Source organism: Variovorax nivicola, from assembly GCF_051216475.1.
In the GTDB taxonomy this organism is placed as follows: domain Bacteria; phylum Pseudomonadota; class Gammaproteobacteria; order Burkholderiales; family Burkholderiaceae_C; genus Variovorax.
The window spans coordinates 112249-166940 of the sequence record NZ_JBPJZK010000011.1 but is presented as its reverse complement, the minus strand read 5'-3'; the positions used below and the strand labels follow the sequence as shown (position 1 = coordinate 166940).

The window sequence follows — 54692 nt, the reverse complement described above, 5'->3', positions numbered from 1 at the left end:
GGCGGCGCGCGAGCTGCTGATGCGCCCGGCCCGCCTGCTGTTCCGTTTGACTGCGGACATCGATGCGCTGGAATCGCTTTACCTCCGCCTGTTCGTGCCAGCCGCCGCAGCGTTGGGCGCGGCATTGCTGGCCGGCGTGGTGCTCGGCTTCATGCATACCGCCATGGGCTTCGCGTTGATGCTCTGGCTCGTGCTCGTCGGCTGGGGCATCGCATTCCTCGTCGCAAGGCGCGCTCGCCGGCCAGCCGTACAGCGGGCGCATGCCGTCGAGGCGCTGCGCGCACGCGCGGTCGATCTTGTTGCGGGCCAGACCGATCTGGTGATGTCTGGCCGCATCGACGCGCAGCGCGAGGCCTTGATGAACGCCGACATGCACCTCGCCAAGGCCGACCTGGCACTGAACAAGCTCGAAGCAGCAGCCGGCTTCGCCTATGGCAGCGCGGGCACCCTGACCCTCGTCGGCGTGCTGCTTGCCGTCGGCCTGCTGGTGGGCGAGGGTGTCATCGGCGCGCCGGCGGCGGCACTGGCTCTGCTGGTGGCGCTCACTGCCACCGAGCCCTTCGCCGCCTTGCGCCGCGGTGCGCTCGATGCGGGCCGCACGTGGCTGGCGGTGCGGCGTCTTGCACCGCGCATGACTTGCGCAGCCGACGAGCCCGCCACGACGGCGAACGAGTCCGATGCGACGCTCGCATTGCAACTGAAGCGCGTCACCGTGGTCCACGCTGGCAGCCACACACCAGTGCTGAGCGACGTGACATTGACCCTGAACGCAGGCGAGCGCGTCGCATTGATCGGCGCCAGCGGCGCAGGCAAGTCGACGCTGCTCGCCGCCATCGCAGGCGAAATCACGCCGCAGTCCGGCAGCAAGAGCTCACAGCCTGCCTGCCTGCTGACACAACGCACCGAACTCTTCCAGGACAGCCTGCGCGACAACCTCCGCCTCGCCGCGCCCAACGCCACCGACGACCAACTGCACGCCGTGCTGCATGCCGCAGGCCTCGAAGACGAAGTGCGCGCATTGGCCACAGGCCTCGACACCCGACTCGGCGAAGGCGGCCTGGGCCTCTCCGGCGGCCAGTCGCGCCGCCTCGCACTGGCCCGCCTGCTGCTGCGCCCCGTGCCCCTCTGGCTCCTCGACGAACCCACCGAAGCGCTCGACGCCGCCACCGCACACGACGTGCTGCAACGCCTCGCCCAACACGCTGGCTCGCGCACCTTGCTGATCGCCACCCACCTGCGCCGCGAAGCCGCGCTTGCCGACCGCCTCGTGTGCATGCGCCACGGCCGCATCGTCGCCGACCTGCGGCGCGGCAGCGAAGCCTTCGACGCCGCGCTGCGCAGCCTGCGCCCCGACTGAACTCGCAAAAGAAAAAACAGGGAACACAAAGGAAGAACCCCCATGGACCTCGACATCGTTGCGCTATCGCGCCTGCAGTTCGCCGTCACGGCGCTGTATCACTTCCTGTTCGTGCCACTGACGCTCGGGCTTTCGATCATCCTCGCCATCATGGAGACGGTCTACGTGATGACCGGCCGCGTGATCTGGCGCGACATGACGAAATTCTGGGGCGTGCTGTTCGGCATCAACTTTGCGATGGGCGTGGCCACCGGCATCGTGATGGAGTTCCAGTTCGGCATGAACTGGAGCTACTACAGCCATTACGTCGGCGACATCTTCGGCGCGCCGCTGGCCATCGAGGGGCTGATGGCCTTTTTCATGGAGGCCACCTTCGTCGGGCTGTTCTTCTTCGGCTGGGACAAGCTCTCGAAGGTGGGCCACCTGATCTCGACATGGGCTGTGGCCATCGGCTCCAACTTCTCGGCGCTGTGGATTCTCATCGCCAACGGCTGGATGCAGAACCCCGTGGGCGCGGCCTTCAACCCGCAGACCATGCGCATGGAAGTGACCGACTTCGCCGCAGTGCTGACCAACCCGGTGGCGCAGGCCAAGTTCGTGCACACCGTGTCGGCAGGGTACGTGTGCGCTGCAGTGTTCGTGCTCGGTGTGTCGGCCTGGTACGTGCTCAAGGGCCGTCATCTCGAACTCGCCAAGCGCTCGATGACGGTTGCGGCCTCGTTCGGCCTGGCGGCCGCGCTGTCGGTGGCTGTGCTCGGCGACGAAAGCGGCTATCTCTCCGGCGAACACCAGAAGATGAAGCTCGCCGCCATCGAAGCCATGTGGGAAACGCAGCCCGCGCCCGCCGCCTTCACCGTCATCGGCTTCCCCGACCAGGAGGCGCGCGAGACGCACTACGCCATCCATATCCCCGGGGTGATGGGCCTGATCGGCACGCGCTCGCTCAACACCGTGATGCCCGGCATCGACGAGCTGGTGAAGCGCGCGGAGGCCCGTATCCGCGAAGGCCTCAAGGCCTACGACGCGCTGCAGAAGATCCGCGAGGCCGGAGGCCCCGACAAGGTGACGCAGGGCGTGCGCGGTGACTTCGAGGACAACGGCATCAACATGGGCTACGCGCTGCTGCTCAAGCGCTACGTGGACGATCCGCGCAAGGCGACCGACGAGCAGATCGCCAAGGCCGCGTGGGACACCGTGCCGCAGGTGGCGCCGCTCTTCTGGCTGTTCCGCGTGATGGTGGGCATCGGCATGCTGCTGATCTTGTTAACTGGCACCTTCTTCGTGCTCTCGGCGCGCCGCAAGCTCGACAGCTACCGCTGGCTGCTGAAGCTCGCCGTGTTCGCGATCCCGCTGCCGTGGATCGCCATCGAGTCGGGCTGGCTGGTGGCGGAGTTCGGCCGCCAGCCGTGGGTGATCGAAGGCGTGCTGCCGACCGCGGTGGCCGTGTCGAACCTCGGCGTGAAGACGCTGCTGCTCACGCTCGCGGGCTTCATCGCGATCTACACCACGCTGCTCATCATCGAGATGAAGCTGATGCTCAAGGCCATCCGCAAGGGGCCCGAAGCGGAGCACGCGCCCGACGAGGGCGACACGCTCTCGCACATTCCGCCGGCCCACGCAGGCGCGGCCATTCCTTCTCCTTCTACCGGGAGCGCAGCATGATCCTCCACACACTCCTCGACTACGACACCCTGCGCATCATCTGGTGGCTGCTGATCGGCGTGCTGCTGGTGGGCTTCGCCGTGACCGACGGCTTCGACCTGGGCAGCGGCATGCTGCTGCCCTTTGCCGCGCGCAACGACATCGAGCGCCGCGTCGTCATCAACAGCGTGGGCCCGGTGTGGGAAGGCAACCAGGTGTGGTTGATCCTTGGCGGCGGTGCGATCTTCGCGGCGTGGCCGCAGCTGTACGCCGTGTCTTTCTCGGGCTTCTACCTGGCGATGTTCGTGATTCTCACGGCGCTGATCCTGCGGCCCGTGGCCTTCAAGTTCCGCAGCAAGAGAGAGTCGCCGCAGTGGCGTGCGCGCTGGGACTGGGTGCTGTTCTTCAGCGGCTTCGTGCCCGCGCTGATCTGCGGCGTGGCCGTGGGCAACGTGCTGCAGGGCGTGCCGTTCCGCTTCAACGCCGACATGCACATCTTCTACGACGGCGACTTCTTCGGCCTGCTGAATCCGTTCGCCATCCTGTGCGGGCTGGTGTCGGTGGCAATGCTCGTGATGCACGGCGCTTCGTGGCTGCTGCTGAAGACGGCCGGGCCGGTGACCGAGCGCGCGCGCATCTACGGCATGGTCGCCGCCGTACTCACCATCGCGCTGTATGCACTGGCCGGTGTGCTGCTGGCGACGAGCATCGGCGGCTATCGCATCAGCAGCGTGGTCGATACGGTGGGGCCGTCGAACCCGATGCTGAAGACGGTCGAGCTGCACGCCGGCGCATGGACCGCCAACTACGCGGCGCACTCGTGGACGCTCGCCGCACCGGCGGCCGGCTTCGTCGGCGCGCTGGGTGCATTGCTCGGGCTCACGCTGCGCCGCCCCGTGCTGGCGCTGCTCACGGCGGCGCTCGGCATCGCCGGCATCATCCTGAGCGTGGGAGCGTCGATGTTCCCGTTCATCCTGCCGTCGTCGATCGATCCACGCGCCAGCCTCACGGTGTGGGACTCGTCGTCGAGCCACCTCACGCTGTTCATCATGCTGGTGGTCACGGCCTTCTTCATTCCGCTGATCGTGGCCTACACCAGCTGGATCTATCACGTGCTGTGGGGCAAGGTCGACGAACAGGCCATCCGCGACGAGAGCGGCCACGCCTACTGAACAAGCAGAGGAGAGAAAAAGATGTGGTACTTCGCCTGGATCCTCGGCCTGCCGCTGGCAGCCGCTTTCGCCGTACTCAATGCGATGTGGTACGAACTCATGGACGACGAGGCCGTGCGCAAGGCCAAGCTCGGAACGCCCGAATCGCCTGCAGGGCAAGAGCGGCTCTAGGCCTATTCGGCTGCCTTCTTCTTCGACGCTGCGCCGCCGGTGATGCGGTCCTTGAGCGTCAGCACCTTCGTCACGGTCGCGCCCATGCCCATGAGCTTCATGGCGGTTTCGGGTGCGAGCCGCTGCACGTCGTCGAACCATTTCATCAGCCGGTCGATCAGGTCGTGCATCTCGCGCATGCGCTCCTGCGCGTGGCGCTCGGCGTCGCTCGTGGGCGATTCGAGCAGGGCGTTGCGAAGCATCGAGAGCGTGGGCTCGATCTCGCGGCGGCGGCGCTCCTCAGCCAGCACGCGAAAGATTTCCCACACGTCCGACGGCGCCTCGAAGTATTCGCGCCGGTCGCCCGGGTGGTGCCGCAGGTGCACCAGGCGCCAGGCCTGCAGTTCCTTCAGGCCCATGCTGACGTTCGAGCGCGAGAACTCGAGCAGCTCGGCGATCTCGTCGGCGTTGAGTGCGCGCTCCGACAGGAAGATCAGCGCGTAGATCTGCCCGACGGTGCGGTTGATGCCCCACTTGCTGCCCATCTCGCCGAAATGGGCGACGAACTGGCGGTTGAGGGGAGGGAGATCGGAGGAAGTTGCCATGCGCCGGATTGTCGCGCGCTACATCCCGTAATTGCAGAAGCTCCCGGAATCTTTGGAATAGTACAAAAGTTTACGAAATTCACCGGTTTATGGGATGGTGGGATGTATTTTTGTTAACAAAAATAAACATTCATAAGCTTTTCGCACGCATGTGGTGCGGGTTTGGCTTCTCGTTAACGGTTTCGGTTCTGCTGAAACCTCGCGGGGCCGGCTATCGCGGGGGTGTAGGCGACAACAGCTGCAGCAACGGTGCTGCAGTGTGGGCCGGCCCGACGGGTCGGGTCCGCATGGTTACAAAGGAGGCATCTAATGGGCGAGATTTTCAGAAGACCGCAGCTCTCCAAAGGGTTGTCGCGGACCGACGAGCGCCAGGAGGTCCGGGCCGACTTGGAACGCGCGGATAACGGCTACGCACGGTCTTTTGAAGGGGTGCTCGGCAACCGGCCCCCGACGCTGCAAACCGCCCAGGCACCAGCCGAAGCCCTCCTGAACGAACTCCAGCGTGCCGAAGGCTATGCAAGCACCCTGACAGCAGCTTTGAAGGCCAAGCGCAGGGCGCTAGATGAGACCCGCGCGTCAGCCGTGGCCGCTCAACAATCCCACCACTCGGCCACCGCCGAACTGGCAAGTGTTTCCGCCATGCTGGCGCAGACCCGGCAGCAACTCGAACGGGCATCGGCGCAGCTGAACGACTCCGCTGCTCAGTTGGCGACGACCTCGCAGCGCTTGCACGGTGTGCTCGCCTCGACGAGCTGGCGCGTGACCGCGCCGTTGCGCGACCTGAGCGAAAGCTTCCCGAGGGCGCGTGCCCTCGCATCGCGGTTGCTAAGAGCCAATCCCTTCCTCAGGAAGTTGGTTCGGCAAAGCGTCAAGGCGATCTGGTGGACCGCGACCGGTCAGCTTGGATACCGGCTGGCGCTGCGCCGTGCGCAAAGAAAAAACTCGGCGCCCCCCCTCCAGAGGCAGCAGGAGCGCTTTCGGAGGTCATTGTTGCGGCTGAAATCCGTGAGGTCGAGCCCGCCGCTGAGGCCGCCGTCGTGCCCGCAGCAGTGGCGCCTCCACTCACCCCCAAACAGCTGGCCGTGGCAAAGGCGCAGCACGAACTGGAGCAGTTTTTCGGCGCTGGCGAATGTCTCGCGCTACGTGACAAACGGCCGCCGGTGGTCTCGGTGCTGGTGATCACCTGGAATGCTGCCTATTTCACCCTCAAGTGCCTGCGCGCACTCGCTGCGGAGATGAAGCTTTCCGGAACGCCGCCGTTCGAGGTCATCGTGTTCGACAACGCATCGACCGACCGCACGGCCGAACTGCTGGCGCGCGTCGATGGTGTGAAAGTCATCAGCAGCACATCCAACATCGGCTTCCTGCGAGGCTGCAACAGCGGCGCGCTGCACGCGAAGGGCCAGGCCTTGCTGCTTCTGAACAGCGATGCTTTCGTGCGACCGGGCTCGTTGCGCGCGGCGTGGGAGCGCCTCCAGTCGGCGCCCGACATCGGCGCGGTCGGCGCCCGGCTCGTTGATACCGTCGGCCTACTTCAGGAAGCTGGCGCGATGATCTGGGCCGACGCCAGCACACAGGGGTACTGCCGCGGCATGGCACTCGAAACCGAGGAAGCCATGTTCGCACGCGATGTGGGCTACTGCTCGGGTGCTTTCCTGATGACTAGGTTGAGCGACTGGCACGCCCTCGGCGGCTTCGACCGGCGCTATGCGCCCGCCTACTACGAGGAGGTCGACTATTGCCTGCGGCTACGCGAAAGAGGCCTGCGCGTCGTCTACGAACCCTGGGCGTGCGTCGATCACTTTGAGTTCGGCAGCGAGGGCAAGCATGGCGACGCCATCGAGCAGAGCATCAGGAACCAGAAGAAGTTGCGCGAAAGGCATGCGCGGTTCCTTCGAACCAGTTGCCTGCCACCGAGCGCTTCCAATGTGCTGTTTGCCCGCACCGCGTCGACCCCGCGAAGGGGCCGGCTCCTGGTCATCGACAGCGAGGTGCCTTTCAAATCCCTCGCCTCGAACGACATGCGCTGCCAGGCCATGATCAATGCGGCGTCCCAGGCCGGTTGGGCGGTCACGTTCTTCGCGTCGTCGAGCCCTGATGTGGATTGGGCCAAGGTGCGCGCGGAGTTCCACCCGGAGGTCGAGTTCGTCGCGGGCAGGACTGCGATGCGGCTGCCGGAGTTTCTGCAGGAGCGCCGCGGCTACTACGACGCGGTTCTCGTCAGCCGGCTGGAGAACATGCGCCTCCTGTCGAAGGTTCTGGAGATTTCCGCGCATCTTCTGCAGGGCACCAGGATCCTCTACGACACCAAGGCCCTGATGGCGACCTGTACCGCCCTGGAGGCGGCCTGGTCGGGATGCCCGATGCAGGCGAGCGCCATCGAAGATGCGATCTGCGACGAGGTCGCCCTGGCACTGAACGCGGACGCGGTGGTTTGCGCGAACGAACTCGACGCCGTCCACTTCCGTACCCGCCTGAAGGTGCCCGTGAACGTGCTCGGCCATGCCGTGAAGGAGCCCGGCGGCATCACGCCGTTCGAATGGCGCCGCGGATTCATGTTCGCGGGCCCGCTGCGGGACCCATCCGAGTCGCACTGGGCCGGCCTTGCCTGGTTCATCAAGGAGGTCTGGCCGCAAATCCGCGCGCGCATCGAAGATGCGACGCTGGATATCGTCGGACCTACCGCACAGGATTGCGACGAGTTCATGGCGCCGGGTGTTCGCTTTGTGGGAGCGATGGACGACCTCTCGCCCGCGTTCGCTGCAGCACGTGTCCTGGTCATGCCGATTCACTTCGCGGCCGGGCTTCCGACCACGATCCTTGACGCGGCGGCTGCGGGCCTGCCCGTGGCAACCACGGCCCTGCTGGCCGGGCAGCTCGGCTGGGCTACGCCGATGGAGATCCGTACCGCCGCGGAGGCAGCGAGCTTCGCCGCGAACGCGGTCGAGCTACACGAGCACGCGGCGACGTGGCTTGCCCAGTCCGTGGCGGCGCGCACGAGGGCGATGCGCGACCACAGCGCGCAAGCCTTCACGGCGGAGCTCTCGGCGACCCTCGGCGGGGAAGCACCGCCTCTGGCCGCCGATGCGCCGCCCGTGTTGCGCGCGCCCACGAAAAACCACCAGCCGACGCGCCCGAAGATGGCGCATGCATGAGGCGCGACGCCATGAACCGCATTCGCCTCCATGCCTTCGGTGAAGCACGGCCACCGGTCCCGACTGCTGCAACAACAGACGCCACGGAAAACCAGCCATGAACTTTTCCATCGCCGGTTCGAAAGTGTTGGTATTGGGAGGACGTGGATTCCTGGGCCGCCACCTGTGCCCCCTGCTCGTCGAGCAGGGGGCATCGGTGCGGATCTTCGGACGGCAGCAGCCGTTCGAGGCGGACACCGAGTACTTCGGGGCAGGCGTCGAATTCGTGCAAGGCGACCTGACCGAAGGACGTGGCGTGTTCGATGCGCTCCAGGGCGTCGACCTCGTCTACCACCTCATCAGCACCACCGTGCCGAGCGGCTCGAACGCCGATCCGATTGGCGACGTGAACTCCAATCTGGTCGGCACGCTGCGCCTGCTCGATTTCATGCGCTGCGCGGGCGTACGGCGCATCGTCTACGGCTCGTCGGGCGGCACCGTCTACGGAAACCCCCAAACACTTCCGGTGAGCGAAGCACATCCGCTGCAACCCATAAGTTCCTATGGCGTGGTGAAGGTCGCGATCGAGAACTACCTGAAGATTCAGTCGGACCTTACCGGACTGACCGCCAATATCCTGCGCATTTCGAACCCCTACGGCATGCACCAGACGCGCATCGGCTCGCAAGGCCTGATCGCCACCTTCGTCGCCAAGCTGATGCGCGAGGAGCCGATCGAGATCTGGGGCGACGGCTCGACCGTTCGTGACTATGTCTACGTCCATGACGTGGCGAGGGCGCTGCTGCTGGCCGGCCAACGCACGCAGTCGGGCATCTTCAACATCGGAAGCGGCGTCGGCCACAGCGTCAACGAGGTGCTGAGCCAGGTGCTGCGCCACACCCGGCTCAGTGGCGACGTCCGCTACCTCCCGAAGCGCGGCTTCGACGTGCAGAACACCTTCCTGGACATCGGCCGTGCCCGCCGCGAACTCGGCTGGAAGCCCCAGTACACCCTGGAACAGGGTTGCGCGCTCTACTGCCAGCTGGTCGGCGCAGGCATGCGCGAGTCGGCTTGGCGCTGAGCCCGCAGCCCGGCAGCTCTCTCCGAAGCGGGCGCCGGATTCCGCTGGATGGACCGCGCATGTCCGAAGACGTTTTCTACAGGTCGGCCAGCACCCGACGCCACGCAGGCCTATTTTGCGCAGTACATCCTTGCGTCGACGGTCCCTGCCAACATGTATCCACCGAAGCCCGCGTTCACGGCCAGCGGCTTCGCTCGTTCGACGTCGGGCCGATCGCGTCCTGTCAGTCCCACGCCCACGACGAGGCCCTCTGCAACGATGAATGCGGCGGAGGGCACGGCCTGTTGCGTGGCGTCGAAGGTCCAGCCGAAGACGCGCTGGTATTTCGGATCGGCCGCGATGTCGTAGACTAAGTCCACCTTGCCCTCGCAGGGCACGAGGCCCAACGCTTCCGGCGTCTTGCCGATGGCCGAGCGCGTCGCCCGCAGTGCCGGAAATGCAAACACGCCCACATTCGCATCGCGTGCCATCTGCCCCCGCTGGAGCACGTTAGTTACCTGCGCGGGCTCGTCCGCCGGATAGATCGCCTTCGTCGTCTCGCTGTCGCGAACGCCGAGGTTCAGCGCCAGCGCCGCATGCATGCGTTGCGCCACCTGCAGCGGGCCGCCCGCGCCAATGGCCGTCATTTGGGTTTCGACAAGAATGACCGTGGCGGAAACCAGCACCGTCGCCAGCACCGCCGGGGTGGCCGCACGATGCCGGCCCAGATGCATGTACATCAATGCAATGGCCGCATAGGCGAGAAGGACCGGCGTTTCGTACCGGCTAGTCAGCGTCATGTGGTAGTCGTCGAAGGGCCTGCCCCGCGCAACGGCCGCGCCCGCTGCGCACACGTAGATCAGGAAGAGGACTAGCCCCGAGTAAAGCGGGTCACGAGTGCGGCCCGTCACCCAGGCCCAGACGAAATACGCACAGGAGGCGATGACCGCAGTGCCCAGGCCGAAGCCCAAAACTTCGCTGCGGAACAGGAAGTGTCCGGGCGCGCCCAGAAACGTAAGAATCAGCTGTACCTGCGAGGTCAGCGGCGCAACCGGATGGCCCCGGAAGACGTACCCGCGAAACCACAGCCAGAAGACGGCGGCCGTGATCGCGAAAAGCAGCGACAGCCGCAGCCAGCCGAACCGCCGGTTGACCAGAAGCATCACGATCAGCAGGGGCAGCGCGAGCAGCCCGTTCGCCATCGATACCGTCGAGGCCACGGCCAGCACGACGGCGCCGATGTACCAGGCCTCGCGCCCTTCGCGCATCCAGCGCGCCATGCACATGAATGCGAGCAGCGGCAGCAGGTAGGCCAGGAAGAATTGGCTTTGGTAACCCCAGGTGATGTTCTCGGACTGCAGCCACGAGAAGCAGGGCAGGGCGACCAGCATGGCCGCGATGAAGCCCGCCCGGCGGTTCGGCCTGGCAAGCTGCTTCGCGGCAGAAACCAATGCGATCCACAGCGCCGCCATCAATACCAGGTTGGCCGCGACCGTCAGGTGGTTGAGCGCACCGAAAAACTTGTAGTCGGCCCAGAACAGGATCCGCGACCACAGAACGCGGTGTTCGTTGGCCTGCTCGAAGAAGGTCGCGATGCCCCTGAGCTTGCGCTCGAAATGGAACAGCACGGTGCCGTCCCACATGTCCCAGAACGGGACGGGCGAGAACCACCGCACGGCGCCGATCGCGGCAGTGACGGCAAAGAACGCCGCGGGAATGACGGCCAACAAGTCCAGGCGCGTCGTCTGCGCGCTTCCACTCACGGATGTGCTCACGAGAATCGAATCCTTCAGCGCGTGATGCCGTCCACGTGCGTCAGCACGATGCGGGCGGATTGCTTGCGGGCAACGAGCGGCAGCAGGCGTTCGATCGCATGCAGCATCGAGCCATCGTACGGCAGCGGCTCGCGGGGGTAGTCGCTCCAGTCGAGCTTCAGGTCCACCAGGGGCCGAAGGGCGTCGGCCCGGGCCCAGAACATCGAGCCCACCGGAAACACCGGGTGCTTCGGAAGTTCGCCCAACCCCAGCCGCGCGGCAAGTGTCTCGGCATGCAGCCGGTTTGCGCCCCAATCGACGAAATGAGGATCGTCGGGGAACACCAGCCCGATCGAGGCGTCCGACGCCATCTGGCCCAGCACGATGTCGGCCATGGGGGCCTTGCCGCCGAGCAGGTTCTCAATCAGGAAGCGGTGCCACGCGCTGCCCGTGACCGCGTCGGCAATGTCGGCGGACTTCTTGGTGTGGACGTGGCCCACGATGTCGTAGCTGTCGACAAGGTGCGCGCCGAATGCCGTGAGCAGCGGTGCGATGTCGCGGCCGATGTTGGGCACCACCCGCACCTCCACGCACCGCATGTCGTCGTCGTGCACCTGCGCGCGAACCGACTGCGCCACGAGTTCATCCGGCACGCTGATGAACAGGTCCGGGCGAGCGCGGTTCCTGGCGAGTCGCTCGAGCATGTCGGCCAGCATGTCGGGGTAGTAGACGTGCAGATGCAGCGCCACGCGCAAGTCGTCCGGCGGCATGAGCACCGGGTCGCGCGAGCTGATCAGCTCCGAGTTCCAGGGGCCCATGGGTTGTCCGGCTTGAAGATAGGCCGCAAAAGGATCCAGCGCATTCGCTGCGCCCGTTTGTTGCATCTCGCGGTAGACCTGCGGATGAAACCCGGGGGCCGGCTTGCGCCTGTCCAGGCCCGTGGCCCAGGCGCGCACGTAGTCGTGGCGTACGATGTCGTCGAGGTGCCGGTTCTCGTGCGGCGCACGCAGGAAGAAGTCCGGTTGCAACAGCCTCGATGCAGAAATGACGCGCGCCGACTCGGCTTCGTTCACCATGCGCCGCTGGGCATCCGCCGCCAATTGCTCGAGCCTGCCGATGTAGGCCGCCATGTCGAATTGCACCTCGGCCACCTGCTTCACTCGGGCGCCGAGTTCCCGCGCGGCCTTCTTCGAGTCGGCGAGCGCCAGCACCAGCTCGGCCATCGCCGCCGTGTCGTGGTACGGCGCCAAGCAAGGCGCCGCCAGTCCGTTGCTCTCGAGGATGTCGGCGATGCCCGAGGCCCCTGAGAAACAGACCACCGGCAAGCCGTGCGACATGGCGTCGATCGCTACGTTGGGCAACGGGTCGAGCCGCGAAGTCAGCAGCAGCATGTCGGCCAGCGGATAGGCTTCGTCGATCAGCGGCGTCTCGGGCACGAAGGCGAACTGGTCGCCCAAGTCCGAACGGCGCACCTGCTCGGCCAGATAGGACGAATAGCCGATGTCCTTCTCGGGGTCGTAGCCGCCGCCGATCCACACGAAGCGGCAGGCCTTGCCGCCCGGCGAGTGGATCACGCGCGAGGCGCATTCCAGGAACAGGTCCACGCCCTTGCGGTACTGCACCGAGCCGGCGCCGATGACCAGGAACGGATGGCTGCCCTGCAGTGCGTCGGGGCGTAGCAGGTGCCTGATTCGCTGGCTCTCTTCCGCATGCCATGCTGGGTTGATCTCGATCGCCGGCGGCACGCAGCGGCCCTGCGGCAGGATGTGCGGGTGTGTATGCGCCAGGGCTGGAAGCTGCGAGATCGCGTTTTCGCAGGTGATGCGCGTGGAGAACACGGTTTCCCCGGCCCAGTGCATCGCGAACGGAAAGGCGTCGCGTGGCTGGGTGTAAGCCGCAAACTCGTGCACGAGATTCACAGAAGGCACCGACGCCCTGGCAAGCCCTCGCAGCACCAGGTGCGATTCGATGCTGTTGACGATGGCGAAGTCGAAACGGGTGTGCGCGCACAGCGTTGCGATCGCGTCGTCCGCCTCTCGCGGAGCCCCGCGCACCGCTTGCGGACCGACAAGCGTGGTCACGGCTTCGCTGAAGTCGGGAATCAGCTCGCCGCCGCCGAGCAGCAGCATCGTCACATTGAAGCGCTTCTGCAACTCGCTCGCGATGTTCAGCGCCAGGATGGGCGCGCCGGTGCGCGATGCATCGTGGCTCACCACGAGCACGCAGCGCCAGGCGGGATTCGCCGCGTGCATGCCGGGCTGGATATTCAACTCGGGGCGCTTGCCGATGCGGCCTTCCGCGCGTCCATGGCGGCGGAAGTGCTCGAGAGGCGACATGCCGGTGTCGCGCAGATCGGGATAGCGCTGCAGGTAGTAGCTCTCGTCGAAGTCGGGATCGGCTGCGGGCGGCGTTTCCACGGCGATGCTCGTGCTGCGCCCTTCCACCGCCGACATTCGCTCGCCGCCTGGGCGCACGCCGAGCCGGCCTTCGGCGGCGCCGTATTCCACGAAGTGCTGGTAGGGATCGCCGCCGGCGGCGGCAACGTCCGGATAGGTCTTGAGGTAGAAAGCCGCGTCGAACTGCATGCGCGACAACGGAGGCGCCTCGGCAGCCGACGCTGGCGAAGGCCTCGGCCGGGGCACCGACGGGCGGCGCAGCAGGGCGCGCCTGGCGCCTCGCGCCAGCGTGCCGAACAGGCGCAGGGGCCGCGTGATCCGCCAGGACCTCGTGCTGCGCAGCGCCTGCACCTCGGCGCCGCGCTCGGCGAGTTGCTGCCGCAGGGCCGCGGCGGTGTCTTCGCGTTGCACCGCCTGTTGTTGCAAGCTGCGGACCTGATGTTCGAGGGCGCCGATGCGGTCGTCTTTCTCTGCTGCCTGCGCGCCAAGCCGCGCGTCCCCGCGCTGCAGCTCGCTGGTCAACTGCGCGATCCGGTCATTGCTGACGCGCAATTCGGCGTGGCGTCCTTCGACTTGCCGGGTCAGCTCGGCCACGACCTGCTGGGAAGCCGAGAGCCTGTCGTCGAGGCCTAGGATCAATTCGTCCCGCTCGGCCACGCCGCGCCCGAGATTGGCGAGCGTCTCGGCTTCGGCTGAGACTCTGGCTTGCAACTCGCCGATGTCCTGCGCGCGCTGCGCCGCCAGCTTGCCGACTTCGGACAACTCCTCCAGCGAGAAAACATCGTATCGCCCGGTGAATTCCACCAGTCCGGCGATGTCAAAAGCGTAGTAATTCTTGATGGACGCTGCACGCGCCGGATTGGCCAACGCTTCTTGAATCAAATTGATCGCGAAGAGTTGGGTGAATGTGTTGGTTGAAATTTCCAGCGCCACTCGACCCAGGGCGAAAAGTACATCGGTTTGCTCTTCGCGATAGTACTTGCGGGCTTCCGGAAAAACCTTGCATAGATCCTCGAAATCCCACAGTGCCTTGTAATTGTCAAGCACGCGGTGGCGTTCGTAGAAATTGCGGATGCGCGCGGACCGATAATTTCCGCTGACGTTGGCCTCGTTGTTGCGCACGCGGAAGCGCGTGAGTTTTTCAGGAAGAACATGGATTTCGTACTTCAGCAGAAGACGGATCCACATGTCGAAGTCGTCGATTTGCCAAAGCCAGGTGCGGTAGAAGCCGCACTCCTCGAAGCATTTCTTGCGGATCAGGATGCTTGGATGGCACAGCGCATTGCCGTCGCTGAAGAAGTGACGCAGCCATTGGTGGCGTGTCCGGTTCGGCTGAGTGAAGATCTTGCTGTAGAAATGTCCTTCGACCAGCACGTTGTCTTCCGAGATCGCCGCAGCGTCGGTGAAGACGGCGCCCACCTCAGAATGCGCGTCCAGATACGCAACCTGTTTGTCGAGTTTTTGAGGTTCCCAGAGATCATCGGAATGATGGACGGCGATGTATTCGCCGGTCGCAACATTCGAAATGACGTCGATCACTTTGAACGTGATCTCGCCTTTTTGGGTATTGCGTATCGCCTTGATGCGAGGGTCGTCGTAACTCTTGATGATCCACCACGAATCGTCGGTCGAAGCGTCGTCGAGAATCAGCAGTTCGAAATCCGTGAATGTCTGCTGCAGTACGCTGTCGATGGCCTGGCGAATGAAACCTGCGTGGTTGTACGAAGTAAGAAGAACAGAAATCTTGGGCATGCGCTTTTTTGCTCTGTCCGGAATTATTTGCTGAGCAGAACGTCGAATCGATAATACGATGTCACCATGGCGGGATTCTGCGGAACAATCGTCGCGTTGAATCCGCAGTCGTTGGCAATTTTCGAAATATCCGAGCGAAGCCACCATTTCCCAGAATGCGGTCGACCCTCGCGTTCTCGCATTTCGTAAAACGCCATTTTTTCGGGTGTGTCGTAATAGATGGCCAACTTGTCGAGATCGGGTATTCCGCCGAAATAGACGAGCGAGCCGGTATCCAGTCGAGTCATCTGGTCAAGCAGAACGCCCAGGTCATCCGGCACGAAGTGCTGCAGCGACTCATTCATGAGGATTTTTTGGGTGCCCGAGAAATACCCGGTGCCCAGATTCAGGATGTCGCCGCATTCATATTCGATGTTTGCCGCGTGCGAATTCGCCTTGGCCACTTCGATTAGGCCTTCGGAGAAATCGACAGCCCGAGCGCGATCGACCAGCGGCGCAATGCGTTCTGTGATGAGGCCGTTTCCGCAACAGAGGTCGATAAGAAAGTCGTGCGGCGCGAGTTGCAGCGCCCTTGCCGCACTTTGCGCGATAAGCTGGACCTGGTCCTCCGGCAGCGGCTTTCCGTTCAAGGTCTTGCCGACTTGTTCGAGCAATGAGTATTCCGGATCCCGGCTCACCGTTTCGTAGATGTTCTTCCAATAATTCGCCACTCGTGCCTCCTTTTTCAAACTGCCTGGAATCGCCCGGACATCGCGGGGGACAATTCCGGCTTCCATTTTTCGATTCGCCGTTGCGCCAGCAGATCGCGGGTGCCGACAATGCCGTTGAACATCAACACGTCGATGATCGACAGCGCGGCCTCGAACGGGGCCTTGCCTCCCTGCGAATACGCAACGCCGACCGGCGGGTGCAGGGCGCTCAAGCCGATGCCGTGCGCGGCGAGCTTGCCGCTGTCCTGCAATGCAATGCCGGTGACGGGGTTGACGATCTCTGCTGCTCCCATCTGCCGCGCGTGCGCCAGTGCCCAATCGCCGGGGCCGGCCACGTCGGCATAGTCGAAATCCTGCGCGGACGACACAACGATCTGGCTGCGGATCCCCAGTGCCGCGCAGACTTGCCTTACGGCCTGGCAGTTCAGTGCGCTGATGCCGAGCTTTTCTCCTCCGTCCAGGCAGGCGCGCACGAGTTCCAACGTGTCGGCGAAATGCGCCGCGATGGGCCGGTAGTGCGCGAGTTGGTTGACGATTCGGGTCTGCCAGTCCTCGCCGGACGCGATCCGCACGTCACAGATGGACGCATCCCTTGGGTGCTTCGCCACGGGGACGTGGATGTACTGCCATCCACCACCGGGCTTGAGTACGCGGTTGCGGTTGATCCAGCCGCCCTTCATGTACTGCGCCTCGTCGAACAGGACGAAGCAGTCGACCGCGTCGATTAGCTGCCAGTAGCCAAGGTAAGGAAAGAAGTAAGGCTGCATCCCGGCCATGCGCAGCGCGGAGGTCATGGCCGCCGGCCCGATGACGCGATCAGTCCCACGATGCGGTCGACCTGATCGTCCCGCAAGCCGGGATGGATCGGCAGGCAGATCACCTGCGAGGCCGCCTCGGTCGCCACAGGCAAGTTGGCTGCGTCCGAGGAAGCCAACTGGCTGTACATCGGAAAGCTGCTGATCAGCGGGTAGAAATAGCGCCGAACCAGCACGCCGTTCTCGCGCAGCGCGTGGTACAGCGCATCGCGTCCGAGCGGGTAGGCGGCGCGCACCAGAATTGGAAAGTAGGCGTTGTTGGGCAGCGACTCGCCGGAGAAGCCGACACAGTGGATGCCCTCGATGCCGGCGAGCTTTTCGCGATAACGCGCGTCGATCTCCTGCCTGCGCGCGATGGCCTTGTCGACCTCCTTCAGCTGCAGCAACCCCAGCGCCGCATTGAACTCGCTCATCTTGCCGTTGATACCGGGCGTGACCACGGTGACGTCGTCGACGAATCCGAAATTCTTCAACTGATCGATATAGATCTTGGTCTGCGCGTTGGGCGAGACGATGGCGCCGCCCTCGAAGGTGTTGAAGACCTTGGTCGCATGAAAGCTCAACACCGACAGGTCGCCATACTTGAGCAGGTTGTGCTTGTCCGCTGGCAGCCGCACGCCGAATGCATGGGCAGCGTCGTAGATGACCCTGAGGCCATGCCGGCGTGCGATGTCTTCGATTGCTTCGACGTCGCACGGGTGGCCGTAGCAGTGAATGGCCATGATGGCGGAGGTCGACGGCGTGATTGCGGCTTCGATGCGCGCCGGATCGATATTCAGTGTGACCGGGTCGATGTCGACGAATTTCGGGGTAATGCGATTCCACAGCAGGGCATGTGCCGTAGCGACGAACGAATACGGACTGGTGATGACCTCGCCCCGGATGTCGAGAGCCTGCAGCGCCGTGACCAGGCCTATCGTGCAGTTGGTGAACACCGAGATGTGCTCGACACCGAGATACTCGGCCAGCGCGGTCTCGAAGCGCTGATGGAAAGGGCCGCCGTTGGTCAGCACTTTGCTGTCCCACATCTCGCGCAGCGAAGGCAGCAGGTCTTCGAGCGGCGGCAGCACTGGCTGCGTCACGAGAATAGGTTCGTCCGCGCCCGCCAAGGGGGCCGCAGCATTCAGTGAGGAGGAGTTGTTAGTTCGCACGGCAATGCAGGAGTGCCCAATGGCCTTTGCGCCGCCGGTCGTTGCTGCGTACCGCGAAGGGGGTGACTTGAAAAAGCGCCAACCCGCTGCGCGCGAGCAACGCCCGGTATTCGTCCTCGCTGCGCTCCAGCCCTCCCGTCAGCAACAGCATCGAATAGTCGTTGGCCACTGTGGAGGGCGAGTCGAGTACCGACATCGGCATGGTTTCCTCGACAAGGATCAGTTCGCCGTCGGGGCCCATCGCCTGAGCGCAATGTCGCAGGATGATCTGCGCTTGATCGTCGTTCCAGTCGTGGATGATGTTCGAGAGGATGTACAGGTCGGCGCCCGTTGGGTAGTGGCCAGCGAACAAGTCACCCTCGACGAGGGCCATGCGCGCGCCGAGCGGTGAATCGACCAGGCGCTGGCGTGCCTCGGCGATCACGCCGGGCAGGTCGAAGATCGTGCCTGTGCTGCGCGGCGCGCTCGCCAGGATCGATGACAGCAGCGCGCCGTTGCCGCCGCCGAGATCGACGATGTGACGCGCCTGCGAGAAATCGTGCGCACCCGACACGCCAGCGATACGAGCTTCGATTCCGCGCTGCATCAGCCCATTGAAGGCGCGGCCCAGCTTCGGCTCTTGCGCGAGATGTTCGAAGAAGGGCTTGCCGAACACATGGTCGAATGCAGTTTCGCCCGTGCGCAGCGAATGGATCGCCGCGCCGGCCACCGGGTAGTTGATGGCGCCGATGTAGGCGATGCGCTCGCGTATCGATTGCGGATGGTCGGCGCATATCAATTGGCCTGCTTCGGACAGGCGAAAGCGTCCTTCCCCAATCTCCACCAGCAGGTCGAGCACCACCATCATGCGCATGAAGCGGTACAGCGCGCGCGCATTGAGATGGAGCGCGCGGCCGATCTCTTCGGCCGTGCATTCGCGTCCACTCATGAAATCCGCAATGCCGGATTGCACCGCCGTGACGAGCACCTGCGTCATCGCGAAGCCACCCGCCATCCGCATCACAGCCTCGGCAGGGGATTCGCCTTTCTCACCGCCATGGGGCAGCGGCTCGAAGCTCTCGGTCCTTTCCTTGTTGCTGTTGTCGTGAACGATCATCTCGGACAGGGCCTTTGCGTGGAGTGGCGGCAAGACACGAATGACGCGGACTGGCCGATTGTTGGGCGCCGCGAGCGAGGGCGCCCTTCGGTCAAAGCCAGTGTCTCCTAGTCAATGCAAATGTAATTTAACTGGTTAACGCACCGGGCTTGCGTACATTGCCGAGCGCCGGCCTATGTGCACGAAGTGTAAACTTAATGTAACTAAATTGTCTTAAGACGGGGGTGCGTGTGCCCAAAAAATCATCCGCAGATGTGGGCGCGATGATGTGCGGCGCCAAGCCGCCGGGGCAGCAACGTGTGAGCTCCGGCGGGTCCCTTGCCGGGATTTCCGCGATCAATCGCGCCCGTCGCGCTGCCGGTACGACCCCGGTGCACCACCAGTCCATGCCTTGAAGGCCCGCTGGAATGCCGCGCTGTCGGCAAAGCCCAGCTCCTCGGCCAGCGCTGCGAGCGGCACGGTGCTGGTGTTGAGCCGCACGATGGCGAGGTCGCGCCGCAGTTGGTCCTTCAGTGCCTGGAACGATGTGCCCTCGGTCGCCAGGTGCCGCTGCAGCGTGCTGACCGACATGTGCAGCACGCCCGCCGCCGTTGCCAGGTCGGCCCATGCCGGGCGGTGCTGCTGCAGCACCGCCCGCACCCGTGCGCTCACAGCCTGCTCGGCAAGACGGGGGAGGATCACGTTGGCTGGCGCGGCCGCCAGAAAAACCTGCATCTCCTGCGCGTCGCGGTGCACTGGCGTATCGAGCGCACTGGCGTCGAACCATACGGCCGACAGCGGCTGGCCGAACTGCAGCGGCCCCGGGAACACCTTGGCGTAGCCGTCTGCATAGGGCGGCAGCTCGAAGCCGAAGTCGAAGCGGCGCGCCACCAGCCGGCCGCCATGCAGCCACGCGAACAGCCGCCAGTACACCCGCAGCATCAGCTCGTGCAAGAAATTTTGGTGCGTGGCGGGCTGGACGTTCAGCTTCACCCCGAAGCCTGCAAGCGGGCCTTCGTGCAGCAGCACCAGCGAGAGGTCGTCCTGCAGCAGGCTGAAGGTGTGGGCCACGCGGCGCAGTGCCACCTCGAAGGTGCGTGCGCCCAGCGTGGAACGCGTCATCAGTGCAAAGCTGCCGCGGCGCAGGCGTCGGGTGAGAAAGCCCAGCGCCTCGTCGTCCGACCGGTCCATCAGCAGCGCGAACAGCGCCACGTACTGCTCGGCCGTGACGCGTGCGCCCGTCTCGTCGAGCAGTGCGAGAGCAATGCCAGCGTCTTCCAGCGCCGTGTCGATATCGACCAGCGCTTCGCCCGGCCGCGCGCGGATGCCCGACAGCATGCCGTGGACAAAGGCGATCGGAATGGTGACGGGCGGTTGCAGCATGAGTCCTGTCGATTGACGTTTTCTGCCATGCGATCGAAGCGAAGTGCAATCGCCGGGCAGCCGCCGGATTTCTACCATGCGGCTACACAAGAACGAGACGGAGACAAACCCATGTATCTCACCCAGGGCCTTCACCGGGCCGTGCAGCAGCGCCCCGATGCCATTGCCGTGCGCTTTGCCGGTCGTGCACGGAACTTCCGCGACTTTGCCGAACGCGTCGCGCGCCTTGCCGCCGCGCTGCAGCGGCTGGGCATGCAGGCGGGCGACCGCGTTGCCATGCTGTCGCTCAACTCCGACCGCTATCTCGAATACCAGATGGCCGTGCCCTGGGGCGGCGGCGTGCTCAACCCCTGCAACATCCGCTGGTCGGCCGCTGAGATTCTTTACTCGCTGGAAGACTCGGGCTCCACCATCCTGCTGGTCGACGAGACCTTCAGGCCCGTGGTCGAGCAGATGCGCGGCCAGTCGAAGAGCCTGCGCGAAGTCGTCTACTGCGGCGACGGCCCGACGCCGGCCGGCATGCACAGCTACGAAGGCCTGATCGACGCTGCCCAGCCGGTGCCCGATGCCGTGCGCCGTGGCGAGGACCTGGCCGGCATCTTCTACACCGGCGGCACCACGGGCTTTCCCAAGGGCGTGATGCTGAGCCACACCAACATCTGCAGCTCGGCGCTCGCGGCACAGGCCGAGGGCCTGGCCCCGGCCGGCGGCAGCTACCTGCATGCCGCGCCGATGTTCCACCTGGCCGACATGGGCCTGGCCACGCCGCACTGGTTTGCGGGCAACACGCACGCGATCATCCCGATGTTCACACCCGAAGGCGTGCTCAACGCCATCGAGCGCGACCACGTCACCAGCCTGCTGCTGGTGCCCACCATGATCCAGATGCTGGTGGACCACCCCGCCATGCGGGAGCCGCGCGACCTGAGAAGCCTGAAGAACATCGCCTACGGTGCCTCGCCCATCTCCGAGGCCGTGCTCAACCGCGCGATGGAAGCCTTTCCGGGCGTCGGGTTCGTGCAGGCCTACGGCATGACCGAGCTGTCGCCCATCGCCACGCTCAACCCCGCGTACTTCCACACGGTCGAAGGCCGCAAGCACGGCAAGCTGCGCTCGGCGGGCCGCGCCAGCGTGTGCATGGAAGTGCGCATCGTCGATGCCGACGACAACGAAGTGCCGCGCGGCACCGTCGGCGAAGTGGCCGTGCGAGGCCCCAACGTGATGCAGGGCTACTGGAACAAGCCCGAGCAGACGGCCGCCGCGCTGCGCGACGGCTGGATGCACACCGGCGACGGCGCCTACATGGACGACGACGGCTTCATCTTCGTGGTCGACCGGCTGAAGGACATGATCATCAGCGGCGGCGAGAACATCTATTCGGCCGAGGTCGAGAACGCCATCAACCAGCATCCCGCGGTGGCAGCCTGCGCCGTCATCGGCATCCCGAGCGAGGAGTGGGGCGAGGCGGTGCATGCCGCGCTGGTACTCAAGCCGGGGCAGGCAATCAAGTCCGAGGAGCTGATCGCACATTGCAAGACGCTGATCGCCAACTACAAGTGCCCGCGCAGCGTGGCCATCCTCGACGCGCTGCCGCTGTCGGGCGCCGGCAAGGTGCTGAAGACGAAGCTGCGCGAACCTTTTTGGCAAGACCGGCAGCGAGGCGTAGCCTGAGCCTGTTTGCCTCCCATTCTTTTTATCGAACCTCCAAGGAGACTTTCATGAGCCAGGATGTCCACGTCGTCGGGGTCGGCATGATCCCGTTCACCAAGCCGGGCGCGAACCAGCCCTATCCGCAGATGGCCGCCCACGCCACGAATGCCGCGCTGAAAGACGCCGGCATCGGCTACGAGCTCGTGCAGCAGGCCTATGTGGGCTACGTATACGGCGACTCCACCGCCGGCCAGCGTGCGCTGTATGAAGTGGGCATGACGGGCATTCCGGTCGTCAACGTCAACAACAACTGCTCGACCGGCTCGACCGCGCTGTTCCTCGCGCGCCAGGCCGTGGCCAGCGGCGCCGCCGACTGCGTGCTGGCGCTGGGCTTCGAGCACATGAGCCCCGGCGCACTCGGCGCGGTGTTCAACGACCGGCCCAGCCCCTTCGACCATTTCGAGAGCATCACCGACGAGCTGGTCGGCAACGAGCAGGTGCCGCTCGCGCTGCGCTACTTCGGCGGCGCCGGGCTCGCGCACATGCAGCAGTACGGCACGCAGATGTCGACCTTCGCGAAGATCCGCGCCAAGGCCAGCCGCCATGCGTCGAACAACCCGGTGGCGCTGTTCCGTACCGTCGTCACCGAAGACGAAGTAATGGCCGCGCCCGTCATGTGGCCCGGCGTGATGACGCGGCTCATGGCCTGCCCGCCCACCTGCGGCGCGGCCGCGGCCATCGTGTGCTCGGCCCGCTTCGCCGAGCGCCACGGGCTGGACCGCAGCGTGCGCATCAAGGCACAGGCGATGACCACCGACCGCCCCATCACCTTCGAGAGCCGCGACATGCGCGAGGTGGTCGGCTTCAGCATGGCGCAGGAGGCCGCGCAGAAGGTGTACGACGCAGCCGGCGTCGGCCCGCAGGACGTGGACGTGGTCGAGTTGCACGACTGCTTCGCGCACAACGAACTCATCAGCTACGAGGCGCTGGGCCTGTGCCCGGTGGGCGGCGCAGAGAAATTCGTGGTCGATGGCGACAACACCTATGGCGGCAAGGTCGTCACCAATCCATCGGGCGGGCTGCTGTCAAAGGGGCACCCGCTCGGGGCCACGGGACTGGCGCAATGCACGGAGCTGGTCCAGCAGCTTCGGGGCACGGCAGACAAAAGGCAGGTAGAGGGCGCGAGGCTGGCGCTGCAACACAACCTCGGGCTGGGCGGCGCCTGCGTGGTGACGCTCTACGAGCGCGTCTGAGAAAGGCCACCCGATGATCGACAAGAAGTGGATCGGCCACGAGCTGCCGCCTTCGGTGCTGCCCATCGAGCGCAGCCGCCTGCAATTCTTCGCCAAGGCCATCGGCGAGACCGACCCCGTCTACACCGATGCCGCCGCCGCGCGCGATGCAGGCTACCCCGACCTGCCCGCGCCGCCGACCTTCCTGTTCGCTGCCGAGCTCGACTCGGGCGCGTCCGACAGGCTGCTGGCCGACCTGCAGATTCCGCTGTCGAAGCTGCTGCACGGCGAGCAGGGCTTCAGCTACCACCGGCCGGCCTGCGTGGGCGACACCGTGACGGTGCGTTCCACCATCACCGACATCTACGACAAGAAGAACGGCGCGCTCGAATTCGTCATCAAGACCTCGCGCGCCACCAACCAGCGCGACGAACTGGTGGCCGAGCTACGCACGGTGATTGTCTGCCGCCACTGAAGGAAGGAACCCGCACCGATGAATGCCCTGACCTACGACGCCGTGAAGATCGGCGACGAGCTGCCTTCGCTGCAGTTGCCGCCCGTGAACCGCACCACGCTCGCGCTGTTCGCTGGCGCCTCGGGGGACCACAACCCCATTCACATCGACACAGATTTCGCGCGCAAGGCCGGCATGCCTGACGTGTTCGCGCAGGGCATGCTGGGCATGGCATGGCTCGGACGGCTGATCACGCAGTGGGCGCCGCAATCGCAACTGCGCCGCTTTGACGTGCGCTTCCAGGGCATCACGCACCTGGGGCATGCGGTGCGGTGCAGCGGGCGCGTGGTCGAGAAGCTCGAGCACAACGGCGAGCGCTGCGTGCGCGTCGAGGTGCTCAGCGCCAACCAGTACGGGCAGACGCGCATTGCGGGCGAGGCGCTCGTCGCGCTGCGCTGAGATCAACCTAAGAAAGAACAGAGACATGACACTCAAGCTCGGCGGCAAGGTCGCCCTCATCACCGGTTCGGGCCGCGGCATCGGCCGGGCCATTGCACTCAAGCTCGCGTCCGAAGGCGCGCGCGTCGTCGTCAACGACCTCGACGCCGGGCCGGCCGAAGAGACGGTACAGGCCATCCGTGCTGCCGGTGGAGAAGCGGTGGCCTGCGTCGGCAGCGTGGCTGCACCAGACTTTGCCGAACGCTTCGTCGGCACGGCGGTGAACGAATTCAAGGGCCTCGACATCATCGTCAACAACGCCGGCTACACCTGGGACAGCGTGGTGCAGAAGATGACCGACGAGCAGTGGTACGCCATGATCGACGTGCACCTGACGGCGCCGTTCCGCATCCTGCGTGCGGCACAGCCGGTGATCCGCGCGCTGTCGAAGTCCGAGACCGAGGGTGGCCAGCGCGTGGTACGCAAGGTGGTCAACATCTCGTCGGTGGCGGGGCTGTTCGGCAATGCGGGGCAGGCCAACTATTCGGCGGCCAAGGCCGGCATCGTCGGCATGACGCAGACGCTGGCCAAGGAGTGGGGCCGCATGAACGTGACGGTCAACTGCGTGGCCTTCGGTTTCATCCAGACCCGGTTGACCGCGAGCACCGCCGAAGCCACCACCGCGAACATCGAAGGGCGCGAGATCAAGGTGGGCATCAACCCGGGGCTGCTGGCGATGATGGAGCAGTCCATTCCGCTGGGACGCGGCGGCACGCCCGAAGAAGCCGCAGGCGCGGTGTACCTGCTGTGCGCGCCCGAGTCCGACTATGTGAGCGGGCAGACGCTGATGTGCACCGGCGGGCTCACGGGGGTCTGAGCATGAACATCAGCGAAGGCATTGCCTGGGGCGTGGAAGAAGGTGTCGGCCGCATCGTGCTGAAGCGGCCGGAGCGCGCGAATGCCCTTGGTTCCGCAAATGGTCGCGCACTTGTGCAGGCCATCGACGAAGTGCTGGAACGAAAGCCGCGCGCCATTCTGTTGACCGGCGAGGGCAGGGTGTTCTGCGCCGGCGGCGCGATCGATGAATTCGTGGCGGCTGGCGAGGCGCTGCCCGAGTTGGTGAACGAGATGCTGAACAGCCTGCATCCGGCATTGCTGCGCCTGTCGAACAACCCGGCACCGCTGGTCGTGGCGGTGAACGGAGCGGTAGGCGGCGCGGGCGTGGGGCTCGCGCTGTGCGGCGACTTCGTGCTTGCCGCTGAATCGATGAAGCTGCGCACGGGCTACGCGGCCATCGGGCTGTCGCCGGATGCAGGTGCCTCGTACTTCCTCGCGCGCCGCGTGGGGCCGGTGCGTGCGCAGCAACTGCTGGTGCTGAGCGATGCCATCGACAGCCAGCGCTGCTTGGCGTGGGGTGCTGTCGATGCGCTCCATCCAGATGCTGAACTCGCGGCCGCTGCCGAAGCACTCGTCACGCGGCTCGCCCATGGCGCGAGCGGATCGTTCGCGGCAATCAAGCGGCTGTGCGCCGGCGCACCGGGCAGGCCTTTCGAGGAACACCTGGCGCTGGAGCAGAAGCTGCTGCGCGAACGCGCCGGCAGTGCCGACGCGCGCGAGGGCGTGGCGGCGTTCGTCGACAAGCGCGCGCCGCGCTTCACCGGTCGCTGAGGCGCAGCGCCTGCATCGCGTTCGCCGCGCCAGGCGGGCGGGATGCGTGCAAGAATCTCCGCGGCGCTTTCGCCTTGCGCTCAGCCCACGGAGTTTCCTCTTGAGTCTTGTCTCCACGACCTCGCTCCGGTATTTCGCCGAAGTCGTTCGCACTGGTTCGATCAGGGCGGCTTCCGAGAACCTGTACGTCGCGGCATCCGCCATCAGCAGGCAGCTCGCCATGCTCGAGGATTCGCTGGGCGCACCGTTGCTGGAGCGGCGCCAGGGCCGCGGGAAGGTCAAGCTCACGGCGGCCGGCGAGATCTTGATGCGCTATCACAAGAACGTCGTCAAGGAGTCCGGGCGGCTGCATTCCGAGATCGAGGCGCTGCAGGGCCTCAAGCGGGGCCACGTCAATTTCGGCATGCCCGAATCGTTGACGCGCGACTTCATGCCGCAGTTCTTCTCCGGCTTTGCCAAGCGCTATCCGGGCATCTCGTTCAGCGTGAAGGTCAGCGGCAGCCCGACGCTGGCGGAGATGCTGCTGGAAGACGACCTCGACGCCTGCTTCACCTTCGGCGACATCGCGTTCCAGGACCTGTCGGTGGTCTATTCACGGCTGCTGCCGCTTTACGTGCTGGTGCCCACCGGGCATCCGCTCGAGGGCTACAAGTCGCTGAGGCTTTCCGATTGCGCCGAGTACAGCCTGTCGTCGCTCGACTCGTCGCTGTGGGCCAAGCAGCAGTACGACGAGATGCTCGCCAAGGCGAAGATCCGGCCGCGCATCGCGCTGGAGACCAACTCCTACGAGCTCATGCGCAACGTGGCGGCCGAGGGCATGTGCCTCACCTTCACGACCACGCCGCTGGACGACCCGTTCGGCCGTCCCAGGGCGGGCTCCTATGTGCCGCTGAAAGACCCGCGCGCCCGGCCGCAGCGCCTGGCACTGTGCGTGCACAAGGGCCGCAGCCTGCCGATTCCGGTGGCTGCCTTTCTCTCGGAGCTGACGGCCGCGCTGGAAGAAGCGGAGCAGCGGGCCGAACGCGGCCGGCCCGCTGCCTGAAGCCTTTTCCGGGGCCTTACCCCGCGGCCAGCTCTGCCGGCGTCTTGTACTTCTGCACCGATGCGAACCGGCGCACCAGGTAGTCGCCCGACTTGATGGGGGCATGCAGGGGCTCGCCTTCGCCCGGCGCGAACTCGGGCAGGCAGGCCACGGGCGTGTCGTAGTCGAGGTTGAAGAAGGTGGGAATCGAATAGCGCTCCCTGCCCGTGCGGTTCGCGACGCGGTGCCGGTTGGACACGTAGACGTCGTTGGTCCACACCTTCACGAGGTCGCCCAGGTTGATGACCAGCGTTCCCTCGACATAGGGCGCGGCAACCCACTCGCCACCGCGCGTGCACAGCTCCAGCCCGCCAATGGGGTCCTGCGCCAGAACGGTCAGCATGCCGTAGTCGGTGTGCGCGGCTGCGCCTAGCTCCAGGTTGGTGAACGACTCCTGCGGCGGGTAGTGAAAGAGCCGCGCCTGCACCATCGGCTTGGTGGCGTACTGCAGGAAGAAGCCTTCGTCCTTGCCGACCGCCGAGGCGAAGATCTTCAGCAGGTTGCGGCCGAGTTCGATGGTGGCGCTGAAGTAGGCCATGGCCGCGGGCTCGAGCCAGGGCTTGTCCGCGGGCCAGCGGTTGGGGCCGTGCAGCGGCAGGCCACTCGCCACGTCGGGGTCGGTCAGCGGCAGGTCCATGCCGAGTTCGTAGCTTTCCTTCAGGTCGGGCTTGTGGCCCGGATGCTGCGTGACGCCCATGGGCATGAAGCCGCGGCGGAAGCGCTCGTCGATGCGGTCCTTCAGGCGCTCTTCCATCGGCAGCGACATGTAGCGGCGGGTGGCGTCGAACACGGTGTCGATCACGGCCTGCGGCACGCCGTGGTTCCTCACGTAGAAGAAACCGGTGTTGGTGCATGCGGCCTTGAACTGCTCGACCACCGGCCCGATCGGGCCACCGGCCAGCCACGGGCCCAGGTCGAGGATCGGCATTTCCTGCGCGGAGGCCCTGCGGGGTGCCTCGAGCTGTTGTTCTTCTTGGGTCATTGCGTTGCTCCTTTGTAGTGGTTGGGTTGTTGTTGCTTCATGTGCCGCGAGACAAGTCTGTGAACGCGTCCGCCCAGAACACCACGCGCCGCGCAATCGCCTTCATCAGCCCGTGCAGCACGATGCCGATGGCCGAGAGAACGATGAGGATCGCGAACATGCCCGCAGCGTCCATGGAGAAGTTGCGCTGCAAGATGAGATAGCCCAGCCCGGCCTGGGCGCCCACGAACTCGCCCACGATCGCGCCGATCACCGCCAGCACGATGCCGATGTCCAGCCCCGCGAACACATACGGCAGCGCGTGCGGCAGCCGGACCATGCGGAACACGTGCCAGGAAGACGCCGTGAATGCACGCATCAGGTCGATCTGGTCCCTGGGCGCCGAGCGAAGCCCCACGATCGTGTTGGCGAGCACCGGAAAGAACACGATGGTCGCGGTGATCACGACCTTCGACGTGGTGTCGAAGCCGAACCACAGCACGAACAACGGCGCCACGGCCACCTTGGGCACGGTCTGGAACGCGACCACGTACGGGTAGAGCACCAGTTCGAGCAACGAGCTCTGGCCGATCAGCGCGCCGAGCAGGAAACCCGCGAACGCGCCGAGCGCGAAGCCCGCAAGAATCTCGTAGAGCGTCACCCACAGGTGCGGCCACACCTCGCCCGACGAGAAAACGTCATAGATCGAGCGGGCCACGCCCGCGGGCCCCGGGAAGATCAGGTGCGAGATGCCCAGCGCGCTCACCACGAGCTGCCATGCAGCCACCACGGCCACGAAGACGGCCACGATCAGCGCCTTGCGCCGCGCGGGAGTGAGCCACGGAGCAGTCGGCTCGAAGTCGATGTTCTCGGTGCTCATCAGTCGAGCCCTCCACTGGCGTTCAGGTTGGCCCGGATGCCGCGGACATGGCTGCCGAACCGCTCGGTGTTGATGAGATCCAGCGTGCGGGCGGCGGGCAGGTCGACGTCGATCACCTGCGTGACGCGCCCCGGCCGTGGCGACATGACGATCACGCGGTCGCCGAGGAACACGGCTTCCGGAATGCTGTGCGTCACCAGCATGATCGTGGCGCCTGTGCGTTCGCGCAGCTTCAGCAGCTCGACGTTCATGGTCTCGCGCGTCATGGCGTCGAGCGCGCCGAAGGGCTCGTCCATCAGCAGCAGCATCGGGTCGTTGACCAGCGCGCGCGCAATGCCCACGCGCTGCTGCATGCCGCCGGAGAGTTCGCCGGGGTACTTGGTCTCGAAGCCCGCCAGCCCCACCAGATGCAGATAGTGGAGGGCGCGTTCGCGCGCGACCTTGGGGTCGCGTCCCTGGATCTGCGCTGGCACCAGCACGTTGTCGAGGATGTTGCGCCACGGCAGCAGCACGGGCGCCTGGAAGACGACGCCGACATCGCGGCTCGGCCCGGTGTGGCGCTGTCCGCCGAGCTCGACCGTGCCGCGGCTCGCGCGCTCCAGGCCGGCCAGGATGCGCAGCAGTGTGCTCTTGCCGCAGCCGCTCGGGCCGACCACGGTGACGAACTCGCCACGCGCAACGCTGAAGCTCACGTCGTGGAGCGCGACCACGTCCGCGCCGTCCTTCGACCGGAAGGTCTTGTGCAGGCCTTCGAAGCGGAACGCCGGTACGGCGCCCGATGCTTCCTGCAGCGTCGGGCGCCTTGGCGGAAATTGGACGATCGCGTTCATGCCGGTGCCTGCTCTGCGCCGTGAGCCACCCATGCATCGATGGCGCGAAGCGCTGCGCTGCGTTGCGGCGGCGTGATGAAGGCGGCCTCGAAGCTGTTGCGTGCCAGGCTCACCATGTCGTCGCGCCCGAGGCCGAGCGCCTGCTGGCACGCGAGGTAGTTGTCGTTGACGTAGCCGCCGAAGTAGGAGGGGTCGTCGGAGTTGACGGTCACGCACAGGCCCGCGTCCATGAGCCTGCGCAGCGGGTGCGCGGCCATCGAGGGCACCAGCTGCAGCTTCAGGTTGGACAGCGGGCACACTGTGAGCGGAATGCGCTGCTGCGCCAGTTGCGCGACGAGCGCGAGGTCGTCGAGGCAGGCGTTGCCATGGTCCAGGCGCTGGACCTGCAGTAGCTCGACCGCTTCGCGCACATACGCGGCCGGGCCTTCCTCGCCCGCGTGCGCCACCACCTTGAAGCCGCGTTCGCGGCAACGGCGAAAGAATTCAGCGAATTTCGAGGGCGGGTTGCCCACCTCCGCACCGCCGAGGCCGAAGCCCAGCAGCCGGTCGTACCAGGGGCGCAGTTCGTCGAGCAGTGCAAGCGCCTCGTCTTCGCTGCGGTGGCGCTGCACGACGACGATCAGGCCCGAGCTGATGCCGTCTTCGCCCTGCGCGGCCTCCATGGCGCCCAGCACGCCTTCCATCACCACGGCCAGCGCCACTCCGCGGCTGGTGTGGCCTTGCACGCCCAGGAACATCTCCGCATGCAGCACGCGATCGGCATGCGCGCGGCGCAGGTAGTCGCGCGTCACGTCGTGGAAGTCCTGCGGCTGGACGAGCACGCGGCAGCCGTCGTAGTACAGGTTCAGAAAGTCCTGCAGGTCGGTGAAGCGATAGGCGGCGCGCAGCTCCTCTTCCGTCTGCCAGCGGATGGCCACGCCGTTGCGCCGGGCCAGCCGCAGGAACAACTCGGGCTCGATTGAGCCTTCGATGTGCATGTGCAGTTCGGCCTTGGGCAGGCCTGCGATGAATTGTTCGGGCGTCATGTCACAGCACCTTGCAGGCCTTGGCAGCCTCGATGACGGCGTTGCGATCGAAGCGGTTGATGGCCTCGACGAAGCCGGGCTTCAGGTAGAGCATCGACTCGGCCGGCAGCGTGCGCTTGATCAGGCCGTCCTTGAGCATCGCGTCTTGCATGCGGCCGTAAGCGGCCGGGCTCATCGCGCCGATCAGCTTGCTGCCGCTCATGGTCTGTGCGTCGGCCATCGTCTGGAGTTGCGTCTGCAGGAGCGCAAGGTCCCACTTGGCCAGCGTGGCCTCGTCAGCGCCCGTGGGCTTGGCGCCGGGAAAGTGCTTCCAGTGGATCTGGCGGGCGCACTCGGGGTCGGTCTGCGCGAACAGCGTCGCCTTGGCCGCGCCGCGCGCAATGGCCTCGACCATCGCCGGGTCGGCGTCGATGGTCTTCTGCATGGTGGCGAAGGTGAAGTCGGGCAGCGAGCGCCACGCCGGATCGAACAGGACGCGCATGTTCGCGCCCGCGTTCTGGAAGCCGGTGAGCGCGGAGCCCCAGAACATCAGCGCCTGCACGCGGCCCGCGCGCATCGCCTCCAGCGCCGGCGCGCCGGCACCGGTGGCAATGATCTGCACGTCGGTGTCGGGGTTGACGCCGTTGGCGCGCAGGTAGCCCTTGAGCAGCGGCATGCCGCCCGTGCCAAGGCTGAAGATGCCGATCTTCTTGCCCTTGAGGTCCGCCACAGTCTTCACGGGGCTGTCCTGCGGCACGCCCACGCCCCAGTCGATCACGCCAGTGCCCATGAGCCCGCGCACGGCGACGTTGTTCTCGGTGTTGGCCTGAATGAGCCCGGTGGAGTTGACCTGCGCGAAATCGACGCCGCCGGCCACCATTTGCTGGATGCCCTGCAGCGAGCCGCCGGTGGTGACGATCTTCACGTCGTAGCCCTCGTCCTTCCAGTAGCCCAGCGCGATGGGCAGCGTCAGCCATGGGTAGGTGACGTTGACCACCTGCGTGCCCAGCGCGATGGTCACGGGCTTCAGCGGCTTGTTTTGCGCTTGTGCCACGGTGGCCGACAGCAGGAGGACCAGGGCGGCGAGCCCGGCCGCGGCCCGTGCGGCAAAGCGGGCAGGGCGGGCGAAGGCGAGTTTCAGGTGGGGGGGCATGAACGATCCTGTGTTGGTCGGATCGTTGCGAGATTAGCCCTGGGAACCAATCGCTGTGGATCAATATTCCGTCAGCATTGTTCTGATTTTTCGCACATTAATCCGCCCGGTTCGCATGCTGTTCCGGTGCGGCTTGCTAGCTGCTGTTGCGCTTGAACAGCTTCGCGATGCCCCAGAGCGCCGCGCCGCCCGCCACTACAGCCAGCTTCGCGAACTTGGCCAGGAAGGCCAGGACGATCGCGAACAGGCCCAGCTTCTTCACCGCCACGCCCGCCACCAGCGCGGCCAGGCCATAGGCGGCGACCTTGTCGGTCGAGGAGTTGAAGTCAGCGTACTTCTTGCCGTCGTCGTACTGGATCGCGGCGAGCAGCTTGCTCGCGTCGGGCTTGTACTTGTCGAGGTCCTTCGCGTTGGTGATGAGGTTCAGGCTCAGGTAGCCCTCGCGGCCCAGCGCGTAGGTGTTGTAGTTGACGCCCTGGTTGCCGTCGGTGCTGCCCTTGCGCTGGGACAGGGCCGACCACACCAGGCGGTGCGACGCGGCCTCGTACTGCGGCTTCTGCGCCCAGCCCGTCACCTCGATGGAGGGGATGCCTCGCTTGGCGCGCTCCTCGTTGGCGGCCTCGGTGCCTTCTTTCAGGCTCTTGAGCAGGTCGTCGGCGTTCCAGTCCTTCGCGTCGTCGTCCTTGATGTAGCCCTCCTTGACGAACTTCACGACGGCCATCCAGTCGGCGTCGTCGGCGGGGAAGACTACGCCGACGAAGGTGTCGTCGGTGCGATTGCCCATGCTGCGCATCAACTGCGCGGCCGCGGGTGTCGGCACCCACACGTAGCCGGGGGGCAACTGCAGGTGGGCCTGGTCGCGCAGCACGATGTCGGCGGGGCCGACTTTCTGCACGGCCTTGGCGGCCTTGAATGCGGCGTCCTGTTCGGCTTCCAGTGAACTGGCGGTCGAAGCGGGGGCAGTGGTGGACGGGGTGGTTGGCGATGCGGCGTGAGCGGTGTTGTGCGCCACGAAAGCGGCGCACGCGAGCAGCACGCCGGCCGTCAGGCGGGCGGTTTGAATACGCAAGTTCTCTCTCCTCGGTTGTTGTCTGTTTGGCGAGCCGGGAGAGTTTAAGAGTTCAGGTATCGCTCCATTCATGCGTCTGCTCGAGATGCCGACGCTGGGTGTTCGCGCATCACGTGCTCAACCATCGCCCTTGCGGCCAGGCACCGGATTGGACGGCCCGCCGCGCCTGCTCGACCAACAGATCCACAGCGCAGCGCACATGGCGTCCCGAGGGCCGGTTTGCCGGCAGCGCCAGCACGATGGTGCGTGCCACGGGTGGATCGGCAAGCGGGGCACCCGACAGCTTTCCGGTCTGCAGGTCTTCCGCCACGGCAATGGGAGGCAGGATGGTCAGCCCGTGTCCACCCAGCACCAGGCTGCGCTGGACGCTCAGCGCGTTGGTCTCCGCGGAGATGTCCAGCGTGACGTTGCTCACCGCGCAGGCATGCTCCACCAATGCACGAATGCCATGCGGTGCGCTCGGCAGCACGAGCTTGCCGCCGGCAAGGCTCGCCAATGAAACCGGTGTGTCGCTTCGCAGCCCCGCCTTCTTCGAGCCGATGACCCACAGCGGCTCTTCGATCAACGGCGTGGTTTGCACCTCGGGCGAGCGTTCGGCGCCGTACAGCAGCGCCGCATCGACTTCCCCGGAAACCAGCCAACGCATCAGCGTGCCGGCATAGCCCATCGCAATGCGGATGCGTATGCCCGGATAAGCGCTGGCCAGCGCGGTGACCAGCGGGCTCGAGAGGGTGTCGATCGTGCTGGGCAGCAGGCCGAGCGTTACCAGCCCCGAGACTCCCGCGCCGGTGCCGGCGATCTCGATGCGCGCCCTGTCGAGTTCGAGCATGGCGCGCCGCGCATAGCCCGCCAGCGCGTGGCCGGCATCGGTCAGGACCATGCCATGCCGCTCGCGTTCGAACAGCGGCGCACCGACGTCCTCTTCGAGCAGGCGCAACTGGCGAGACACGGCGGGCTGCACCAGGTGCAGCACCTCGGCTGCGCGCGTCACGTTTCCGGTGTCGGCGACGGTCAGGAAGGCGCGGAGATGTTTCAGGTCCATGGAGCGATGCCGGATCGTGATGGAGGAATGCCGAGATTCTATTTCTCAGAGCCAGTCATCAAATTTTATGATTCCTCGGCCGATCCACTCCACGCCGTCTACAGAGCATGAATCACACCCCCACACCGGCGCCTGCCTGGCAGGAGACCGTCTTCAAGGTCCTCAAGGCCGGCGGCGTCGACCAGATCGCCTACGTGCCTGACGCCGGCCATTCGCACGTCATCCGCAGCGCCATCGCCGACCCGGAAATCGAAGACATCGTCCTCACGACCGAAGAGGAGGGCGTTGCCATCGCCGCCGGCGCCTGGCTCGGCGGCAAGCGCTCTGTGCTGCTGATGCAAAGCAGTGGCGTCGGCAACTGCGTGAACATGTTCTCCCTGTTGCAGGCGGCGGACTTTCCGTTCTTCACGCTGGTCACGATGCGCGGCGAATACGCCGAATTCAATCCGTGGCAAGGCCCGATGGGCAAGGCCACGCAGGGGGCGCTCGAGCTGATGGGCATCCACGTGCTGCGCGTGTCGCACCCCGATGAAGTCGAAGAGATCGTGAGCGCAGGCTACGACGCCGCATTCGAGGCCGGCGAGAAAGTCGCCGTGCTGTTGGGACAGAGCCTGATCGGACGCAAGAAGTGGGAGCGCAAGTGATGAACCAGACCGCAATGAAGCCCCGCGCAGATCGCCGAGCCTTCGTGTCCAGGCTGTTGTCTTCGGTGCCGGAGGCATTGGTTGTCACGGGATTGGGCTCCGCCTCCTACGACGTGTTCGCCGCTGGCGACCGTGACCTGAACTACTACCTCTGGGGTGCGATGGGCGGTGCCGCGGCGCTCGGTTTTGGTCTTGCATTGGCCCAGCCCTCGCGTTCGGTCGTGGTGATCACCGGTGACGGCGAACAGCTCATGGGCATTGGCAGCCTGGCCACCATCGCGGCCAAGCAGCCGCGGAACCTGAGCATCGTCGTGCTGGACAACGGGCACTTCGGAGAGACCGGCATGCAGCGCAGCCACTCGAGCCTGGGGACGGACCTGGTTGCCGTTGCCAAAGGCTTCGGCATTGCCGATGCCTTCACGACAGACAGCCTGGAAGGCTCGGACCAGGTTGCACGCCGCATCCTGGCGCGCGACGGCGTGTCGTTTGCGCAGGTGTTCATCGAGGCCAACGAGTCACCCCGGGCGCTGCCGCCGCGCGACGGCCCATTCATCAAGAACCGGTTTCGCGCTGCGCTCGGCCTGAGGCCGTTCTGATGCAGCGCTACCAACTCCGCATCGGCGGGAAGTCGGTTCCGCCACAAGGCGAAGCTTGGTTCGAGAGCCAGAACCCGTACACCGGCGAGAGCTGGGCCGAGATACCGCGCGGCGATGCGCGCGATGTGGATGCTGCCGTGCAGGCAGCCCATGCGGCATTGACCAGCGGTCCCTGGGCCGAGCTCACGGCCACGCAGCGCGGTGCGCTGCTGCGCCGTCTCGGCGACCTGATCGCTCGCGACGCCGACAGACTGGCTGCCACCGAGGTGCGCGACAACGGCAAGCTGCTCGCGGAGATGCAGGGGCAGCTCAACTACATACCGCAGTGGTTTCACTACTACGCCGGGCTGGCCGACAAGGTGCAGGGCAGCACGCTGCCGCTCGACAAGAAGGGCTACTTCGCCTTCACCCGCCATGAGCCGATGGGAGTCGTGGCCGCCATCACTCCCTGGAATTCGCCGCTGATGCTGCTGAGCTGGAAGGTTGCGCCCGCGCTGGCGGCCGGCTGCACCGTGGTCGTCAAGCCCTCGGAATTCACCTCTGCCTCAACGCTCGAGTTTGCGGAGCTGTTCGACGAAGCGGGTTTTCCGCCGGGCGTGTTTAACGTCGTGACAGGCTTCGGCCCGGAGGTCGGCACCCCGTTGGTCGAGCATCCGCTGGTCAGCAAGATCAGCTTCACCGGATCGGACACCACAGGCCGCCTCATCAACGAGAAGGCCGGCCGGCACCTCAAGCACACGGCGATGGAGCTGGGCGGAAAATCGCCCAACATCGTCTTCGACGACGCCGACATCGAGCAGGCTGTGTTCGGCGCGATCTCGGGCATCTTTGCGGCCACGGGGCAGACCTGCATCGCAGGTTCCCGGTTGCTGGTGCAGGACAACATTCATGACGCATTCGTCGAGCGCCTGCTGGCGGTGGCGCGCACCGCGCGCATGGGCGACCCGATGGACCCCGACACCCAGGTCGGCCCGGTGACCACGCCGCCCCAGTACCAGAAGGTGCTGGAATACATCGACATCGCGCGCAGCGAGGGTGCCACGGCGGTCCTCGGTGGCGAGAAAGGCACGGCACCCGAATGCGGCAAGGGCTGGTTCGTGCAGCCCACCATCTTCACCGGCGTGCGCAACGACATGCGCATCGCGCAAGAAGAGGTGTTCGGCCCGGTGCTGTCGGTGATCCGGTTCAAGGACGAGGGCGATGCACTGCGCATCGCCAACGGGGTGCGCTTCGGCCTGGCCGCCGCCGTCTGGACCAGCAACATCGGCCGCGCCATCCGCATGTCCGAGAAATTGCAGGCCGGCACTGTCTGGGTCAACACCTACAGAGCCGTGAGCTTCATGGCGCCGTTCGGCGGCTACAAGGACTCGGGGCTGGGACGCGAGAACGGCATCGATGCCATCCGCGAATACCTGCAGACCAAATGCGTCTGGATCAACAGCGGCGCCGTGGCCGCCAACCCTTTCGTGATGCGCTGACCCGGCCGGTTTACATTGCGGGCCTGAGCCGATCCCATCGCGAGTGGTCGCGCGGCAGGCTATCGAGCAAGGAAACCGGATGCGACTGGACGAGCAGGTACAGGGGTGGCTCACGCGAACGCCCGGGCTGGTCGAGACACTCTTCGACAGGCTGCCGGACGTGCTGTTCTACGTCAAAGACGAGCAGGGCTGCTACCTCTGGGCGAACCAGACCTTGATTGACCGCGCCGGCCTGCAGGGCGGCGAGAGCGTCGTGGGAAAGACTGCCGACCAGCTGTTCCCGGTGACCGGATTGAGCACGGTGGCGCAAGACCTCGAAGTCATTGGCAGCGGCCGCCCGATTCGCGAGCTGCTGCGCCTGTACCAGACCTACCGCGGCGACCGGTACTGGTGCCTCAGCTCCAAGTTTCCCCTGCTGGATGCCGACAACCGCATCGTCGGATTGGCCGGGTTGTCACGCGACTTGCCTCGCCCCAACGAGCGCCACCACAGTTATCGCCGGCTGAAGAGGTTTCTGGACTTCATCGACGAGGGCCTCGATCGATCGGTCCTGATCGCCGAGGCGGCGGACCATGCGTCGGTGTCGATGGACACGCTCGGGCGCCTGGTGCTCGAGGTTTTCCACGTGACGCCCAAGCAGCTGCTGATGAAGAAGCGCATCGACAAGGCATGCCAGCTGCTGGAGGAAACGCCAGCGTCCATCACGGAAGTGGCTGCGGCATGCGGGTACGCGGATCACAGCGCCTTTTCGCGCCAGTTCAAGGTGGCGACGAACATGACGCCGGCGCAGTACCGCGCTTCGCGTCTCGACTATGCAGAAAACCGCAACCAGGTGCGTCGTGCGTTCTAGCTGCGCCTGACCTTCGCGCGCAGAATTTCCGGCATGAACTGTCTGATCGTTTATGCCCACCCCGAGCCTGCATCCTTCAACGGAGCGCTGAAAGACGTCGCCATCCGCGAGCTGGAGCGAATGGGCCATACGGTCGTCGTCAGCGACCTCTACCGTATGGGCTGGAGTCCGGCACTGGGCCCCGCCGACTTCGATGGCGAACGTGCGAACGCCGACTACCTGGATCTCTCCCGGGAACAGGAGCATGCATTTGCCACCGGCGGGCAGAGCCCGGACGTGATGGTGGAGCAGGCCAAGGTCATGGCCGCCGACTTCGTGCTGCTGCAATTTCCGGTCTGGTGGTTTTCAATGCCCGCCATCCTCAAGGGGTGGGTCGACCGCGTTCTCAGCCGGGGCTTCGCCTATTCGGCAGGGCGCAAATACGAAACCGGGCATTTCAAGGGCAAGCGCGCGATGCTCAGCATCACGACAGGCACGGCCTCCACGCTCTACGAGCCCAACGGCATCGATGGCGATCTTCATCATGTGCTCTGGCCCATTCACAACGGGATCCTGGGCTACACCGGATTCACCGTGCTGCCGCCCTTTGCCGCGTGGATGCCTGCGCGCGTGCCGCAGCAGGAGCGGCAGTCTTACCTCGATGCGTATGCGGAGCGCTTGCGCAACCTCGACCAGGTCGAGCCGCTTTTTTTTCACCCCTGGAGTGACTACGACCATTCGCAGCGGCTCAAGCCGGGTGTTGCCGCACGCTCGGGTGTGCAGTGGAACCCGCTTGCCGGGCAGACCTTCGAGGAGTCGGCGTCGGAGTTTGTGCAACGGCGAACTGCTCGTTGATCGATCATGCCGTCAGCAAATTCAGCCCGGGTCGTCATCGTTGGCGGCGCCATCATCGGCAGCTTCTGTGCCTGGTCGCTGCGCAAGGCCGGCTTCACGGGACCGATCACCGTCGTGGAGAAGGATGCGTCGTACCAGTTCTCTTCGACGGCCCTTTCTGCCGCCTCGATACGAACCCAGTTCGGAACGGCCACGAACATCCAGATGAGCCTCTTCGGGGCTCACATGTTCCGCAACATCAAGGCCGTGTTCGGAGATGAGGCAGACATCGGGTATCGGGAAAAGGGCTACCTGATTCTCGGAGGCCACGACCAGGTTGCCGAGCGCATAGAGGCCGTCAGGATGCAGCGCAGCCACGGTGCGGACATCCGGGTGCTCGACCCCGATGAACTCGGCGCGCGCTTTCCGGGTGTCAACTTCGACGACGTCGGCATTGGAACGCTGGGCGTCCAGCACGAAGGCTGGTTCGATGCCTGGAGCCTGCTCTCCGAGGTGCGCCGCGCGGCGCGGCGGCTCGGTGTCGACTATGTGGAAGTCGCGGCCAACGCGTTCAAGACAAATGGCGCGCGAGTCACTGGGGTCGAGCTGTCGAACGGAGACTCGATTGCGTGCGATTTCTGCGTTCTGGCCGCAGGGGCATTGTCGGGGCGCCTGGCCGCGTCGTTGGGCATCGAACTGCCGGTCGTGCCGAAGAAGCGCACGGTCTTCTCCTTCAAGACGCCTTTCAGGTCGAACGATTTTCCGATGCTGTTCGACTCGAGCGGCATCTGGGTGCGGCCTGAAGGGGAGGGCTACATCGGAGGCATACAGCCACCGGCCGAGATCGACGTGGATGCAGATGGCGACTTCGAGCCTCACCACGAGTTGATGGATGAACTGTTCTGGCCTTTGCTCGCCAGGCGCATCCCGGCCATGGAAGAACTGCGCTTGAACCGGGCGTGGGCTGGGCACTATGAAGTCAACATGCTGGACCACAACGGCGTGGTCGGCGCTCATGACGAGCTGGGCAACCTCATCTTCGCGACGGGGTTTTCCGGCCACGGTGTCATGCATGCGCCAGCGGTCGGTCGAGGTGTGGCTGAACTGATCACGGCCGGGGAATTCCGGTCGATCGACATGACCCCGTTGGGTTGGGCGCGCATTCGCACCTCGACGCCATTGTTTGAATCCATCGTTTATTGAGAGGAAATCGAAATGAGGCTTGCAGGCAAAGTTGCGGTTGTGACAGGGGCTGCGCGAGGCATCGGGCGCGCGACGGCCGAGCGTCTTCTGGCCGAGGGCGCGAAAGTGGTTGTCTCCGACATCGATGTAGAGACGCTGACCAGGACAGCCGATGAGATCGGCACGGCAGCCAACGTCTTCGCGGTGCGCGCGGACGTTTCGAAAAAGAGCGAGGTGGTCAGCCTTGTCGAGGCGGCGGTTCGGCATTTCGGTGCCATCGACATCATGGTGAACAACGCCGGCATCGCACCGGTGGTGGAGTTCCTGGACGTCACCGAAGAGATGCTCAGCCGCGTGCTGGACGTCAATCTCAAAGGGGCCTTCTACGGCACGCAGGCTGCAGGCCGCGAGATGATCAGCCGCGGCAAGGGCGGCGTGATCATCAACATGTCTTCCATCAATTCCGGACTCGCGAACCCCAACGTCGCGCCGTACGCGATTTCAAAGGGCGGCATGAACCAGGTGACGTCCACCGCGGCGGTGGCGTTTGCGCCGCACGGCATTCGGGTCGTCGGTGTCGGGCCCGGGACCATCATGACCGACATGGTTGCCGGGGCGTTTGTCCAGAGCGCGGGCAACCATGCAATCCTCTCGCGGACCCCGCTGGGCCGCTACGGACAGCCGTCTGAAATTGCGTCGGTCGTCGCGTTTCTTGCGAGCGAAGATGCGTCGTACATCACCGGGGAAACCATGTACGTGGACGGTGGACGGCGCGTTCTGAACTATGTTGTTCCAGTGAAGGGCTGATCGATGTCACACCCGTTCAACAAGCTCCACCACATCTGCATCGTGGTGCACGACATCGACAAGGCGCAGGCCTATTACGAATCCATCGGCGTAGGCCCCTGGACCGAATACCCGCCTCTGGCCGAGTACGAGGAACTGAGCGTTCCCAGCAAGGCCGGCTTTCTCGCTCTCAAGTACAGGATGTGCAACTTGCCGAACGTGCAGATCCAGCTGTGCGAGCCCAACGATGAACCGTCGCCTCAGCGTCTTCATCTGGGCAGCAAGGGAGAAGGCGTTTTCCACATCGGGTTCGAGGTTCCGGATGCCGATGCAGCAGAGGCGCAAGCCGGCACGTTGGGATTGCCTGTGCTGATGCGAGGGCGTCGCACGAACCGGACGGGCTTTACCTACTACGACTCAGTCGAGGGCGCAGGCGTGACGCTGCTCACTCGTGCAACGAATCTTCCTGGCAAGTAGAAACAAAGCGAGGAGCCGAGCATGCGGATCGATCTGAATTCCGACCTGGGTGAGGGCTACGGCCCATGGGTCATGGGAAACGACGCGCTGATTCTCGATTGCGTCACCAGCGCGAACATCGCCTGCGGCGGCCATGCCGGCGATGCGGAAACGATGTACAGGACCTTGCGGCTGGCCACCGACCGCGGGGTGAAGGTCGGCGCCCATCCCGGATATGCCGACCGCGAGGGGTTCGGGCGACGCGTGATTCCGATGCAACCCGTCGAGATCGGCCGGATGGTTGCGGCGCAGGTCGGCTCCCTTGCGGCGATGGCTCGCCTTGCGGGCACCCGTGTGAGCTATGTGAAGCCGCATGGCGCACTCGGCAATCTCGCCGCGGCCGACATGGCCGTTGCCAAAGCCATCGTCTCGGTGGTCAAGACGATCGACCCCGCTCTTGCGATCCTTGCCATATCGGGTACGAGCCTGGAACACGCCGCCCGTGAGCAGGAGCTCAGAGTCTTCTCGGAGATATTCGCCGATCGCGCGTACCTGCCCAGCGGCCACCTGGTGCCGCGTAGCCGGGAGGGGGCGGTACTGCACGATGCAAAGGAAGCTGCGGATCGTTTGATCGGCTTCCTGAAGACCGGAAAGATGCCCGTCCTGGGCTCCGACCCGATCCCGTTGAAGGCCGAATCAATCTGCGTCCACGGTGACAGCCCGGAGTCCGTCGAGATGGCCCGACACGTCCGGATGCGATTGGAGGCCGAAGGGGTCACTCTGGTCTCGTTTCTCGACTAGCGACCGGTGCGGGGAAGTTCGATGCTGGAGCAAGGATGGCCAAGGTATGTTCCCGTCGCGGACCACTCGCTACTGGTTTCCTTTGGCGATGCGATCACCGACCAGGCAAGTGCGGCAGTGCTCGCGCTCGACCGGGCATTGGCTCATTCGCCGCCCGAGGGAATGCTTGAATGCATTCCGGCGTTTGTCAGCCTGCTGATCGACTTCGATCCTCTGGTCACGGATCACACCCGAATTCGGGAGGCTGCTGAAAACCTGCAGCAAGATCTTTCGGCCGGCCAGGTTGGAGGGGAACTGCGCGAAGTCGAGATTTGCTATGAAGAAGACTTCGCGCCCGACCTTGCAGCGGTGGCCCAAGCCGCGGGCCTTTGCATCGATGAAGTGATCAACCGTCACTTGCAGGGTGACTATCAAGTGCGCATGTATGGATTCGCGCCAGGGTACGCGTACATGTCTGGCGTGCCGCGCGACATACAGGTGCCACGCAAGCCTTCGGCGCTTCGGGACATCGCAGCCGGAAGCGTGCTCATCGCAGGGCCGCAGTGCCTTGTCACGACACTCAAGATGCCCACCGGGTGGTCGATCATCGGGCGGTCTCCCACCCGGATACTGACCCGCGATGAAAGCGCTCCCTTTCTTTTCGGCGGGGGGGACAAGGTCAGGTTCAAGCGCATCAGCCTGGCGCAGTACGAAGCACGACGAGAGATTGCCAATCATGGCTGAAGCCAGGCTGCTGGTAAGGGCCTGCGGCCCGCTGGTCTCGTACCAGGACGGCGGGCGACCGGGCATGCTGAGGTTTGGTGTGCCCGCTTCTGGCCCCATGGATCGGCTTGCACATGCTGCAGCCAATGTCGCGCTGGGATGCCCCGCGGAATCCACCGCCATAGAGATCTCCATGGGCGGGCTGGAAGTGGTGTGCGAATCGGGCGAAGTAACGTGCTGCGTTTCTGGCGGCGACTTTCAGGTCTGCCATTCAGGTTCCTCGAGCAAGTCCTGGTGCGTGCGAACCATCCGTGCAGGAGACGTGCTGTCGGTTCGACCCGGCAGTTGGGGTAGTTGGGCCTACCTGGCGTTCTGTGGCGAACTGGTGTGCGACCAGTGGGCGGGGCACACCGCAACGCATTCGACGTCTGGTCTTGGTGGCGGGAGCCTCGGCCCTGGTGCCGCGATCTTGCTGCGCAACACCAGCGTTGCGGAAGAGCGGGAGGGTGATCTCCCGGTTCCTGCTTTTGCCTATTCGCGCAAGCCTGTGCGGGTCGTGCCGGGGCCGCAGGCCGGCAGGTTCGAGCCCGAGGCCATGGCGGCGCTTCTCAAGGAGAGCTTCTCGGTCACGTCGGCCTACGACCGGATGGGCATGCGCCTTTCTGGTCCGAAGCTGGCACTGAAGGGTGCCTTGTCCATCCCGTCCGAGCCGATCGTGCGAGGCTCGATACAGGTCGGGGGCGATGGCGTGGCTTCGATACTGCTGGCTGACCACCAGACCACCGGCGGATACCCAAAGATCGCCACGGTGTTGTCCTCGGATCTCGATGGCTTGTCCCAGCTTCGACCGCGCGACAGCCTGAGTTTTCAAGCCGTGGACGCATTGGAGGCGATCCGGTTGGTGCGATCAGATGCGCCGCTGAGAAGTCGGTTCCTGAAAGAGATTGCAAGACCATTGGGCAGTCTGCAAAGCCGGTTGATGAGAGAGAACCTGATCAGCGGATTTGTCCGGGCGTAGCGCGAGGCCATACAAGACGTATATGATGCATATACGTTTCATATAGGGGTCGCCGATGGGCATCGTAAAAATTTCGGACTTGATGCACGAGAACCTGCGAGTGGCGGGAAACGCCTTCAGCAGGTCTATCAATGCGCAGGCAGAGCACTGGATGCGAGTCGGCATGCTGACCGAGATGCACCCGGAGCTGGACTACCGGGAAGTCTGCCAACTGTTGATACAGGCTGAGCTCGCGGGGGGGCTGGACATCGCCGCAGCCGTCACAACTCAACTTGGCAAGCCCCGCGCGTCCTCGAGCGGAAAACACTGATGGCTCACGGCGTTCCCATCAAGTCCGCCGAGGAGCTTGAAATGTCGCGGCGGGCCGGCAGGCTTGCCGCAGAGGTGCTCGGCATGATCGAGCCCTACGTCGTGCCGGGGGTGAGCACGGAGACGCTCGACCGGATCTGCCACGACCACATCGTGAATGTCCAGCGCGCCATTCCAGCGAACGTGGGGTATCAGGGGTATCCGAAGACCGTTCTCACTTCCGTCAATCAGGTGGTTTGTCACGGCATCCCCTCGCCCGACAAGATTCTGAAGAAGGGCGACATCATCAACATCGATGTCGCCGTCATCAAGGACGGCTGGTTCGGCGACACCAGTCGCATGTACTTCGTCGGAGCCCCCAGTGTGTTGGCCCGGCGCCTGGTGGAGACGACGTACGAAGCAATGCTGGCCGGAATCCGGCAGGTCAAGCCCGGAGCGACTCTGGGCGATGTTGGCCATGCCATCCAGTCGGTTGCTCACCGGGAGCAATTCAGCGTGGTGCGCGAATACTGCGGGCACGGCATTGGCCAGATCTACCACGATGAGCCGCAGGTGCTGCACTATGGGCAGCGCGGGGGAGGGCTCAGGCTGGAGCCGGGCATGGTTTTCACCATCGAACCGATGCTCAATGCAGGCAAACGCGAAACCAGGCAATTGCCCGACGGATGGACAGTCGTGACAAAGGACCGGTCTCTGTCCGCCCAGTGGGAACACATGGTGGCTGTAACGCCCGAGGGATATGAGGTGCTTACGCCTTGGCCGGGTGGCACGGGCGCCTACGCGCCGGTTTGATACTAAGCCTGCCGCGCAGATCTTGAAGACCCGGTTCTCGCAGCGCGAGGGCAAGACATGTTGCCCGGGGCGCGAAAAGAACACGGAGATCATGGGGCGTCTCTCTCGGCGCACGCCTCACGAGATGCTCATCTCCAGCGGCGTCGTCTGAAACGCCAGCTGCCGCCAGCGATCACCCTCCCGGGCCCAGACCTGCATCACGCGCGAGTCGATGCGTACGGTGCCGCTGCCGTCCTTGCGCACGGCCACGAGCAGTTGCCGGCCCGTCATGAGGGCCATGTCGCCCAGTACCTGGACCTTCAGCTCCGAGCGGTCGATCTGCCTGTAGTCGACATGCGTGCCGCCCGAGCGGAAGTAGCTCTCGTAGTTGTCGGTCTGGCCTTTGGCGTGGACGTGAACAAGGTCTGGATGAAGAATCTCGCGCAGGCGCGTGAAGTCTGCGCGCTTCATGGCGTTGCATCGCTGTGCTTCGAGATCGAGCAACAGACGTTCAGTGTCGGAAGACGAGGGAGAGGTGGCTTCGTTCATGTTGCGCTCTGGGCGGTGGGGGTTTTCGGATTCGGTCGAGCCGGAAGTTGGATGCCGATGTCCTGGGAAGCCCGCTGCATCAGAACCGCGGCGTCTTCGAAGCTGCGTGCCACGCCATAGACCACGTGATCCGGCCTCACGAGCGCGGCCTCGCATCCATGGCGTTCGAACCATGCAGCCAGAATGCCGTCGGCTTCGGCCAGCTTCACCACGCCGGGTGCCGTCATCGCGGCATCGATGCACAGCAGCTGCGCGCCGAGGCTCGCCGCCGACGTCTCCAAGGCCCGAAGCGCCACCGGGTCGGGCGCATGGCGCAGCACCAGCAGAAAGCCGGGCTGCAGCAGGTCGTCCATCATCTGCGGCGCAACGCCGGGTTCGATGCATCCCATCGCTTGGGGAAAGGGCGTACCCGCGGGCAACTCGTCGCGTTCGATCAGTCCGTGGTGCACGCCGGGCAGCAGGCTCTGGCGCAGTTGCATCCGCACCTGTCCGCCTTGCTGCTCGCGCAGGCGAAGGTCGCGTTCGGCGGCGCGCACCGGGTCGCGCTCGCAGATGATCTGGCCCAGCCGCTTGACGGTCGCCGTCACGTCCTCTACCTGAGGTCCACGCTCGTCGCCATAGCTGTCCAGCAGGCTTTCGGGGGCGCGCTCCTCGAGCACCCGTTGAAGCTTCCAGGCGAGATTGACGGCATCGCGCAAGCCCTGGCACATGCCCTGGGCCAGGAAGGGCGGCATCTGGTGCGCGCTGTCGCCCGCCAGCAGCACGCGGCCTTTGCGCCATTGCTCGAGCACCACCGCATGGAAGCGGTAGGCCGCCGCGCGCCAGATGCGCGCGTCCGCGGGCGTGAGCCAGGGGGCGAGCAGCTTCCAGATGGCCTCGTGCGGCATCTCGCCTTGCTCGGCCTCGTCGGCAAGCAGCAGGAACTCCCAGCGCCGGTGGGTGCCCGGACCCACGACGTAGGTGCAAGGCCGTGACGGGTGGCAGTACTGGACATTGGTGGCGGGCAGCCGGTCGAGCTTGTCTTCGTCGACATGCATGTCGACCACGATCCAGGGCTCGTCGAAGTCGAGGCTCTTGAGCGTCAGTCCCATCTGCTTGCGCGTGGGGCTGGTGCCGCCGTCGCAGCCGACGACGTAGCGTGCGTGCAGTTGGGCCTGCGTGCCATCGGGCCTGCGAACGCCAAGCTGCGCGTGGGTCTGCGACTGGCTCAGCTGCAGCACCTCGTGCCCGAGATGGATCGACACGCCGGGGAGTTTGCCGACGGCCTGGCGCAGCGAGGCCTCCAGCGCCGGCTGGTTGAAGGTGTACGACGGCGCCCACGCGAGCGGGTAGGGCGACGGCCCCATGTCGAAGTGCTGGATGGGTTCGCCGTCGCTTCCCTGGTAGATCGTCGGGCGGTAGGGCGTCATGTGCGGCGCCAGCGTGCCGGCGATGCCGATCTCCTGGAACACGCGCAGCGCTTCGTGGTCGAGCGCGAAGGCGCGCGGCAGCGGGTAGATCTGTTCCGACTTGTCGAACACCGCGACGCGCAAGCCGCGTCGGCCGAGCAGCGCCGCGAGCGTTGCGCCAACGGGGCCGAAGCCGATGATCGCCACGTCGACGGGTTCCGGGTTCTGCTGGAGCATGGTCTTTGTTGAATGCATGAATTTAGAATTGTGCATAAAACATGATTTCGTGCGCAAAGGGTTATCACTGATGACGTCACGCCGCGTGGTCGAAAAGAATGCACAAAACGAGATTTGTGCATATAGACATCAATCAGCCAGGAGACACCATGACGACGATGAAAGCTGCCCGACTGCACCAGGTCGGCGCCCCGATGGAGGTCGAGCAACTTCCGATTCCCCAGCCTGCCGCCAACGATGTGCAGGTGCGGGTGCGCGCGTGCGGCATCGTGCCCAATCTCGGCAACATCCTGGCCAACTGGACGACCTGGTTTCCGGAACTGCCGCTGCCGCCGCTGCCCGCGGTCTTCGGGCTGGACCCGGCCGGCGAGGTGACGGCGGTTGGCTCCCACGTGCACACGTGGAAACCGGGCGACCGCGTCTACGTGAACCCGAGCCTCTACTGCGGCGGCTGCCGCGCCTGCCGCAACGGCGACCTCATCAACTGCACGCACTACGCGTTCAGCGGCTACTTCGGCTTCTCGCAGAACTCGCTCAAGCTCTACAAGAACTATCCGTTCGGCGGCCTGTGCGAATACATGATCGCCCCGCAGTACGCGCTGGTGAAGCTGCCGGACAACGTGAGCTTCAACCAGGCGGCGCGCTTCGGCTATCTCGGCACCATGTACTCCGCGATGCGCAAGGCGCAGGTCGGCCCTGGCAGGAGCGTGCTGATCAACGGCATCAGCGGCACGCTGGGCATCGGTGGCGCGCTCTTCGGCCTGGCCATGGGCGCCACGCGCATCCTGGGCACCGGGCGCAACCGCGAACTGCTGGAGCGCGTCAAGGCGCTGGCACCCGATCGCATCGAGGTCTTCTCCAATGCCGACGGCGAGGCCATCGACGCCTGGGCCAAGGCCCGCACGGACGGGCTGGGCGTGGACACCTTCATCGACGCGCTGGGCCCCGGCGCGCCGCACGACACTTTCCAGCAGGGCGTGCGCGCCCTCAAGCGCGGCGGCCGGGCCTACAACATCGGCGCCATCGCAGGCCTGGTGGGCATGGACCTGCACACCATGATGGACGAGCAGCAGAGCATCGAGGGCTCGGCCTGGTTCACGGCCGGTGATGGACAAGACATGGCCGACATGGCCGAGGCCGGCACGCTCGATCTCTCGGTGTTCGAGCACGTGTGCTATCCGCTGGACCGCATCAACGAAGCGATCTCGGGCATCGCGAGCCGCAACGGCGGCTTCAGCAACTTCGTCATCAATCCCTGAAAGCGCGCCATGAAGATCAGACGGGTAGTGGCTGGCACCGGTGTCGACGGCAAGGCGAAGTTCCTTTCGGATGGCGCGGCGCCGCGCGGCGTCGAGTTCACGACCGTGCCCGGTTTTGCCGCGGCGCTGCTGTGGGCCACCGATGCTTCTGACAGCGTGGGCACCGGCGCCGTGGACGACCGCACGGGCGAGGCGGGCTTCGTGCCTGCTGCCGGCGGAACCCGGCTCATGATGGTCACGTTCCCGCCCGATGCGGTGATGATGCGCGCCGACTTCGACGGTGCCGCCTTCGGCGCAGAGTTCGGCCGGCTGGTTCCTGGCCTGGCCGAGACCTTCGAGCCCGACCATCCCGGCATGCACACCACCGACAGCATCGACTACGACATCGTGCTCGAAGGCGAGATCACGCTCGAGCTGGACGACGGCGCGCAGGTGCTGCTGCGCCAGCATGAGGTTGCCGTGCAGCACGGCAACCGGCACGCATGGCGCAATCTCGGCGAACGGCCCGCGACCATGCTGTTCGTGCTCGTGGGCACGAGGCGAGCGGGAGGACAGGGATGAAAGACCATGCATAAAATTAATTCCATGCACAAACAAGAAACCTCCCCCGCCTACGAGCCGCCGCTGGTCGAGCAGGCCTTTACCCGCTTGCGGCAAGACGTTCTGGCCGGCACGTTCGAAGCCGGCGCCAAGCTCAAGCTCGACGAGCTCCAGTCGGCCTACGGCTATTCGAGCAGCCCGCTGCGCGAGGCGCTCAGCCGGCTGGCGCAGGAAGGGCTGATCCGCGCCGACGAGCGCCGCGGCTTCCGCGTGGCGCCGATCTCCGAAGACGACCTGGCCGACATCACGCGCATGCGCGTCATGCTCGACGTGCCGGCGCTGCGGGAAGCCATTGCCCACGGCGACGACGCCTGGGAGGCGGACATCCTGGCTGCGTACCACCGCCTGGAGAAGGTCGAGTCCCGCCTGAGCGACGGGCCCGTCATTCTCGACAACGACTGGTCGCAGCTGCACCGTGCCTTTCACCTCGCGCTGGTGGCTGCATGCCCTTCCTTGCGCCAGCGTGTCTGGGGCGCGAGCCTGTTCGACCAGGCGGAGCGCTACCGGCGCTTTTCCGCCCGCCACCGGAAGACCGCGCGCCGCAAGTCGAACGAGCACAAGAAGATCATGGACGCCACCCTGCGCCGCGACGCCGACACCGCCTGCGCCTTGCTCGAAGAGCACATCCTGAGCACGCAGCGCAACGTGCTGGCCGCACTCAAGGCAGCTCAGGCAGCCCAGGCCGCGCAATCGTAGGGCCACCGGCCCCTTACAGGAGACAGCATGCTCAAGGTCGCCCGACCCACGCCTTCGCATTTCGGAATCTTCGTCACGGACCTGGACCGGATGGTGGCCTTCTATACCGAGACCTTCGACCTCACGATCACCGATCGCGGCGAAGGCCGCACCTTCAAGAACCAGCTGGTGTTCACCAGCGCCAGCCCGGACCAGCATCACCAGCTGGTGCTGGCCTCGGGCCGGCCGGCGGAGGCGAAGTTCAGTACCGTGATGCAGATCTCCTTCGTGGTACCGAGCATCCAGTATTTGCGCGATATTTCCGCGCGCGCCGAGGCCCGGGGCGCAACAAGCATCCGCGGCCTCAATCACGGCAATGCGCTCTCGGTCTACATGCTCGACCCGGAGGGCAACACGGTGGAGATCTACGTCGACACGCCGTTCTACGTGGCGCAGCCGCACGGCGATCCGCTGGACCTTTCGAAGGACGACGAGACGCTCATGCGCGAGACCGAAGAGGCATGCCGCAAGGACCCCACTTTCATGCCGCTCGCGCAGTGGCAGGCCCAGTTCGAGTCGCGTTCGCCTGTGGCAACTGCCGACTGACGCGTCTTTTCCGCACACCCATTTCAACCGGAGTTCCCATGAAGCTTTTGTCATTTGTCCATCAAGGCCGCGAAACCTGGGGCGTAGTCGTCGGCGACGGTGTGGTCGACCTCGGCAAGGCGCGGCCCCAGCATGCGGGCTTGGCTGACTACATCGCCTCGGGCGAGTACCTGCAGGCGGCGCAGCACGTCGAAGGCCTGCCGGTGGCGGCGAAGCTGGCCGACATCACCTTCCTGCCGGTGATCCCGCGCTCCGAGAAGATCGTGTGCGCCGTGCGCAACTACATGGACCATCACCAGGAGGTGCTGGCCGCCGGCATGCATCGAGAGCTGTCGGAGCAGCCGCCGATCTTCCTGCGCGTGTGGCGTTCGCAGTGCGCGCACAACCAGCCGATCGTGCGGCCGCACGTGTCGGAATCGCTGGACTGGGAAGGCGAGCTCGCCGTCATCATCGGCAAGGGCGGGCGCAACATTGCAGAGGCTGACGCCTTCAACCATGTGGCGGGCTACTCTTGCTACAACGACGGCAGCGTTCGCGAGTGGCAGTTCCATGCCAAGCAGATCGCTTCGGGCAAGAACTTCGAATCGACCGGCGGCTTCGGCCCGTGGATGGTGACGGCCGACGAGATCGCGCCCAGCCGCGAACTCAAGCTCGAGACCCGGCTCAACGGCGAAGTCGTGCAGAGCAGCCACACGGGCCACATGATCTTCAGCATTCCGAAGCTCATAAGCTACGCCTCGACGATCTTCACGCTCACGCCCGGCGACGTGATTGCCACCGGCACGCCCGCAGGCGTGGGCTGGAGCAAGAAGCCGCCGCGCTTCATGAAGCCGGGCGACGTGTGCGAGGTGGAGATCGAAGGCATCGGCGTGCTGCGCAACCCGATCGTGCAGCAGGACTGACGTCTTTCGCCCGTGCGGTGGCGGCACAGGCACCGGCCTTCATACAAGAACCATTCGGAGACAAATTCATGCGGCGCAGACGATTGCTCGTCGCCGCAGGCCTCGCCATGGCCTGCGCGGCACCCCTTGACGGCATGGCCCAGGGCTATCCGGACAAGCCGATCAAGGTCTACCAGGGCTTTGCGGCCGGCGGCAACGCCGACACCATTGCGCGCGTGGTCGGCGCGGAGATGACCAAGGGGCTGGCGCAGCCCTTCGTGGTGGAGGCGCAGGCCGGGGCAGGGGGCACTATCGCCGCGGCAACGGTGGCGCGTGCCAAGCCCGACGGGTACACGCTGCTGCTGGCCACGGGCGGCCATGCCGTGGCCGGCGCCCTCTACAACAAGCTCGGCTACCAGACGGTGTCGGACTTCCAGATGATCTCCACGATCACCTACTTTCCGTTCCTGCTGGTGGTGCGGGCCGACTCGCCATACCGGGGGCTTTCCGAAGTGCTGGCCGCGGCACGTGCAGACGCGCGCAGCGTGTCGTACGGGTCCGCGGGCATCGGCTCCACGCACCACCTTGCCGGCGAGCTGCTGGTGAAGAGCGCCAAGGCCGAGATGCTGCACATCCCCTATCGCGGGGATGCGGCCGCGGTCACGGCGCTCCTCGGCGGCGAGGTGCCGATGATCGTCGCGCCGCCCACGGCCGTCATGGCCAACATCAAGGCAGGCAAGCTGCGGGCGCTGGCAACCACCGGCGCGCAGCGATGGAGCCAGATGCCGGAGCTGCCGACCGTGGCCGAGCAGGGCGTACCCGGCTACGACGTGCGCTCCTGGGCCGGCTTCATGGCGCCGGCCGGCACGCCGCGCCCGATCGTCGATCGCCTGCAGGCGGAGACGCTCAAGGCCCTGCAGGCGCCGGGCGTGCGTGCGCGGCTGGAAGAGATGGGCGGCGAAGCGCGCGGCAGCACACCGGAAGAAATGACCACGATGGTGGCCGCCGAGCTGAAGCGGTGGACCGCCGTCGTGAACGACGCACACATTCCCAAGCAATGAGGTTCACTCCATGTCACTGATCGAGATCCGCAAGCGCAGCCTTTCCATCGAAACGATCTATCACGAGGGCGGTCCGCCGGCTGCGACGCCGCTCAGGCTGGCGGCTGCCTGCGCGGTCATTCACAACCCCTACGCGGGACGGTACGAGCCGGACCTGATGCCCTTCATGGCCGAGCTGCGCTCGCTCGGCACGCTGCTTGCCACCGAACTGGTCGAGGTGCTCGGGCGCGACAAGATCGAGGTCTACAGCAAGGCCGCGATCGTCGGCGTGAACGGAGAGCTGGAGCACGGCGCGGTCTGGCACGAGGCCGGGGGATGGGCCATGCGCAGCATCCTGGGCGAGCCGAAGGCGATCGTTCCCTCGGCCAAGGCGGTTGCCGCCACCGGCTACCGGCTCATGGTGCCGCTGCACTACATCCATGCCGCGTATGTGCGCAGCCATTACAACTCGATGGAAGTGGGCATCCAGGATGCGCCACGCCCGAACGAGATCCTGTTCGCGCTGGTGATGGGCACGGGAGGGCGGGTGCATGCACGCCTGGGCGGGCTCACCAAGGAGCAGGTGGCCGTACACGACGGGCAGCGGTGATGCTCACCATGAAGGCGATCCAGCTCGAGGCACCCGGCGGCCCGGAGGTTCTGCAACTGGTGGAGCTTCCCCTGCCGCAGCCGCAGGCAGGCGAAGTGCGCGTCAAGGCGATGGCTATCGGTGCCGGCGGCCCCGACGTGCTGATCCGCAACGGCACCTACAAGTGGATGCCGCCCATGCCGGCGATTCCCGGCAACGAGATGGCCGGCGTGGTCGATGCCATTGGACCCGGCGTCACGGCCTTGCGGGTCGGCCAGCGCGTGTTCGTGAGCGCGCGGGAACTGAAGCAGCGCGGCGGCTGCTACGCCGAAGCCATCTGCGTGCCCGAGGCCGCGCCATTCGTTCTCCCCGATGCAATCCGCTTCGAGGATGCTGTCAGTCTTGGAAACTTCCAGCTCGCACTGGCCATGCTGTCGAGCAACGGCAACTCGCCTGCGACTTCTATCCTGATTCCCGGTGCGGCGGGTGGTGTTGCCACGGCACTGGTGCAGGTGGCGCGCGATCGCGGCCTGCATGTGATCGGGACGGCCTCGACACCGGAGAAGAAAGACTTCGCACTGGCCAACGGTGCGCACGAAGTCGTCGAGAGCGACCCGAGGGACTTGACCGAGAAGGCCATGCAGCTCACGGGCGGGCGCGGCGTCGACCTGGCCTTCGACCATCTCGGGGGCGCGCACTTCATCGCCTGCCTGCGCGCCCTGGCACCGTTCGGAATGGCGGTCTCCTACAACATCGTCACCGGCCCGCCGGCCGGCGATGTGTTCGAGGAACTGCGCAAGTTGCTGGGCAAGAGCCTCGCGGTGCGTACTTTTTCGATTCACGCCATCGACGCCGATGCCGCTCAACGGCGCGGACTGATGGAGTCGGCCATTGCCCTCATGGCCGCGGGCCGCGTGCGTGCGCCGAAGGCAGAGTTTTTTGCGCTTGAAGACGCGCGCCATGTGCACGAGTTGCTCGACAGCGGAGGCATGCTCGGGAAGAGCGTGTTGCTTCCTGCGGCAATACGAGGGCACTGACTCATCAATCGCTGGAAGGCGCGCACGAGCCACCTTTCGCACCATGTTCCGCTCCTGGCGTGTGGCCGTCGAGACCCCATTGGAGTGCTCAGCCGGCGCTGCGCGCCGCGGGCAGCACGACGGACACCACCGTGCCCCGGCCGGGCCGCGAGCGCAGCCGAACCGTTGCGCCCTGCAGATCAGCCAGCCGCTGCACCGTGGCCAGCCCCAGACCCAGGCCGCGTCCGCGCGCGGCCTGCTGTTCGGGGGCATCGATTCTGTAGAACGCCTCGAAGACCCGCGTCTGATGCTGCGGCGGAATGCCGACACCGGTGTCGCAGACATCGATGCGAATGCCTTCCCGATGCCGCCGCGCGCCCACGAGCACGCCGCCGTGGTGTGTGTGGCGCAGCGAGTTGCTCACCAGGTTGTTGAGGATCCGCGTGAGCATCACGCCGTCGCAGCGCGCCCATGCGCCGGTGGGGCGCACCACTAGCCGCACTCCCTGCGCCTCGGCCACGGCGCGGAAGTGATGGCGAACCTCGTCGAGCAGCGGATCGAGCGCCAGATCGGCGCACCTGGGCGGCGTGCGGCCCGCCTCGATCTGCGTCAGGTCCAGCAGCCCGGCCAACAGCCGGTCGAGAAAGTCGACAGACTGGCGGATCTGCTCGATGCGCCGCTGTAGCCGATCGGCGTCGAGATCCGCGTTCGACAGCGCGTTCGAGAACAGCATCAGGGCCTGCAGCGGCTGTCGCAGGTCGTGGATTGCGGCAGCGAAGAGGCAGGCCTTCGCCCGGCCGGAGGTCTCGAGCAACTGGTTCTTTCGCAAGAGCTCGGCCATGGCCTGCTCGACAGGAGGCTGAAGCTCCGGTGGAGGAGCACGCACAGGGAGCGGGACGCTGTCGAAGGTGTTCCTCCGGTGGTGCAACTGCGACGTCCTCTCCACCGGCACAGGCAGGGGAACGCCGAAGAACCGAAGCATGTGCTGAAGCGAGTTCATACAAACATCTCCTAGAACAGTCCTCTGCGGCGCGCCGCGATCAACGCGACGGTGGCGCAGCACACGAGGTTGATGGCCGAGATCGCGACGAAGAGACCGTCGCGCACGACCCAGGTGCCATACATCACGCCGGTGAGGTTCGCGAGCACCCAGGAGCTCCAGGTCACGAGCGAAATCGCACGCGCGCCGTCGGTGCAGTGCCAGACCGCGACGATCTGCGGCAGGTAGGTAACGGCGCGCACGGAGTTGGTCGCCAGGTAGAGCCAGCTCACGATGGACATCAGCGTGGCGGAAGACTGCAGATCACCACCGGGGCTCATGTGATCGACTCCCCGATGTGGATGGCGTCGTTCATGCCGTAGGCCGATAGCCGGTCGCCGCATCCTGCCATCCAGAGGATCAGCGAGGCCAGCGCAACCACTGCGATCGCCAGCAGCCAGCGGCCGACCCTCGACAGGGTGTCGTCGGTGGACCTGCGTTGTGGGGTCATGCGCTCGTTCTCCTCTGGAATGTCATGCTTGTGCATGGGCATCCAATGTAGGAATCGCGGCGCTGCCCTGGAATACCGCCTTTGGGCCGCGCCCTAGCGTATTTGCGGGATGGGCGCGCTCAGCACGACGCAGGTTCCATGCGCGTCCTGCCGCAGTTCGAGCGTGCCGCCGAGCTTCTCCGCGCGTGCGCGCATGTTGGCGATGCCGCGCCCCTGCGAGCCAGGCGCCAGGCCAGCGCCGAGGCCGTCGTCCTGGATCTCCAGTCGCATCAACTCGCCAGTCTGCTGCAGGCGAAGCTCCACTTGCCGCGCGCGCGCATGCTTCACGACGTTGGTCAG

General features: G+C 65.4%; 56 protein-coding genes (2 of these 56 only partly in view). 35 read left to right on the top strand and 21 right to left on the bottom strand.

Annotation, left to right across the window (positions count from 1 at the left end; translation table 11 throughout):
- The 4 genes in view from cydC to cydX are tightly spaced (at most 42 nt apart) and all read left to right on the top strand, a layout consistent with a single transcriptional unit that may run on beyond the window.
- Positions 1-1357: the 3' portion of a thiol reductant ABC exporter subunit CydC gene (cydC, locus tag ACSFBF_RS31415; protein ID WP_435473900.1), read on the top strand. 359 nt of this gene lie to the left of the window's left edge; the window shows 1357 of its 1716 coding nt (coding positions 360-1716); its start codon lies off the left edge, out of view; it ends in the stop codon at positions 1355-1357.
- Between the two features lie 42 nt (positions 1358-1399).
- Positions 1400-3019: a cytochrome ubiquinol oxidase subunit I gene (locus ACSFBF_RS31410; RefSeq protein ID WP_435473899.1), complete on the top strand. Its 1620-nt coding sequence runs from the start codon at positions 1400-1402 to the stop codon at positions 3017-3019.
- On the top strand, positions 3016-4170 hold the full coding sequence (gene cydB / locus ACSFBF_RS31405; protein ID WP_435473897.1) for a cytochrome d ubiquinol oxidase subunit II: 1155 nt from the start codon (positions 3016-3018) through the stop codon (positions 4168-4170). The genes ACSFBF_RS31410 and cydB overlap by 4 nt, the downstream gene beginning before the upstream one ends.
- Before the next feature lie 21 nt (positions 4171-4191).
- Positions 4192-4341 (top strand): cytochrome bd-I oxidase subunit CydX, encoded by a 150-nt coding sequence (cydX, locus tag ACSFBF_RS31400; protein ID WP_258354072.1) that lies wholly within the window; start codon positions 4192-4194, stop codon positions 4339-4341.
- Between the two features lie 2 nt (positions 4342-4343).
- Here cydX and ACSFBF_RS31395 read toward each other — a convergent pair whose 3' ends face one another.
- Positions 4344-4925 carry a GbsR/MarR family transcriptional regulator gene (locus tag ACSFBF_RS31395; protein ID WP_093050701.1) on the bottom strand — a complete coding sequence of 194 codons (582 nt, stop codon included), beginning with the start codon at positions 4923-4925 and terminating at the stop codon, positions 4344-4346.
- Between the two features lie 309 nt (positions 4926-5234).
- On the opposite strand from ACSFBF_RS31395, the gene ACSFBF_RS31390 reads away from it, so the two are divergent.
- The 3 genes from ACSFBF_RS31390 (at position 5235) to ACSFBF_RS31380 (ending at position 9140) form a co-directional block, all read left to right on the top strand.
- Entirely contained in the window at positions 5235-6104 is an 870-nt protein-coding gene (locus tag ACSFBF_RS31390; protein ID WP_435473894.1) for a hypothetical protein, read from the top strand.
- Entirely contained in the window at positions 6008-8080 is a 2073-nt protein-coding gene (locus ACSFBF_RS31385) for a glycosyltransferase (RefSeq protein WP_435473892.1), read from the top strand. The genes ACSFBF_RS31390 and ACSFBF_RS31385 overlap by 97 nt, the downstream gene beginning before the upstream one ends.
- Positions 8081-8177: 97 nt before the next feature.
- Positions 8178-9140 (top strand): NAD-dependent epimerase/dehydratase family protein, encoded by a 963-nt coding sequence (locus ACSFBF_RS31380; RefSeq protein WP_435473890.1) that lies wholly within the window; start codon positions 8178-8180, stop codon positions 9138-9140.
- 110 nt (positions 9141-9250) lie between these two features.
- Here the strand turns inward: ACSFBF_RS31380 and ACSFBF_RS31375 are convergent, their stop codons facing one another.
- From ACSFBF_RS31375 to ACSFBF_RS31345, 7 genes are all read right to left on the bottom strand, one after another.
- Entirely contained in the window at positions 9251-10894 is a 1644-nt protein-coding gene (locus tag ACSFBF_RS31375) for a hypothetical protein (protein ID WP_435473888.1), read from the bottom strand.
- A 14-nt stretch (positions 10895-10908) separates the two neighbouring features.
- A complete protein-coding gene (locus tag ACSFBF_RS31370; protein ID WP_435473886.1) occupies positions 10909-15021 on the bottom strand; it encodes a rhamnan synthesis F family protein in 4113 nt (1370 codons plus the stop codon).
- A gap of 23 nt (positions 15022-15044) precedes the next feature.
- A complete protein-coding gene (locus ACSFBF_RS31365; RefSeq protein WP_435473884.1) occupies positions 15045-15797 on the bottom strand; it encodes a class I SAM-dependent methyltransferase in 753 nt (250 codons plus the stop codon).
- Positions 15746-16525: a WbqC family protein gene (locus ACSFBF_RS31360; RefSeq protein ID WP_435473882.1), complete on the bottom strand. Its 780-nt coding sequence runs from the start codon at positions 16523-16525 to the stop codon at positions 15746-15748. Before ACSFBF_RS31360 ends, ACSFBF_RS31365 begins: the two co-directional genes overlap by 52 nt.
- A complete protein-coding gene (locus ACSFBF_RS31355; protein WP_435473933.1) occupies positions 16522-17673 on the bottom strand; it encodes a DegT/DnrJ/EryC1/StrS family aminotransferase in 1152 nt (383 codons plus the stop codon). Before ACSFBF_RS31355 ends, ACSFBF_RS31360 begins: the two co-directional genes overlap by 4 nt.
- Positions 17674-17686: 13 nt before the next feature.
- On the bottom strand, positions 17687-18793 hold the full coding sequence (locus tag ACSFBF_RS31350; RefSeq protein ID WP_435473880.1) for a methyltransferase: 1107 nt from the start codon (positions 18791-18793) through the stop codon (positions 17687-17689).
- Positions 18794-19129: 336 nt separating this feature from the next.
- Positions 19130-20155, bottom strand: a complete 1026-nt coding sequence (locus ACSFBF_RS31345) for an AraC family transcriptional regulator (RefSeq protein ID WP_435473878.1) — start codon at positions 20153-20155, stop codon at positions 19130-19132.
- Positions 20156-20266: 111 nt separating this feature from the next.
- Between ACSFBF_RS31345 and ACSFBF_RS31340 the strand changes: the two genes are divergently transcribed.
- The 7 genes from ACSFBF_RS31340 (at position 20267) to ACSFBF_RS31310 (ending at position 26639) form a co-directional block, all read left to right on the top strand.
- A complete protein-coding gene (locus tag ACSFBF_RS31340; RefSeq protein WP_435473876.1) occupies positions 20267-21826 on the top strand; it encodes a long-chain-fatty-acid--CoA ligase in 1560 nt (519 codons plus the stop codon).
- Positions 21827-21873: 47 nt separating this feature from the next.
- Positions 21874-23058, top strand: a complete 1185-nt coding sequence (locus ACSFBF_RS31335; protein WP_435473874.1) for a lipid-transfer protein — start codon at positions 21874-21876, stop codon at positions 23056-23058.
- Between the two features lie 13 nt (positions 23059-23071).
- Positions 23072-23512, top strand: coding sequence for a MaoC family dehydratase N-terminal domain-containing protein (locus tag ACSFBF_RS31330; RefSeq protein WP_093050690.1), 441 nt, complete (start codon positions 23072-23074; stop codon positions 23510-23512).
- Positions 23513-23530: 18 nt separating this feature from the next.
- Complete coding sequence (locus ACSFBF_RS31325) at positions 23531-23950, top strand: MaoC family dehydratase (RefSeq protein ID WP_435473872.1); 420 nt, start codon at positions 23531-23533, stop codon at positions 23948-23950.
- Between the two features lie 25 nt (positions 23951-23975).
- Entirely contained in the window at positions 23976-24806 is an 831-nt protein-coding gene (locus ACSFBF_RS31320) for an SDR family NAD(P)-dependent oxidoreductase (RefSeq protein WP_435473870.1), read from the top strand.
- Between the two features lie 2 nt (positions 24807-24808).
- Positions 24809-25597: an enoyl-CoA hydratase-related protein gene (locus tag ACSFBF_RS31315; RefSeq protein WP_435473868.1), complete on the top strand. Its 789-nt coding sequence runs from the start codon at positions 24809-24811 to the stop codon at positions 25595-25597.
- A 100-nt stretch (positions 25598-25697) separates the two neighbouring features.
- Positions 25698-26639: a LysR family transcriptional regulator gene (locus tag ACSFBF_RS31310; protein ID WP_435473866.1), complete on the top strand. Its 942-nt coding sequence runs from the start codon at positions 25698-25700 to the stop codon at positions 26637-26639.
- A gap of 16 nt (positions 26640-26655) precedes the next feature.
- Here ACSFBF_RS31310 and ACSFBF_RS31305 read toward each other — a convergent pair whose 3' ends face one another.
- The 7 genes from ACSFBF_RS31305 to ACSFBF_RS31275 all read right to left on the bottom strand — a co-directional run bounded on the left by ACSFBF_RS31305 (position 26656) and on the right by ACSFBF_RS31275 (position 33617).
- Positions 26656-27660, bottom strand: a complete 1005-nt coding sequence (locus tag ACSFBF_RS31305) for an isopenicillin N synthase family dioxygenase (protein ID WP_435473864.1) — start codon at positions 27658-27660, stop codon at positions 26656-26658.
- A gap of 37 nt (positions 27661-27697) precedes the next feature.
- Positions 27698-28519, bottom strand: a complete 822-nt coding sequence (locus tag ACSFBF_RS31300) for an ABC transporter permease (RefSeq protein ID WP_435473862.1) — start codon at positions 28517-28519, stop codon at positions 27698-27700.
- Positions 28519-29349, bottom strand: coding sequence for an ABC transporter ATP-binding protein (locus ACSFBF_RS31295; protein ID WP_435473860.1), 831 nt, complete (start codon positions 29347-29349; stop codon positions 28519-28521). The genes ACSFBF_RS31300 and ACSFBF_RS31295 overlap by 1 nt, the downstream gene beginning before the upstream one ends.
- Positions 29346-30374 (bottom strand): adenosine deaminase, encoded by a 1029-nt coding sequence (locus ACSFBF_RS31290; RefSeq protein WP_435473858.1) that lies wholly within the window; start codon positions 30372-30374, stop codon positions 29346-29348. The genes ACSFBF_RS31295 and ACSFBF_RS31290 overlap by 4 nt, the downstream gene beginning before the upstream one ends.
- A gap of 1 nt (position 30375) precedes the next feature.
- On the bottom strand, positions 30376-31506 hold the full coding sequence (locus tag ACSFBF_RS31285) for an ABC transporter substrate-binding protein (protein ID WP_435473856.1): 1131 nt from the start codon (positions 31504-31506) through the stop codon (positions 30376-30378).
- A gap of 136 nt (positions 31507-31642) precedes the next feature.
- Positions 31643-32575, bottom strand: coding sequence for a DUF2167 domain-containing protein (locus tag ACSFBF_RS31280; protein ID WP_435473854.1), 933 nt, complete (start codon positions 32573-32575; stop codon positions 31643-31645).
- Between the two features lie 109 nt (positions 32576-32684).
- A complete protein-coding gene (locus ACSFBF_RS31275) occupies positions 32685-33617 on the bottom strand; it encodes a LysR family transcriptional regulator (protein ID WP_435473852.1) in 933 nt (310 codons plus the stop codon).
- Positions 33618-33724: 107 nt separating this feature from the next.
- Here ACSFBF_RS31275 and ACSFBF_RS31270 point away from each other — a divergent pair, with 107 nt between their 5' ends.
- The 13 genes from ACSFBF_RS31270 (at position 33725) to map (ending at position 44044) form a co-directional block, all read left to right on the top strand.
- Positions 33725-34261, top strand: coding sequence for a phosphonopyruvate decarboxylase (locus tag ACSFBF_RS31270; protein ID WP_435473850.1), 537 nt, complete (start codon positions 33725-33727; stop codon positions 34259-34261).
- The gene (locus ACSFBF_RS31265) at positions 34261-34857 is read left to right on the top strand and encodes a thiamine pyrophosphate-dependent enzyme (RefSeq protein ID WP_435473849.1); all 597 of its coding nucleotides are present in this window, start codon (positions 34261-34263) and stop codon (positions 34855-34857) included. The genes ACSFBF_RS31270 and ACSFBF_RS31265 overlap by 1 nt, the downstream gene beginning before the upstream one ends.
- Positions 34857-36335: an aldehyde dehydrogenase gene (locus ACSFBF_RS31260; RefSeq protein WP_435473847.1), complete on the top strand. Its 1479-nt coding sequence runs from the start codon at positions 34857-34859 to the stop codon at positions 36333-36335. The genes ACSFBF_RS31265 and ACSFBF_RS31260 overlap by 1 nt, the downstream gene beginning before the upstream one ends.
- Positions 36336-36414: 79 nt before the next feature.
- Entirely contained in the window at positions 36415-37185 is a 771-nt protein-coding gene (locus ACSFBF_RS31255; protein WP_435473845.1) for a helix-turn-helix domain-containing protein, read from the top strand.
- A gap of 33 nt (positions 37186-37218) precedes the next feature.
- On the top strand, positions 37219-38019 hold the full coding sequence (locus ACSFBF_RS31250) for an NAD(P)H-dependent oxidoreductase (protein WP_435473843.1): 801 nt from the start codon (positions 37219-37221) through the stop codon (positions 38017-38019).
- Between the two features lie 6 nt (positions 38020-38025).
- The gene (locus ACSFBF_RS31245) at positions 38026-39201 is read left to right on the top strand and encodes an NAD(P)/FAD-dependent oxidoreductase (RefSeq protein WP_435473841.1); all 1176 of its coding nucleotides are present in this window, start codon (positions 38026-38028) and stop codon (positions 39199-39201) included.
- Between the two features lie 12 nt (positions 39202-39213).
- Positions 39214-39987 (top strand): SDR family NAD(P)-dependent oxidoreductase, encoded by a 774-nt coding sequence (locus tag ACSFBF_RS31240; protein ID WP_435473839.1) that lies wholly within the window; start codon positions 39214-39216, stop codon positions 39985-39987.
- A gap of 3 nt (positions 39988-39990) precedes the next feature.
- Entirely contained in the window at positions 39991-40443 is a 453-nt protein-coding gene (locus ACSFBF_RS31235) for a VOC family protein (RefSeq protein WP_435473837.1), read from the top strand.
- Positions 40444-40464: 21 nt separating this feature from the next.
- Positions 40465-41223 carry a LamB/YcsF family protein gene (locus tag ACSFBF_RS31230; RefSeq protein WP_435473835.1) on the top strand — a complete coding sequence of 253 codons (759 nt, stop codon included), beginning with the start codon at positions 40465-40467 and terminating at the stop codon, positions 41221-41223.
- Between the two features lie 21 nt (positions 41224-41244).
- Positions 41245-41946: a 5-oxoprolinase subunit B family protein gene (locus tag ACSFBF_RS31225; protein ID WP_435473833.1), complete on the top strand. Its 702-nt coding sequence runs from the start codon at positions 41245-41247 to the stop codon at positions 41944-41946.
- The gene (locus ACSFBF_RS31220; protein ID WP_435473831.1) at positions 41939-42943 is read left to right on the top strand and encodes a 5-oxoprolinase subunit C family protein; all 1005 of its coding nucleotides are present in this window, start codon (positions 41939-41941) and stop codon (positions 42941-42943) included. The genes ACSFBF_RS31225 and ACSFBF_RS31220 overlap by 8 nt, the downstream gene beginning before the upstream one ends.
- 55 nt (positions 42944-42998) lie before the next feature.
- On the top strand, positions 42999-43253 hold the full coding sequence (locus tag ACSFBF_RS31215) for a ParD-like family protein (RefSeq protein WP_435473829.1): 255 nt from the start codon (positions 42999-43001) through the stop codon (positions 43251-43253).
- Positions 43253-44044 carry a type I methionyl aminopeptidase gene (map, locus tag ACSFBF_RS31210; RefSeq protein ID WP_435473827.1) on the top strand — a complete coding sequence of 264 codons (792 nt, stop codon included), beginning with the start codon at positions 43253-43255 and terminating at the stop codon, positions 44042-44044. Before ACSFBF_RS31215 ends, map begins: the two co-directional genes overlap by 1 nt.
- A 117-nt stretch (positions 44045-44161) precedes the next feature.
- Here the strand turns inward: map and ACSFBF_RS31205 are convergent, their stop codons facing one another.
- Entirely contained in the window at positions 44162-44572 is a 411-nt protein-coding gene (locus ACSFBF_RS31205) for a nuclear transport factor 2 family protein (RefSeq protein WP_435473825.1), read from the bottom strand.
- The gene (locus ACSFBF_RS31200) at positions 44569-46215 is read right to left on the bottom strand and encodes a bifunctional 3-(3-hydroxy-phenyl)propionate/3-hydroxycinnamic acid hydroxylase (RefSeq protein ID WP_435473823.1); all 1647 of its coding nucleotides are present in this window, start codon (positions 46213-46215) and stop codon (positions 44569-44571) included. Before ACSFBF_RS31200 ends, ACSFBF_RS31205 begins: the two co-directional genes overlap by 4 nt.
- Positions 46216-46346: 131 nt before the next feature.
- Here ACSFBF_RS31200 and ACSFBF_RS31195 point away from each other — a divergent pair, with 131 nt between their 5' ends.
- The 8 genes from ACSFBF_RS31195 (at position 46347) to ACSFBF_RS31160 (ending at position 52884) form a co-directional block, all read left to right on the top strand.
- On the top strand, positions 46347-47456 hold the full coding sequence (locus ACSFBF_RS31195; RefSeq protein WP_435473821.1) for an alcohol dehydrogenase catalytic domain-containing protein: 1110 nt from the start codon (positions 46347-46349) through the stop codon (positions 47454-47456).
- Positions 47457-47465: 9 nt separating this feature from the next.
- Positions 47466-48017, top strand: coding sequence for a cupin domain-containing protein (locus tag ACSFBF_RS31190; RefSeq protein WP_435473819.1), 552 nt, complete (start codon positions 47466-47468; stop codon positions 48015-48017).
- A gap of 6 nt (positions 48018-48023) precedes the next feature.
- Positions 48024-48752 carry an FCD domain-containing protein gene (locus ACSFBF_RS31185; protein WP_435473817.1) on the top strand — a complete coding sequence of 243 codons (729 nt, stop codon included), beginning with the start codon at positions 48024-48026 and terminating at the stop codon, positions 48750-48752.
- A gap of 27 nt (positions 48753-48779) precedes the next feature.
- Positions 48780-49337 (top strand): VOC family protein, encoded by a 558-nt coding sequence (locus ACSFBF_RS31180; protein ID WP_435473815.1) that lies wholly within the window; start codon positions 48780-48782, stop codon positions 49335-49337.
- A 38-nt stretch (positions 49338-49375) separates the two neighbouring features.
- Complete coding sequence (locus tag ACSFBF_RS31175) at positions 49376-50239, top strand: fumarylacetoacetate hydrolase family protein (protein WP_435473813.1); 864 nt, start codon at positions 49376-49378, stop codon at positions 50237-50239.
- Positions 50240-50307: 68 nt separating this feature from the next.
- Positions 50308-51279 (top strand): tripartite tricarboxylate transporter substrate binding protein, encoded by a 972-nt coding sequence (locus ACSFBF_RS31170; RefSeq protein ID WP_435473812.1) that lies wholly within the window; start codon positions 50308-50310, stop codon positions 51277-51279.
- A gap of 10 nt (positions 51280-51289) precedes the next feature.
- On the top strand, positions 51290-51868 hold the full coding sequence (locus tag ACSFBF_RS31165) for an amino acid synthesis family protein (protein ID WP_435459652.1): 579 nt from the start codon (positions 51290-51292) through the stop codon (positions 51866-51868).
- Complete coding sequence (locus tag ACSFBF_RS31160; RefSeq protein WP_435473809.1) at positions 51868-52884, top strand: zinc-dependent alcohol dehydrogenase family protein; 1017 nt, start codon at positions 51868-51870, stop codon at positions 52882-52884. The genes ACSFBF_RS31165 and ACSFBF_RS31160 overlap by 1 nt, the downstream gene beginning before the upstream one ends.
- A gap of 88 nt (positions 52885-52972) precedes the next feature.
- On the opposite strand, the gene ACSFBF_RS31155 is transcribed toward ACSFBF_RS31160, so the two are convergent.
- The 4 genes from ACSFBF_RS31155 to ACSFBF_RS31140 all read right to left on the bottom strand — a co-directional run.
- Positions 52973-53863: a sensor histidine kinase gene (locus ACSFBF_RS31155; protein WP_435473807.1), complete on the bottom strand. Its 891-nt coding sequence runs from the start codon at positions 53861-53863 to the stop codon at positions 52973-52975.
- An 11-nt stretch (positions 53864-53874) separates the two neighbouring features.
- Positions 53875-54183 carry a hypothetical protein gene (locus ACSFBF_RS31150; protein WP_435473805.1) on the bottom strand — a complete coding sequence of 103 codons (309 nt, stop codon included), beginning with the start codon at positions 54181-54183 and terminating at the stop codon, positions 53875-53877.
- Positions 54180-54353 (bottom strand): hypothetical protein, encoded by a 174-nt coding sequence (locus tag ACSFBF_RS31145; protein ID WP_435473803.1) that lies wholly within the window; start codon positions 54351-54353, stop codon positions 54180-54182. The genes ACSFBF_RS31150 and ACSFBF_RS31145 overlap by 4 nt, the downstream gene beginning before the upstream one ends.
- A gap of 93 nt (positions 54354-54446) precedes the next feature.
- Positions 54447-54692 carry the 3' end of a sensor histidine kinase gene (locus ACSFBF_RS31140; protein WP_435473801.1) on the bottom strand. The gene runs 1629 nt beyond the window's last position, so the window shows 246 of its 1875 coding nt (coding positions 1630-1875); its start codon lies beyond the right edge, outside the window; its stop codon occupies positions 54447-54449.

Excerpts from the sequence above, each read along its gene's own strand:
- ACSFBF_RS31215 (WP_435473829.1), top strand. The coding sequence starts at position 42,999 with ATGGGCATCGTAAAAATTTCGGACTTGATGCACGAGAACCTGCGAGTG.
- ACSFBF_RS31190 (WP_435473819.1), top strand. The coding sequence starts at position 47,466 with ATGAAGATCAGACGGGTAGTGGCTGGCACCGGTGTCGACGGCAAGGCG.
- ACSFBF_RS31245 (WP_435473841.1), top strand. The coding sequence starts at position 38,026 with ATGCCGTCAGCAAATTCAGCCCGGGTCGTCATCGTTGGCGGCGCCATC.
- ACSFBF_RS31370 (WP_435473886.1), bottom strand. The coding sequence starts at position 15,021 with ATGCCCAAGATTTCTGTTCTTCTTACTTCGTACAACCACGCAGGTTTC.
- ACSFBF_RS31380 (WP_435473890.1), top strand. The coding sequence starts at position 8,178 with ATGAACTTTTCCATCGCCGGTTCGAAAGTGTTGGTATTGGGAGGACGT.
- ACSFBF_RS31320 (WP_435473870.1), top strand. The coding sequence starts at position 23,976 with ATGACACTCAAGCTCGGCGGCAAGGTCGCCCTCATCACCGGTTCGGGC.
- ACSFBF_RS31365 (WP_435473884.1), bottom strand. The coding sequence starts at position 15,797 with ATGGAAGCCGGAATTGTCCCCCGCGATGTCCGGGCGATTCCAGGCAGT.
- ACSFBF_RS31170 (WP_435473812.1), top strand. The coding sequence starts at position 50,308 with ATGCGGCGCAGACGATTGCTCGTCGCCGCAGGCCTCGCCATGGCCTGC.
- ACSFBF_RS31180 (WP_435473815.1), top strand. The coding sequence starts at position 48,780 with ATGCTCAAGGTCGCCCGACCCACGCCTTCGCATTTCGGAATCTTCGTC.
- ACSFBF_RS31240 (WP_435473839.1), top strand. The coding sequence starts at position 39,214 with ATGAGGCTTGCAGGCAAAGTTGCGGTTGTGACAGGGGCTGCGCGAGGC.
- ACSFBF_RS31390 (WP_435473894.1), top strand. The coding sequence starts at position 5,235 with ATGGGCGAGATTTTCAGAAGACCGCAGCTCTCCAAAGGGTTGTCGCGG.
- ACSFBF_RS31185 (WP_435473817.1), top strand. The coding sequence starts at position 48,024 with ATGCATAAAATTAATTCCATGCACAAACAAGAAACCTCCCCCGCCTAC.
- ACSFBF_RS31260 (WP_435473847.1), top strand. The coding sequence starts at position 34,857 with ATGCAGCGCTACCAACTCCGCATCGGCGGGAAGTCGGTTCCGCCACAA.
- cydB (WP_435473897.1), top strand. The coding sequence starts at position 3,016 with ATGATCCTCCACACACTCCTCGACTACGACACCCTGCGCATCATCTGG.
- ACSFBF_RS31230 (WP_435473835.1), top strand. The coding sequence starts at position 40,465 with ATGCGGATCGATCTGAATTCCGACCTGGGTGAGGGCTACGGCCCATGG.
- ACSFBF_RS31235 (WP_435473837.1), top strand. The coding sequence starts at position 39,991 with ATGTCACACCCGTTCAACAAGCTCCACCACATCTGCATCGTGGTGCAC.
- cydX (WP_258354072.1), top strand. The coding sequence starts at position 4,192 with ATGTGGTACTTCGCCTGGATCCTCGGCCTGCCGCTGGCAGCCGCTTTC.
- ACSFBF_RS31270 (WP_435473850.1), top strand. The coding sequence starts at position 33,725 with ATGAATCACACCCCCACACCGGCGCCTGCCTGGCAGGAGACCGTCTTC.
- ACSFBF_RS31290 (WP_435473858.1), bottom strand. The coding sequence starts at position 30,374 with ATGACGCCCGAACAATTCATCGCAGGCCTGCCCAAGGCCGAACTGCAC.
- ACSFBF_RS31360 (WP_435473882.1), bottom strand. The coding sequence starts at position 16,525 with ATGACCTCCGCGCTGCGCATGGCCGGGATGCAGCCTTACTTCTTTCCT.
- ACSFBF_RS31395 (WP_093050701.1), bottom strand. The coding sequence starts at position 4,925 with ATGGCAACTTCCTCCGATCTCCCTCCCCTCAACCGCCAGTTCGTCGCC.
- ACSFBF_RS31145 (WP_435473803.1), bottom strand. The coding sequence starts at position 54,353 with ATGACCCCACAACGCAGGTCCACCGACGACACCCTGTCGAGGGTCGGC.
- ACSFBF_RS31150 (WP_435473805.1), bottom strand. The coding sequence starts at position 54,183 with ATGAGCCCCGGTGGTGATCTGCAGTCTTCCGCCACGCTGATGTCCATC.
- ACSFBF_RS31340 (WP_435473876.1), top strand. The coding sequence starts at position 20,267 with ATGTATCTCACCCAGGGCCTTCACCGGGCCGTGCAGCAGCGCCCCGAT.
- ACSFBF_RS31410 (WP_435473899.1), top strand. The coding sequence starts at position 1,400 with ATGGACCTCGACATCGTTGCGCTATCGCGCCTGCAGTTCGCCGTCACG.
- ACSFBF_RS31305 (WP_435473864.1), bottom strand. The coding sequence starts at position 27,660 with ATGACCCAAGAAGAACAACAGCTCGAGGCACCCCGCAGGGCCTCCGCG.
- ACSFBF_RS31165 (WP_435459652.1), top strand. The coding sequence starts at position 51,290 with ATGTCACTGATCGAGATCCGCAAGCGCAGCCTTTCCATCGAAACGATC.
- ACSFBF_RS31325 (WP_435473872.1), top strand. The coding sequence starts at position 23,531 with ATGAATGCCCTGACCTACGACGCCGTGAAGATCGGCGACGAGCTGCCT.
- ACSFBF_RS31300 (WP_435473862.1), bottom strand. The coding sequence starts at position 28,519 with ATGAGCACCGAGAACATCGACTTCGAGCCGACTGCTCCGTGGCTCACT.
- map (WP_435473827.1), top strand. The coding sequence starts at position 43,253 with ATGGCTCACGGCGTTCCCATCAAGTCCGCCGAGGAGCTTGAAATGTCG.
- ACSFBF_RS31285 (WP_435473856.1), bottom strand. The coding sequence starts at position 31,506 with ATGCCCCCCCACCTGAAACTCGCCTTCGCCCGCCCTGCCCGCTTTGCC.
- ACSFBF_RS31335 (WP_435473874.1), top strand. The coding sequence starts at position 21,874 with ATGAGCCAGGATGTCCACGTCGTCGGGGTCGGCATGATCCCGTTCACC.
- ACSFBF_RS31160 (WP_435473809.1), top strand. The coding sequence starts at position 51,868 with ATGCTCACCATGAAGGCGATCCAGCTCGAGGCACCCGGCGGCCCGGAG.
- ACSFBF_RS31275 (WP_435473852.1), bottom strand. The coding sequence starts at position 33,617 with ATGGACCTGAAACATCTCCGCGCCTTCCTGACCGTCGCCGACACCGGA.
- ACSFBF_RS31315 (WP_435473868.1), top strand. The coding sequence starts at position 24,809 with ATGAACATCAGCGAAGGCATTGCCTGGGGCGTGGAAGAAGGTGTCGGC.
- ACSFBF_RS31175 (WP_435473813.1), top strand. The coding sequence starts at position 49,376 with ATGAAGCTTTTGTCATTTGTCCATCAAGGCCGCGAAACCTGGGGCGTA.
- ACSFBF_RS31265 (WP_435473849.1), top strand. The coding sequence starts at position 34,261 with ATGAACCAGACCGCAATGAAGCCCCGCGCAGATCGCCGAGCCTTCGTG.
- ACSFBF_RS31225 (WP_435473833.1), top strand. The coding sequence starts at position 41,245 with ATGCTGGAGCAAGGATGGCCAAGGTATGTTCCCGTCGCGGACCACTCG.
- ACSFBF_RS31255 (WP_435473845.1), top strand. The coding sequence starts at position 36,415 with ATGCGACTGGACGAGCAGGTACAGGGGTGGCTCACGCGAACGCCCGGG.
- ACSFBF_RS31205 (WP_435473825.1), bottom strand. The coding sequence starts at position 44,572 with ATGAACGAAGCCACCTCTCCCTCGTCTTCCGACACTGAACGTCTGTTG.
- ACSFBF_RS31220 (WP_435473831.1), top strand. The coding sequence starts at position 41,939 with ATGGCTGAAGCCAGGCTGCTGGTAAGGGCCTGCGGCCCGCTGGTCTCG.
- ACSFBF_RS31195 (WP_435473821.1), top strand. The coding sequence starts at position 46,347 with ATGACGACGATGAAAGCTGCCCGACTGCACCAGGTCGGCGCCCCGATG.
- ACSFBF_RS31345 (WP_435473878.1), bottom strand. The coding sequence starts at position 20,155 with ATGCTGCAACCGCCCGTCACCATTCCGATCGCCTTTGTCCACGGCATG.
- ACSFBF_RS31330 (WP_093050690.1), top strand. The coding sequence starts at position 23,072 with ATGATCGACAAGAAGTGGATCGGCCACGAGCTGCCGCCTTCGGTGCTG.
- ACSFBF_RS31250 (WP_435473843.1), top strand. The coding sequence starts at position 37,219 with ATGAACTGTCTGATCGTTTATGCCCACCCCGAGCCTGCATCCTTCAAC.
- ACSFBF_RS31155 (WP_435473807.1), bottom strand. The coding sequence starts at position 53,863 with ATGAACTCGCTTCAGCACATGCTTCGGTTCTTCGGCGTTCCCCTGCCT.
- ACSFBF_RS31350 (WP_435473880.1), bottom strand. The coding sequence starts at position 18,793 with ATGATCGTTCACGACAACAGCAACAAGGAAAGGACCGAGAGCTTCGAG.
- ACSFBF_RS31295 (WP_435473860.1), bottom strand. The coding sequence starts at position 29,349 with ATGAACGCGATCGTCCAATTTCCGCCAAGGCGCCCGACGCTGCAGGAA.
- ACSFBF_RS31200 (WP_435473823.1), bottom strand. The coding sequence starts at position 46,215 with ATGCATTCAACAAAGACCATGCTCCAGCAGAACCCGGAACCCGTCGAC.